Raw genomic sequence first — 57671 nt, 5'->3', positions numbered from 1 at the left:
GAAGTCGTCGACGAAGCCACCCCGCCGGCAGTACAGCCGGTCCGGTCGGTGGGCCTGCTCCGGATCGTAGAACTCGTCGTCCCAGCGGTGCGGCGGCACGTCCGTGATGGCGTCGACGCCGTCGACCAGGTTGCGCCAGTAGGCGTCGAGGTCGGGGGCACCGGGCATCAGCGCCGCCATACCGACGATCGCGATGGTCTGGTGAGGGTCAGTCAGGTCCGACATCCGGTTCACCATCCCGAGGCGGTGTAGACCACGGAGGTGACCGCCGGGTCGCCCCAGGCGAGCTCACGCAGCAGACTCAGCGCGCCCTCCTCGGGATCGATCAGGTCGATGCCCCGGCGGGCGTACTCCCGGCTCAGTTCGGCGCTGACCATCCCGCCGTGTACGGAGCCCGGAGCCCACGGCCCCCAGTGCACGGTCAGGCAGCGCACCCCGGTGTCGGCCGCCCAGCGGCCGCCGATCCGGTCGAGCGCGTCGTTGGCGGCGGCGTAGTCGCTCTGGCCCCGGTTGCCGTACGCGGCTGCGATGCTGCCGAACAGCACCACGAAGCGTGGATCGGCACCGTCGCGCAGTGCGTCGAGCACCGTCATCGCGCCCTGCACCTTCGTCTGGAACACCCGGTCGAACGACGCGGGGTCCTTCTCGGCGATCAGCTTGTCCTCGATCCGGCCGGCCGCGTAGACCAGACCGTCGATGCGTCCGCGCTCGCCCTGGATCTCCTTGAGCAGTTGCCGGGTGGCGTCGGCGTCGGTGACGTCGAGGCTGTGGTAGCGCACCTGACTGCCGAGTTCCCGAAGTTCGTCCAGGGTCGCGCGGACCTCCCGGGCGGCCAGGATCGCCGTCGCCGCGCGGTCGATCTCCGCCGGTGCCCGCATCCCCTGGGCCACCAGCGCGGCTCGCAGCGCCGGCTTGTCGGCGGCGGCGGCCAGCGCCGGGGGCTCCGTCTCCTCCGGCAGCGGGGTCCGGCCGACCAGCTCGATGCGGCATCGGCTCGCGGCGGCCAGGGTACGGGCGAACCAGGGGGTGATGCCTCGGGCACCGCCGACGAGCACCACCACCGAGTCCTGGTCCAGACCGATCGCCTGGGCCTCGGCGGCGCCGTCACCGGCCGGGCCGGCACCGCCTGCGGCGAGCGGGCCGAGATCGACCGAGGCCAGGTCGACGGTCTGCCGGCCGGTTGTCGACCAGGTGACGATCGGGGTCTGCCCGCCGCTGAGCAGTTCGGTGACCAGACCGGTGGCAAGGCGGCTGTGGTCGGCACCCGCTGGCACTTCCAGGTAGGTCGCCGAGACCTGCGGGTACTCCCGGCTGATGGTGCGGAACAGACCGGCGAAACCGTCGGTACGCGGACCGGCGGTGCCGGCCGCGATCAGCCACCGCACCCCACCGGCGAGGGCCTGCTTGATGAACGGGAAGATGCCGGGCAGCAGCGGTCCGCCGCTGTCGCTCAGCCCGTCCAGGATGATCACGCCGTCGTAGCCGGCCACCTGGTCCGTCCCGCCAGCGTGGATCGAGCCGGTGGCACCTGCCGCGCCGCGCTGGGCGAGCTGCTCGGCCAGCGGTGCCAGCGCCGCTGACCCGCCGGTGATCAGGAAGCGGGTGCCGGCGAGCGCCTCGGGCGCGACCACCGCGCCGGTGGCCGGCACCGGCCGAGCGACGAGTCGACGGGGTGCCGCGGCGCGGTCGGGGCCGGACCCGGTCGGCGGGGCGGCCGCCGCCGGAGCCGCCTCGGGTGCCTGGTCGGCGGCCATCTTCTCGGCCAGCCACGCCACCATGGTCCGGACCGTCCGGGCCCGCACCAGATCCTCCAACTCCGACTCGTCACCATCCACCGACAACCGCAACCGGGTCGCCACCTCACCCGCAACCTCAGCCCGCTTGATCGAATCAATACTCAGATCCGCCTCAAGATCCAGATCCAACTCGATCAGATCCACCGGATACCCGGTCCGCTCACTCAACACCGCCAGGATCGCCTCCTGGAACTGCGCCACCTCCACCGACGGCGCCGACGCCGGAACCGGAACCGCAGCCGGCGACGGCGCGGCGACAGCCGGCGCAGCGGCAGCATGCGTGGGGACAGCGGTCGCCGTGACAGCAGGTGCCGTGACAGCAGGTGCCGGGTCCGGTGCGGTCACCGGTGCGGCCGGTGCGACGGGGGTGGGTGCGGCGGCCATCTTCTCGGCCAGCCACGCCACCATGGTCCGGACCGTCCGGGCCCGCACCAGATCCTCCAACTCCGACTCGTCACCATCCACCGACAACCGCAACCGGGTCGCCACCTCACCCGCAACCTCAGCCCGCTTGATCGAATCAATACTCAGATCCGCCTCAAGATCCAGATCCAACTCGATCAGATCCACCGGATACCCGGTCCGCTCACTCAACACCGCCAGGATCGCCTCCTGGAACTGCGCCACCTCCACCGACGGCCGTACCGCGACCGTCGCGGTCACCGTCGCCGTTGTGACCGGGGCCGCAGGGGCCGCTACCGGCGCGGCGGCCACGGCCCGAACGGCACTACCGGCGACCGCCGGGTCCTCGGCCACCTCCGCACGCGGCGACGCAGCTGGCTGGACGGCGGGTGCCAGCGGAGCCGGGCGGACGGCGGGTGCCGGCGGTGCCGACGAGACAGCAGGCGACGCTGGGATGGTTGGCGCGTCCGTCACCGTCGCCGCGCTGGGCGGCACCACCACCTCGGGATAGTGGCTCGGCGCGGCGATCGCCGGCTGGGCCACCATCGACTGGTACGCCGCAGGTTCGACCCACCCGTTGCCGGCTGTCGGCCGCTCCCCGAAGTACGCCAGCAGCACGTCCCGTTGGGAGGCGATCAGGTCCCGACTCGTCCGCAGGAACTCGCTGATCAGTTCGTCGCGCCCGTCCCGGTAACCAGCCACGGCACCAGCGACATGCCGGACACCGTCGCCGGTGCCTGGATGATGGCTGATTCCGTTGCCGTTGCCGGCCACGTGCGCGACACCGTTGCCGTTGCCGTTGCCGGCCAGCGGCCCGGCCCCGTTACCGTCACCGGACACGATGCCATGACCATGGCCGTTTCCGGCCTCGGTGGATGCAGTCATCGACAGCTCCTTGATTTGTCGGGGAGGCGTCATGCCGCCGGGCAGCGGCCGGCCGTGCTGATCGCGGACCAACTGCCCGTCGACCGTCCAGATCGGCCGGGTCGACGAGGCCGATGCGGTGACCTCGGCGGTCCGACGGCCCCGGAACAGCCAGCCGGTCTGCACCGGGACACCGGCGCACGCCAGCTCGGCGAGGGTGGACAGGAAACCGCGTAGCCCGCCGTCCCGCCGGCCTTCGACGGACACGGCCAGATGCGGCCGCTCGCCGAGTACCGCGTCGACCAGCCGGCTGAGCACCTGACCTGGGCCGGCCTCGACGAAGATCCGGGCCCCGGCGGCGTACATCGACTCGATCTCGTCGACGAACCGCACCGGTGCGGCGATCTGGCCGGCCAGCTCGTCGCGTACCGCCTCGGGGTTGGTCGGATAGCTGTCGGCCGTGCGGTTCGACCAGACCGGGAAGGCCGGCGCGGCCACCCGGTGGCCGGCCAGGACGGACCGGAACGCCGACACACCGCCGGCCACCACCGGGCTGTGGAACGCGCAGGCCACCGGGATCGGCCGCGCTGAGACACCGCCCGCCTTGAGCGCGGTCACCGCCTGACGTACCGCCGACGTGGGTCCGGAGATCACCACCTGCTGCGGGCCGTTGTGGTTGGCCAGGACGACCTCGTCGGACAGTCTTGCTGCGGACAGGATCTCGCTGATCCGGTCCGCGGTGGCGGCGACCGCCGCCATGGTGCCGGGGTCGGTGCCGGCCGCCGCGAGAATCGCCTCGGCCCGCTGCCGGCTCAAGGTCAACAGGGTACGGTCGTCGAACGAGCCGGCGGCGCAGAGGGCGACCAGTTCGCCGTAGCTGTGTCCGCCGGCCAGGTCGGGACGCACGTTGACCCGGCCGAGCAGGTGGTGCATGGCCAGCCCGCCGATTCCCAGTACGGGTTGCGCGACCCGGGTGTCGCGGACCCGCTCCTGCTGGCCACGGTCGCCCTCGGGGTCGAAGGCGGCCGGTGGGAACAGCGGACCGGCGAGATCACGACCGAGGTCGAGGAACCGGCGTAGCTCCGGGAAGGCGACGAAGAGGTCGGCCAGCGCGCCGGGCCGTTGACTGCCCTGGCCCGGGAACAGGAAGGCGACCTTGCCGCCGGTCTGGGTAGCGGCCGGCTGGTGCAGGCCGACGGCCGGGTCGTGGTCACCGTCGAGCGCCCGCCGCAGCAGGCCGGCGAGTTCGTCGAGGTCACTGGCGACGACGGCGACCTGCACCGGCCCGGAACGGGTCTCGCTCTCGCGGGACTGGGCGGCGGCGAGGTCGCGCAGCCGCCAGCGCCGACCCATCCGGTCGCGGGTGTCGAAGGTGGCCAGCAGCTGCCGAACGCCCTGGTGGGCACCGGCCCGGTCCCCGGCGCGGAAGCAGAACAGCTCGGCCGGCCAGTCGTCCCGGGCGTGCCGTGGCTCCGGGGCGTTGGGGTACGCGGCGAGCACCGCGTGGAAGTTGGTGCCGCCGAAGCCGAACGCGCTCACCCCGGCGATCCGCTCGGCCGCCGGCGTGGCCCACGGCCGGGCCTGGGTGTAGAAGGCGAACGGGCTGTGGTCGGGGTGCCATGCTGGATTGGGCCGGGTCAGGTGCAGGGTCGGTGGCCGTACGCCGGTGTACAGCGCCAGCGAGGCCTTGATCAGGCCGGCGAGTCCGGCGACGCACTTGGTGTGGCCGATCTGCGACTTCACCGAGCCGAGGGTGCAGCTGCCCGGTGTCGCGCCGGCCTCGTTGAACACAGTGGTCAACGTCTCCAGCTCGGTACGGTCGCCGACGACGGTTCCGGTGCCGTGCGCCTCGATCAGGCCGACCTGCGCCGGGGAGACCCCGGCCTGTCGGTACGCGCGGTCCAACGCGCGCCGCTGGCCGTCCGCCCGTGGCGCGGTCAGGCCGAGTGCCCGACCGTCGCTGGAGCCACCGAGGCCCTTGATCACCGCGTAGATCCGGTCCCCGTCCCGCTCGGCGTCGGACAGTCGCTTGAGCACGACGGCGGCGACGCCCTCGCCGAGCGCGATGCCGTCGCCGGTGCTGTCGAAGGACCGGCAGCGACCGGTCGGCGACAGGGCGTGCGCCGAGGTGAACATCAGGTAGTCGTTGATGCCGTTGTGCAGGTCGGCACCGCCGCAGATCATCAGGTCGCTGCCGCCGGAGGCGAGTTCCTTGCAGGCCGCGTCCATGGCGGCCAGCGACGAGGCGCACGCGGCGTCGACCGTGTAGTTGGGTCCGCCGAGGTCCAGCCGGTTGGCGACCCGTCCGGCGATGACGTTGGCCAGGATGCCGGGGAACGAGTCCTCGGTCACCGTCGGCAGCTGGTCGTCCAGTTCCGCAGGGACGTCCGCCAGGTACGCCGGCAGCATCGTCCGCAGCGTCTGTGCGTGCCCCATGTCGCTGCCGGCCTCGGCGCCGAAGATCACACCGGTCCGGGAATGGTCGACCCCGTCGTGACCGGGCGTGTAGCCGGCGTCGACCAGGGCCCGCTGCGAGACCTCCAGGGCCAGCAGCTGGGTCGGGTCGATGCTGGCCAGCGCGGCGGGCGGGATCCCGTACGCGATCGCGTCGAAGGGCACCTCGGCGAGGAAGCCGCCCCACTTGGAGACGCTGATCCGGCCGGTCTGGCCGGGGCCGACCTCTGGCGCGTAGTAGATGTCCGGATTCCAGCGGTGGGGCGGGACCTCGGTGACGGCGTCGACGCTGTCGAGCACCGTCCGCCAGAAGGCCGCCAGATCCGGCGAGTTCGGCAGCATGCAGGCCATCCCGACGACGGCGATGTCCAGCGGCGCGGCGTCCTGTTCCGGTACCGGCGCGGCCCAGGCGTCACGCAGCGTCCCGGCACGGATCTGGTGGAAGGCGGCCGCCTGGTCGGTGACCGTACGGTGCAGGTCGGCCACCGTCGTCTCGCTGTCGCGCAGCACCGCGACCTGCCCGGCCATGAACAGCCCTTCACTGAGCTGGGTGGCCTCGTCGACCTCGACCAGAGCGTCGCCGTCGCGCTTCTTGCCCTTGCTGGCGATCCGCAGCCGCCCGACGTTGAGCAGTTCGAGGTGCTCCCAGATCTGCCGGTTGGCCAGCCCGGCCGACTCCAGCTCGACCCGCAGGGCGTGGAAGTCATCGACGAAGTCGCTGTGCAGGCAGCGGGTCACGTGCCCGGGAGCGGTCTCCAGCAGCGCGGTGCGGGTCGCCGAGCGGGCCATCCGGGAGAACGCCGGACGGATCGCACCATGGTCGACCGCCTCGGTGGTGAACAGGTAGGCGGTGCCCATCAGCACCCCGATCTGCACCCCGCGTCGGGTCAGTGGTGCCGCCATGGCGGCGACCATCGCCGCCGAGCGGTCGTCGTGGATGCCACCGGCGAAGAACACCTGCACGTCGGCGGCCTGCTCGGCCGGGACGGTGTCGAGATGGTCGGCGAGGACGGCCAGCTGCGCCTCCCACAGCGGGAAGCTGGCCCGTGGACCGACGTGGCCGCCGCATTCGGCGCCTTCGAAGATGAACCGCCGTGCCCCGGACCGCAGGAACTGCCGCAGCAGGCCGGGCGACGGCACGTGCAGGAAGGTGCGGATCCCCTCCCGTTCCAGCTCCTTGGCCTGAGGCGGCCGCCCGCCGGCGATGATCGCGAACCCGGGGCGGACCCGCCTGATCACCTCCAGTTGCGCGGTGCGGATGTCGTCGGGGGCGAAGCCGAGCACACCGACACCCCACGGTCGGTCACCGAGGCGGGCGGCGGTCGCGGTGAGCATCTCCTCGGTACGCCCGGCGGTGGCCAGTGCCAGCGCGATGAACGGCAGGGCTCCGTCGGCGGCGACCGCCGCGGCGAAGCCGGCCTCGTCGCTGACCCGGGTCATCGGTCCTTGGGCGACCGGCACCCGCAGCCCCAGTGCCTGGGCCAGGGGGCCGTCGGGTCGCAGTACGTCGGCGGCGGTGCCGTCGGTCACGGCCTCGACGATGGCGGCCCGCAGGCCCCGTACGGCGGCGGCGCTGTCGGCCCACCGTCGCCGGAACTCGGCGGCGAGCCAGCCGTCCTGACCGACGGGCAGCAGATCGGCGCGTTGCGGTGGCGCGGTCGTGCCGGGGCGTCGGGGGGTCCGGGCGACGCCGCGGAAGCCGTCGACCAGGACGGCTTCGGATCCGTCCATCCGGCCGATCGTGGCCAGCACGTCGGTGGGCAGGTCCGATTCGGGCATCAGCGCGAGCTGGGTGTCCAGCACGACGCCGGCCGCACCGCCGGCCACGCAGGCTGCGGCGGTGTGCGGGCCGATGCCGCCTAGGGCCCAGACGGGTACGCCGAGGTCGGCCGCCACCAACTGTTGCACCAGGATGAAGGTGCTCAGCTCGCCGACCTCGCCACCGGACTCCATGCCCCGGGCGATCAGGCCGTGCACGCCGGCTCCGACCGCCGTACGGGCGGCCGTGAGACTGGTCACTTCGGCGAGCACCCGGTAGCGGGCGACCAGGTGGTCGAGGCGCCACGGCAGCTCGCCGGTGACCACCACCAGATCGATCCGGCCGCCGGTGACCTGCTCGACGTCGTCGAGCGAGGCCAGGCAGTTGGCCGGCACCCGGACGGCGACCGGCTCCGCCGACCAGGCGACGAGCTGGTCCAACGCGCGCATGGAGCGTGCCGACCCGTCAGCCAGGTCGAGCACGCCGATTCCGCCGCCCCGGCGCACCGCACCGGCGATGCGTGGGCTCGACTCGATGTGGCCGCACGGGTCGTAGGCGATCACCAGTTCGCGCGGCTCGAGTGCAGTACTCATCAGACTCCCGCTCGGTGGGCAGTGGTCGGCGGATACTGTGCTGACCGCCGGAGAATCGTGTCGTCACGGCAGCCTGGAGCGAAAATTTTCCATCCCTGGATGTCACTCCTCGGAGAAACCTAGCGGCGTTCAGTTACGGCGGTGTGAACTTTCGCGACCAACAAACTGGATCTTGCGCGGTCAGTTTCGAGCCAGCTGACCGAGAGCTGACCGACCCCGCCGACCAGTGAACATTGGCGGTCCATCATGGAACGTCTGGGCGACGACCGCGGCTGGGGGTTGTCCGCGCAGCCGCGCGCGGCAGTCGGATCATCTGCGACCCGGACGTGCCGACCGGTCGCCACCGCGACCGGCTCCGGACGCCCGCCCCTCCGCGTCGGTCCGACCGGAGTCAGCACTGTGTCATCGGTCAGGACGATGTTTGTTCGCCTCGATCATGGCGCGTGGCGCTGGCGCGGCGGGGTGGTCGACCGGCAGCATGGCGGCGTGGCACAACCTTCCCCACTCACCGAGGTACGTCGACGCGCGGGAGCGATGCGCGACGCGGGCGAACTGCCTACCGCGGTCGACTATCTGCACCGCGCGCTGACCGCCGGACGCGGCACCTTCGGCGACGACGACCCCGAGGTGCTGCGCACCGGCCACCTGCTTGCCGACCTGTACCGGGCCCAGGATGATCCGCCGGCGGCCCGCCGGGTGCTCGAGGAGACGTTGGCCGCCGGCGAACGCCGTCTCGGCGAGACCCACCCCGCCATGCTCGCCATCGCGTTCGACCTGGGCCTGGTCGCCGACGAACTCGGCAACCGGCACGAGGCCCGCCGCAACATGACACGGGTCGCCGACGCCGGCGCGACGGTGCTCGGCGCCGACCACTGGCAGGTGACCGAGGCGGTGCGCCTTCTGCGCCAGTGGTCGCCGCAGGCAGCACCGGCCGCACCGCCCGGACAGGCCGCACCGCCCGGAACTGTCCCGCCCGGACAGGCCACACCGCCCGGAACTGTCCCGCCCGGACAGGCCACACCGCCCGGATCTGTCCCGTCGGACCCACCGACGACGCTGCCCCGGCCGGACCACGACCCCGCGCCGGCTGCGCCGGGCCGGTCGCTGGCGCCGCCGCCCGACCCCGTCGTCGTCCCGGCGGCACCGAACGTCCGAGGTACGTCCGGTGTACCGGCCGTGGTGGCGATCGGCGCCGCCGCAGCCGCGGTGATCGCCGCCGTCGTCGTGGTCATGGTGGGAATGACGGTCCTGCTCGACAGGCAGACCAGTCCGACCGGGACACCCCAGCGGCCTGATCCGGCGGGCACGGGGGCAGATCCACCGACCGGGGTACGGCTCACCGACGACCGCACCGCCATCACGATCAACTGGACCGATCCGACCGCGGGAACGGTGCCGTTCATCGTGGCCAGCGGCCGCAGCGGGCAGCAACTCGGCGCGTTGGCCACGGTCCCGCCCGGCACGACGACGTTTACCGTCAACGGTCTCAATCCCGAGGCCGACTACTGCTTCGCGGTGCTGGCTGTCTACTCTGCCGACGAGTACCTACCGTCCGATCAGGTGTGCACCGGTCGCCAGAATCCGGACTGAACATTCGGATCCCTCGGCTGGCCTGCACGGATGTGAATGTCACGCGCATTCGACAGACCGGGTCCGACAGTTGTCCACAGGGCTGGTGCACGGGTTTTACGCATTGACCGCAGGGCCCATAGGATGACCTGCGGTCAGCCTGGGTGTACGCGCCGTCCGACCTGTTCGGCAGCAGCGACACGGCAACGGCGGACGACGATGAGGCACAACGGACGATCCGGCGACGTCACGGGAGGCGAGCGACTGTGTCACGTACCGGCAAAGGCATCACGCAGGGCACTGCGGCGGCGGTCCGACGTCCGTTGCGCGGCCGGGGCGCGCTGGTCACGATCGGTACGGTGACGGCCCTGGTCGCCGGGATGGGTCTGACCGTGCTGGGGCTCGGTGCCGCCGACCACGCGGTCGCCGGCTACGACGCGAGTTCCTGGCTGTGGAGTTCCGCGCGCAGCGAGCTGGCCAGAGTCAACGGGCTGACCGGTCGGGTCGACACCCGCGTGGAGGTCGCCGACTCCCGCAGCCATCAGATGCAGATCGTCCAGACCGACCAGTTCCTCGTTCTGCGGGACCTCGCGACCGGTCAGATCAGCTCCCTCAATCTCGCCACCCTGCAGATCAGCGCGACGACCCGCAGCACCACCGGCCTCGGTGTCAGCGTCGCCCTGCATGACGACGCGGCCTTCATCGTCGACGCGGTGCAGGGAGTGGTCCGTCAGATCGACCCGAGGTCGCTGCAGCCGGTCGGTGAGCCGGTGCGCTACCCCCCGGGGATCACCGGCGGGTACTTCGACGGGGCCGGCCGGTTGTGGATCGGGGTGCCGAGCGAAGGTACCGTGTCGGCGATCACCGCCGCCCCGTTGCCGGAGGCGCCCGCGCAGGGTGCTCCGGACACGGTCTTCGACTCCTCCCTGCCCGTTGCGACGCCGACGACCCCGGACGCCACCGCCGGGCTGCCCGGGCCCACCCTGGTCCGGACGGTCGCCGTCGCGCCGCCCCGCAACGAGCTCGCCTTGTCCGCACTCGACGACGGGGTCGCGGTGCTCAACCGCACGGCCGGCACGGTGACCGTGCTGCGTGGCGACACCACCCGCGAGATCCGCCTGGACCTGCGGGGTCCGGGGATCATGCCGACCCGGTCCACCGGCGATCAGCTCGTGGTGACCGTGCCGGAGCGACGTCGGGTGCTGATGATCGATCCCGCCGGCGCGGTCAGCGAGTTGACGGTGCCCGGCGAGGGCACGGCGTTGCGCGCCGCGGTCGCCTGGGCCGGCCGGATCTACTGCGCCGACGAACGCGCCCGCGAGGTCTACGCCTTCGACGCCTCCGGCGCGGCACCGACGACGATCGGCATCCCCGAGGCATCCGGCCCCCTTGAGCTGGAGGTCCGGGAGAACCATCTGTTCATCAACGCACCCGACGCGGCCACCGCCCGGGTCGTGACCGACCAGCACGAGGTGCACGAGGTCGACAAGTACGTCAACGACATCCTCGGCGGTGACCCGCCACCGGCGCCCCCGCCACCGCCTCCGCCGCCGGCACCGACGGTCGGCCCGCCGGGCGCCCCACGCAACGTCACCGCCGCCGCCGGCGACACCACGGCGCGGGTCACCTGGCGTGCGGCACCGGACAACGGCGCGAGCATCCTGCGGTACGTGATCACCGGTGCCGGCACCACCGTCGAGGTCGGCGCCAACCAACGGTCGTTCGACGTCACCGGGCTGACCAACGGTGACACCTACCGGTTCTCCGTACACGCGGTGAACGCCGAAGGTGCCGGCCCGCGCCGGGAGTCCAATCCGGTCGTGCCCACCGCGGCGGTTCCCGACGCCCCGACCAGTGTCACAGCCGAGGCCCGCCCGGACGGTTCGGTCCTGGTCAGCTGGCCGGCCGCCGACGGGCAGGGCAACACCGTCACCGGATACGTGGTGACGGCCGGGTCTGCGCAGTCCGACGCGCCGGCTGGCGACACCGACGGCACCGAGCTGGTCGTCGCGCCCGGCACCCTCGACTACGGTACGCAGTACGCGTTCACCGTCGTCGCCGTCAGTGACCAGGGTGCCCACTCGACGGCGTCGCCGCTGAGCAACACGGTCGTGCCGTTCACGGTTCCCGGTGAGCCGGGGTCGGTGACCGCCAGCACCGTGGCCGACCAGCGCGGCGCGATCCGGGTCGGCTGGCAGCCGGCTGCCGGCAACGGCCGTCCGGTGACCGGGTACGTCGTGGTCGCCGGTGACCGACGCACCGACGTCGCCGACGGCACCGGGGTCACCGTCACCGGGCTCGGCGACGGTGCCGACGTCCCGGTGTCGGTCCACGCGGTCAACGAGGCCGGCGACGGACCGGCGGTCACCACCACCGCCCGGACCGTCGCACCGCCGAAGGTCACCGTCACCGGGGCCACCGCCGACACCAACTCGGTGACTCTGGCCTTCACCGTCGACGCCGGTGGCGGGCAGCCGAGCTGCAGTGCCGGGGTCGACGGTGGGCCGACCGTCACCGGCGGATGCGACAGCATCCGGGTGACCGGGCTGTGGCCGGGGCGGTCGTACACCCTCACTGTGCGTGCCAGCAACGCCGCCGGCACCGGCACGGCCGGCCACACCCGGGCGACCGCCGCCCTCCAGGGGACCGCCACCTGCGTGAACGGACCGGACGGCGAACAGCGGACGTACTGCGACTCCGACGTGCCGGGGCGCAACGGCAACGAGATCTTCGCCGTACCGGAGCAGGACAACGACCGTCAGGTGGGTTGGGTGCCCAACGGCACCCGGTTGACCGCGCTGTGCCGGCGGTCCGGTGAGCACGTCGACGCCTGGATCTACAACGGGAACAAGGCCAGCACCTGGTGGATCCGGGTCGAGTACTCCGGCCAAAACTACATCCCGTGGGCCTGGCTGAACCTGGCCGGCGGCGACAACCTGAACGCACTGCCCACCTGCTGACCACCCGGCCCGGGTGGTCAGCCCGGCCCGCCGTGGCCCAGCACGCCCGGCCGGTCACCCAACCGGCCACGATCCGCTCGGCAAGGAGAACGACCCCGTGACCGCGACCGCACCCTTGACTCCGTCCGAGGTGGCCGGCTTCGCCTCGGTCGCCACCCGCCTTGCCAGCCGGATCGCCACCGTGGTGCTGGGCAAACCCGAGGTGGTCCGGCTCGCGTTGACGGCCCTGTTCGCCCAGGGGCACGTGCTGCTGGAGGACGTACCAGGGGTGGGCAAGACGACGCTGGCCCGGGCGATCGCCGCCACGGTGCACGGCCACTGGCGGCGCATCCAGTTCACCCCCGATCTGCTGCCGGCCGACGTGTCCGGGGTGACCATCTTCAACCAGTCGACCCAGGGTTTCGAGTTCCACCCGGGACCGGTGTTCGCCAACATCGTCATCGCCGACGAGATCAACCGGGCCTCCCCGAAGACCCAGTCCGCGCTGCTGGAGGTGATGGAGGAACGGACGGTCACCGTCGACGGGGTGCGGCACGCCGTCCCCCGGCCGTTCCTCGTCGTCGCCACCCAGAACCCGGTCGAGATGGACGGCACGTACCGGCTGCCGGAGGCGCAACTGGACCGCTTCCTGGTCCGGTTGTCGGTGGGCTATCCCGACGAACAGACCGAGATCGAGGTGCTCCGTGGCGCAACGCTGCGCTCTCCGGACGCACTCGAAGCGGTCACCGACACCGCCACCGTCGGCGAGCTGATCCGGTTGGCCCAGCGGGTGCACATCGCCGACCCGCTCTACGGGTACGCCGTCCGGCTGGCCACCGCCACCCGGTCACATCCTCAGGTCCGGGTGGGGGTCAGTCCACGGGGGGTGATCGCGTTGACCCGTGCCGCGTGCGCGTACGCGCTCGTCAACGGGCGCGGCTTCGTCCTGCCGGAGGATCTCAAGGCGCTGGTGGAGCCGGTGTTCGCCCATCGGCTGCTGCTCACCGCCGACGCCCAACTGCGGGGCGTCACCGCCGCCGAGGTGCTCGCCGAGGCGACCCGCGCGGTGCCGGTGCCGCTGCCCTCGGGCCAGCCCGCGCCGACGCCGGTCTGAGCCGGCCGCCATGACCGTCACGTCCCGCTGTCTCGGCCTCGGTGTCGCTTCGGCGCTGCTCACCGTCGTCGGCTCCGTGCTCGGGTACGCCGAGCTGGTGCTGCTCGGCGCCGCCGGGCTGGTCGTGATCGGCTACGCCGCCGCCGCCGTGTCCTGGCAGCCTCGTCTGGCGGTACGCCGCAGCGTGCAGCCGGACCGGGTGAACCGGGGCGACGAGTGTGTCGCGACCCTGGTGATCGACAACCAGCGCCGCTGGGGGTCGGCGAGTCTGCTCGCCGAGGAACGCTGCGGACCGCGCTGGCTCACGGTGCCGCTGGTCAGACTGCGACCCGGGGCGCAGACGACAGTGCGCTACCCGGTGCCGACCGACCGGCGCGCGGTGCTGACGGTCGGCCCGCTGCAGGTGTCCCGCCGGGATCCGTTCGGGCTGGTCGCCCTGGCCCGCCGGTACGGTGATCCGGTCCAGGTCTGGATCCGGCCGCAGGTGCACCCGTTGCAGGCGGTGCCGGCCGGGGTCGCCCGCAGCCTCGACGGGCAGATCGACCGGGTCCCGCACGGCAGCATCACCTTCGACTTACTGCGGGAGTACGTCGTCGGCGACGAGCTCCGTCGGGTCCACTGGCGCACCAGCGCCCGGATCGGCCAGCTGATGGTGCGTGAGCAGGTGGACACCAGCCTGCCCCGGCTGGTGGTGCTACTGGACAACCGGATACTCGCCCACCCGGACAGCACCAGCGACGGTTCGCTCACGTTCGAGGCGGCCTGCGAGGCCGCCGCGTCGGTCGTCGACGCCGCGATCCGGGCGGAACTGCCGGTACTGCTGCGGATGGTGGTGGACCAGACGCCCGTCGACGGCCACCCGCTGGACAGGTTGGCCGCGGTGACGTTGGCCCCGGCCGGGCGCCTCGCCGGACCCGACCCGGTCCGGCAGGTCTGCGACCAGCTACGTCAGCAACGACCGGGCGACACGCTGGTCTACCTGACCGGTGCCGGCGACAGCGAGGCCGTCGCGCGCGTCGGTGCCCTGAAGTCGGTGTTCCCGGTGGTGCTGGTCGGTCGGATCACGGGTACGCCGGCCCCGGCAGCCGGGGCCGGCGCGGTGCCGCTCGCCGGCGTACTGGTCGTCGACGCCGCCGACGGTGCCGAGTTCGCCGCCGGCTGGGACGCGGTGGGTGCCCGGTGAACGGCACCCGGCGCAGGAGCGGAGTCGATCGGCTGGCGGTGCCGGCGGTGCTGATCGTGCTGATCGGGTGCGCGGCGGCCCTGCTCGGGCGGATCTATGACGGGCCGGTGGCCACCTGGCTCGTCGCCGGTGCCGGCGGAAGCGCCGTCGTGGTCGGCACGGTCGCCCGGCGGCTGCCGAACTGGCAGGTGGCTCCGCTGTCGGTGATGTCGATGGCCGGCTACCTGCTGGCCGCCGGGTGGTGGACGGCGCGTCGGTCCGAGCTACCTGGTCCGGTGTCGGTGCTGCTGGCCGAGGCCGCGGTCAACGGTGTACCCCGGCTGTTGACCGCGATGATCCCGATGGAGCCGGTGCCGGACACGGTACTGGTGCCGGTCGTCGCCAGCTGGCTCGCCGGCTTCACCGCGACCGAGCTCGCGGTCCGGGGCCGGCGGATGCTGCTCGGCTGCCTGCCGCCGGTGCTGCTGTTCGGTGCCGCGGTGTTCGTCGTCGGCCCGAACGCCGAGCCGGCACACTGGCCGGCGGTCGGTTTCATCGCGGCGACGGCGCTCGGTCTGGCTCTCACCGCAGAGGCGCGCGCCGGTGGGACGGCGACGCCGCAGGCGGGTGTCGCGTCGGCGTCGGGCGGGAGCCGGCCGACGCCGACGAGGGTCGGTGCGCTGCGGCTGCGTTCGGCGGCGCTGTCCGCCGCCGGTGCCGGTGCGGTGCTTCTCGTGGTGGCGCTGACCGCCCCGGTGCTGGTCGCCCGGATCGCCACCACCGGCGTCGATCCCCGGCGCTACGTCACCCCACCGCAGGTGGACAGTCTCGACGAGAATCCGTTGAGTCGGATCTCCGGTTGGGCGCTCAACCCGGACCAGCCGTTGTTCGACGTACAGGTCACCGCCGTCGCCGGCGGCAGCGACGAAGCGCCGGTCGGACCGGCGGCACAGGCCGGCCCGGCACGGCTACGGCTGGCGGTGCTGCACGACTACGACGGAGTGACCTGGCGGGTCGGCGGCACCTACCGCAACGCCGGCCGGGTCCTGCCGGAGTCCCCGTCGGACGGGATCACGCTGGCCCACGCCGAGAGTCGGCCGGTCCGCCAGCGGATCACCGTCGCGCAGCTGACCGGTCGGCTGCTGCCCGCGATACCGACCCCGTCGCGGGTGGACGGGGTCCGGGTCGCCTACGACGCGACCAGCGGCACCCTGCTGCACCCGGAAGGGCTCACCGCCGGGGTGAGCTATCAGGTCGAATCGGTGCCGCCACGGCCCGCGCTGAACGCGTTGACCACGGCCGACGTACCGGCCGGCGAGTCGGTGGCGCGGGTGCTGCGAGTCGCCGACGGCGTACCGGCCGACATCAGCCGGCTGGCCCGGCAGCTCGCCGAGGACAACGGTGCACCGTATCAGCGTGCGTTGGCCGCCGAACAGTTCCTCGCCGAGCACTACCGGTTGGTCGCCGACGCGCCGAGTGGGCACGCGTACCCGAATCTGGGCTTCTTCCTGCTCGGCCCCCGCGATGCCGGCGGCCAACGCGGCACTTCCGAGCAGTTCGCCACCGCGTACGCCCTGCTCGGCCGGCTGATGGGCCTGCCGACCCGGGTCGTCGTCGGGTTCGTCGGGCCGCCCGGTGGCGGGATGGTGCAGGGCGTGCACGCGGTCGCCTGGCCGGAGGTGCTGTTCGCCGGTGTCGGCTGGGTACCGTTCGATCCACTGCCTCGACCGGACTCCACCCCCCGCCCGGTCGAGGAGGATTTCCGGCCGGCGCCGGTCGAGTCGACACCGCCGGTGGAGCCGACCTCGCTGCCCGAGGTCGACGCGGCACCCACTCCCCCGTCGGCGGCGGCAGGCGGGTCGCCTCCCGCGCGTGGCGACGGGTGGCTGATCTCCACCGCCGGCGGCGCCATCGTCGCCGTCCTCGCCGGGGGAATCGTCGCGGTGCTGGTCCTACGCCGCCGGCAGCGGCGGCACCGGTTGGCAGTCGGGGCACCGGCGGACCGGATCGCCGGGGCCTGGCTGGAGGTGGTCGACGCCCTGCGGCTCGCTGGTCATCCGGCCGGCGCACATCTGTCCGCCAGTGAGGTGACCCGGCACAGCGGGTCGCTGCCGGGCGGGCCGCTGCCGAGCCTGGCACCACTCGCCGAGGTGGTGAACCTCGCCACGTTCGCACCCAGGCAGGCCGACCAGGGGCAGGCGACCAGGGCCGGGACGTACGCCACCGAGTACGTGGCAGCGCTGCGTTCGCGCCGCCCGTGGTGGCGACGGATCCTCTGGTCGCTGCATCCGGGGCCGTTGCGCTGGCGCCGGCGAGGGTCGCCGACATACCGGCGCGGTCACCACTGACGTTAGGCTTACCTAAGCGTTGGTGGACGGGAGGCGGAACGGTGACCGCAACGTCGGAGGACACCCGGACAGAGTCGTTGGCACAGCTGCTCGGCGGTCGGCGTGGCGCGGTCGACGCGACCGCACCACCGGTGGCGTTCGGACTCGGGTGGGCGCTGGGTGGGCAGTCGATCTGGATCGGCGTCATCGCGGCGGTCGCCACCGGTGTGCTGATCGCGGCGCTGCGGCTGCGCCGCGACGACCGGCCCCGCTCGGTGCTGATCGGGCTGCTCGCGGTCTGTGTGGCGGCGATCATCGCGCTCTACACCGGCCGGGCCACCGACTTCTTCCTGCTGCAACTGCTTTCCAACGCGGCGAGCGCGTTGGTCTGGATGGTCAGCATCGTGGTGCGCTGGCCGTTGCTGGGCGTGGTGGTCGGTGGGGTGCTGGGCCAGCGTGGCCGGTGGCGGCGTGACCCGGAGCTGCTGCGGGCGTACGGTCGCGGCAGTTGGGTGTGGGTCGGTCAGTACGTCGTCCGGGTCGCGGTCTTCGTCCCGCTGTACCACGCCGACCAGGTCGTGGCGCTGGTGGTCGCCCGGGCCGGGCTGAGCTGGCCACTGGTCGCCACCTGCCTGGCGGTGAGCTGGTGGGTCGTCCGCCGGTCACTGCCGGCCACGCACCCTGGCTTACGTCACCCCCGGTCCAGTACGGTGTCCCCCGCTGACCCGGCGCCGGCCACGGCACCGATCACGGCACCCCGGCCGGCCAGCGTGACCGACACCGCGGACAGTGTGCCCCGACCGGGCTCCTGACGCCGCCCCCGGCCAGCTTTGACGATGCCGCCCGGACCGGGCCAGGGGCCGCGCCAGCCGGCTGCCGGCACCTCGCCACCCGGCCGCCGGCAACGGACCGTCCGGCGAGGACCGTCCGGCCGATCTGCGGATGCCGACGGGCTCGCCGCCTGAACCACCGCCCCTCGGGTGTGACTAGAGTGACGTCGCTGTCCCAATGTCCCTGTCCGAGGAGGCCGGCGATTCGTGGCCGAGAAACCCGCTGACCCTGCTGGTGCCGCTGGACGCGGTGGCCCGGCTGCGGAAGGTGCCCTCGCTCAACCGACGGTCGAGCTGAACGTGCTCGGCGGCCGGGTGGCCGCCGGAGGCTACGACGAGCCGACGGTCGAACAACCGATCGTCCGTCGACCGGGCGGTCCACCGCAACGGCAGGCTGGTCCGGCGGACCGCGCCGCCGACGGACTCGACGAGCCGACCGTGGAGCAGCCGGTCGTCCGGCCCAGATCCGCGCCGGCGGCGAACCGTTCGGCCTCGCCGGCCCCCGCAGCCGCGTCGGCCGGCGCACCACAACCGGCACCACACACGTCACAGGCACCACAACCGGCGCGATCGGCACCACAACCGGCACCACAACCGGTGCCACAGGCACGACAGCCGGAGCCGGAGCCGGTGGACGTCGCGACCGCAGCGGCCCCGACCCCCACCCCGGCGGGTGCGTCGAGCCGGTCGACGCCGACGGCACCACCGGACGAGCCGGACCGGTTCATCGCGGTGGTCCGTCGGTACGGGTGGGTTGCGGCGGCGGGCGCGGTCGCGACGGTGGTGCTGCTCTGCTCGGCGCCGTTCGTGTCCGGCAACGGACTGACCTGGACTCCGGCGGACTCGTCGCTGACCCCGTCGCCGCCGGCACCGACGGTCAGCGAGTCCGCACCACCGCCGACCCCGCAGACGACCGAGGTGTCACCGGCGGCTGGGGCGGGCCGCGACGGCGAACCGGCGGCACCGGCGGGTGACCCGCAGGGCGTCGCCCGGCCGCCGTCGTCGCCGGCCCCGTCCGTGGCGCCGACTCCGGTGCCCACGCCGCCGCCGGCCAGTGCGGCTCCTCCGGCGGCCGCTCCGGTGCGGCTCGGCCCCGACTCCGACGACGACCTGCGTCGGATGCTCGACGACTACTGCAAGCAGCGTTTCGGCGGCCCGTGGATGGCCTGGCCCAGGAGTTGGCCGGGGTCCGGCAACGACTGGGAGTGTGTCCGGCCGTGGACCAGTGACGACCACGATCTCGACGTCGGCCGGGCCTGCGTCACCCGCTACGGGGAACCGGCGTACGCCGAGGCCGGCGACCGCCGGGATCCGTTCAGCTGGCGCTGCTACCGACGCTGACGTGACCGCTCCGGCAACTGCCGGCCGGCCTACCGTCCAACCGAAGGTGTGGTGGGCCGACCGGGATCGCTGCGTTGGCCGATCCCGGCCGACCCACCACGGGCGGGCCTGACCGTGGGAATCAGGCCGTCTGCGGGCGGTCCGGGCACTCCGTCACCGGAGTGCCCGACTCGCGAGGGTGGGGCGGTTGGTATGTGGGTGATGCGGGTGTCGAGGTGTCCGGGTGGGCGGGGCCGGCCGCCCACCCGGACACCGGTCCATCAGTTGCCCGGGAACAGCAGGGCGTAGTCCGCGAAGGCCATCGCCAGGTCCGACTGTGCCCAGAACCGGTGGTACTCGAACTGCGGCTCCGGTCCACCGTTGAGGTACGCCTCGACCTTCGGCCAGTCGGGGTCGTCCTTGTAGAAGGATCGGATGTCCACGAAGCTCTTGCCCGGCTCGATGACGTCACCGTTGGGCATGGTGCCCCGCCAGCCGTTGGGGATGTAGAGCCCCTGTCCGGTGGAGGCGTTGTAGACGTCGTCGAAGCGGCGGTAGTCGCCCCGGGTCTCCACCGTGGTGACACCCTTCGGGCCGGCGTTGGCGTGCAACGCGTCCAGCAGACCCTTGGCGGTGTCCCGGGCGGCGGTGCTGCCCGATCGCGCCGCGTACCACATCAGGGTCCGGGCGTAGGCGGAGGCGACACCGACGTCCTGGCCGTAACCGGTGACCTCGACGCGCAGGTTGCTGTTGGCGCCGGGGTTGGTCGCGTTCCAGGTGTCCGGCGCGCCGCTCCACCGCATGGTCGACGGGATGGAGAACTCCCCGCCGGTGCCGATCTCGGTGTGCGAGATGGCCCACGGGACCCACTTGTCCAGGATCCGCTTGGCCCGTGCGTCGCCGGTGACGTGGTAGACCTCAGCGACCCGCTGCAGGGACCAGACCTGCATGCCGAACCACTCGTTGCTGCCCGGGTCGTGGTAGACCGGGTGCTCCGTGTAGTACATGCCGTAGAAGGTCGGGGTGCCGGCCGGCGGCTGGGCGTAGGAACCGTTCCAGCTGTTGGTGGCACCACCGGCGATCGCGCCGTCGGCGGACTGCAGCCACTGGTAGAACTCCATCTGCCGGTTGAAGCTCTGTGTCCAGTCCTGGTTCGCCGTGGCACCGCGCGGACGCAGCTCGGGAACGTTGGTCAGCGCCCAGGCCGCGAACGGGTTCTGGTAGCCCATGTGGTTGTGGCTGGAACCGATCCGCCACGACCACGCCGCCGAGGTGTCGGTGGCGCCACCCCAGGCGTAGTACCAGGACATCAGGTAGTGCGCCGAGTCCTTGCCGGTACCGGCCGGGCAGGTGGTCGCGCCGACGCAGTTGCCGATGCGCTTGAAGTACTTGTCGAACATCGCGTACCGCAGGTAGTCGCCCATCCGGGCGGCCTTGGCCACGGTCGCCGCGACGTCGGCCTGCTTGCCCTGCTCACGGGCCCAGATCAGCGCCCAGTAGGCGGCCTGGATCGCGCGGGCGTCGGCGTCGGGGGCGTTGGTGTACTTCCACTGTGACGCCGGGGCGTTGGCCTCGGCGACGAACAGGTCGAGGTAGCCGTTAGGGCCGCCGTGACGCTTGGTGTCGCAGGACGGCTGCGGAACCGTCTCCCACACCGACTCCTGCGGGCCGCGTTGGAAGGTGTTGATGTACGCCGGCCGGGTGGTGCCGTCGCCGCAGCGACCGAACCCGTAGACGTTGTCGACGTCGAGCAGCCAGTGCATGCCGTAGATCTGTCCGGTGCCGTACGCCGACTGCAGCTCGTTGCGCAGCGGGTCGACGCCGACCGGCACGTTCTGGTTCAGCCGGGACGGGTACTGGTTCGGCTGCAGGTACTCGGCGGCGTACTGCGGGGTGCCGGCGACGCCTGCGGTCGGCTGGTCCGCCGTACCGGGGATGATGTAGCGCTCCATCACGGTCCAGGCGTTGTTGAACGGCGCCCAGTTCTCGGTGACCCGGCCGTAGCTGGCCTCCAGCCAGATCCAGAAGCTGAACGCCTCCGAAGTGGTCTCGTGGCCGTGGTCCGGGGCCTCGACGATCAACGTCTCGATCGAGTGGTACGGCACACCCTCGGGACTGAAGTACCCGGAGTTCTTGATCTTGCCGTACTGCTCCAGGAAGCGCTCGATGTACTCGTTGTCGCCACCGGGCGAGTCGTTGTCGATCTCGGTCACCACGATGGACAGCGGCGCGATACCGGTCGCCGTCGCGGTGATCGTCGCCGTACCGCTGACGGTGTCCTCGTCCTCGGCGGCCGACACGGTGACCGTCGCCCCGGTGTTCCAGTTGCTCGGGGTGAGGGTAACCGACGACGGCGACCGGGTGATGCTGCTGTCACCGGCGATGGCCAGGGTGACCGGCACGTTCGCGGTCGGCGCGGAACTCAGCCGCAGGTTGAAGGTGGCGCTGCCGCCTTCGTCGACGCTGACCGACGACGGGGTCGCGACCAACGTCGGACCGGGGTTGGCCCGGCCGACGGTGAAGGCCCGTTCGGCCGTCGCCGTGGCACCGGCGTTGTCGTACGCCCGGGCCTGGACCGTGTAGCTGCCGGCGGGCAGGTCCTCCAGGACGTACTGGTACGGGCTGGTGGTGTCGGTGTTGACCAGCATCCCGTTGCGGTAGAACTCGACCCGGTCGATGGTGCCGTCGGGGTCGCTCGCGGTGGCGGTCAGCGGCACGTCGGCGGGGGCGGTGAAGGGCCCCGACGGGACGGTCAGGCCGACTGTCGGTGGCTGGTTCTGCTGGGCGCCGTTGCAGGTCACGCCGTTGATGGAGAACGAGGTGGGCTTGGGGTTCGACCCGGTGTGGCTTCCGTTGAAGCCGATGCTGGTCGACTGGCCGGTGGCGAGATTGCCGTTCCAGCCGGCGTTGGTGGCGGTCACCACGTTGCCGGACTGCGTCCAGTTGGCCGACCAGCCCTGGGTGACCCGCTGGCTACCGGGGAAGGTGAACCGCAGGGTCCAGCCGGTGAGCGGGTCGCCAAGGTTCTCGATCGTCACGTTGGCGGTGAAGCCGTTGTTCCAGTCGTTGGTCGCATAGACGACGTTGCAGGCGGTGGCCGCGTTGGCGACGCCGGGGACGACGGCGACACCTCCGACGACCATCGCGCCGGCGGCGAGCATCGCCAACCGTCGTCTCGTAGCGGTCAATCTCATGTGCGGGGTTCTCCTCGCGGACCAGGCCGAGACAGTGGGGGTACGGCTCGGCTTGGCGCCTGATGCGCGGTGGGCGATGTCGTGGAGCAGCGCGCGGGACGCAAGGCGCCGGATTTGTTGGTGGAACCCGTCCCGGACCGGGGTCGGCGTACGGCCGGAAGCGCCTGAACCGGCGAATCCGGAACATGTGCGTGGTGCCGTACCGGCGTGACGCCGGATGCCCTCGGCTACCCCTGTCGCGCGGTCTGCTGGCTCCCACCGCGATGGTCGACAGTGTTACATGGGAGCGCTCCCGCATCAAGTGGCAACATCGACGGCCTTGCCCTCGGACGCGGATCTGACCGGCCCGAGCTGGGCGTTCACCCCGGGGCGGGCACCGGCGACCCGCGCCACACCACCTACCGACATGTTTCGATCTCGTTTTGGGTCTTTCACAAACCCGTGACGGGGACTACAGTCCAAAACCAACGTCGATGGGAGCGCTTCCATCGACAGACTTGGCAGTAGTTGATGCTACACCGTACTTGCGGTGCACCGCCGTCCGAGGCGGAGCGCCGCTACCGGACGCACCACCGCCGGCGGGCCAGCCCGGACTCCGTCGGCGGTTGCGGACACCACCCGGGAGAGGAGGTGGATCCAGAGCCACTAGCGTGGCCCGGCTCCCGCGCGTCACGCACGACCTGGACGCCAAACCGCTCGTGCGTGGAAGCAACTGATGGTGGGGACGGGGGTTGCCCTCCCCGTCCCCACACTAGTTTTCTGATCACCACGGGGAATCGGTCGACCCGGCAACCCGGGCCGCCGTCCGGCCGACGTCCGGACCGTCACGTGCCCGCCCGTACGGCACCTCCCGGTCCACCGCACCCGGCGGCGAGGCCGTTCCCTCGCCCGTTCACAGTCAGCCGAATCCCCCACTCACGCGACCCCGTCCGGCACACCGTGCCCGTGCCGCATCAGCAGTGGAAGGGATACCACTGTCGAGGAGTCCCGATGGCCGCACTTTCCCACCGGCACCTGCAGCGCCGGGCAGAGCGCTCCGCCGCTGGTCCGGCTGGCGCCGGCACCGAGCCGCCGCAGCTGCGGCCCGCCCCGGAGCGACCGCTGGGCCTGCACTTCCCGGACGGCTTCCAGTGGGGCGCGGCGACATCGGCGTACCAGATCGAGGGTGGTGCCAAGGAGGACGGTCGCGGCGAATCGATCTGGGACACCTTCAGCCACACCCCCGGGCGCATCCGTGGCGACGACAACGGCGACCTTGCCGCGGACCACTACCACCGCTACGACGCCGACCTCGATCTGATGCGCGATCTCGGGCTGCACAGCTACCGCTTCTCCATCTCCTGGCCCCGGATCCAGCCGGACGGCACCGGCGCACCGAACCAGCGCGGCGTGGACTTCTACCGCCGGTTGGTCGACGGCCTGCTCGACCGGGGCATCGCGCCGATGGCCACGCTGTTCCACTGGGACCTGCCCCAGGCCCTGCAGGACACCGGCGGCTGGGAGTCGCGCGACGTGGCGTACCGGTTCGCCGAGTACGCGGAGATCCTGTTCCGGGCACTCGGCGACACCGTCGGGGTCTGGTTGACGATCAACGAGCCGAAGACCGTGGTGCAGAACGGGTACCTCACCGGACACCACGCGCCTGGCCTGCCCGACCCGGACGCCGCGTACCTGGTCGCCCATCACCTGCAACTCGCGCACGGTCTGGCGGTGCAGGCGCTGCGCGCCAGCCGTACGGCGTGCCGGATCGGCCCCGCGCTGAACCTGCATCCGTGCTATCCCGCCGACGACAGCGCCGGCGCGGCCGCTGCGGCGCGCCTCTACGACGGGTACGAGAACCGGCTCTACCTCGACTCCATCTTCCTGGCAAGTTACCCGGCCGACGTCCTGGCCGACCTCGGCCCGGACAGCCGGATGGCCCGTGGCATCCGCGACGGTGACCTGGAGATCATCGCGGCGCCGGTGGATCTGCTCGCGGTGCAGTACTACACCCCGTTGTACGTCACCGCCGACGGCACCACCGTGAACCGGTGGACCACGTCGGAAGCGGACTGGCAGCAGATCTACCCCGACGGCATGTTCGACGTGTTGACCAGGGTGCACCGCGACTACGGCGCGGTGCCGATCACGATCACCGAGAACGGGCTGCCGACCCCGGACCGCGTCGGGGCCGACGGCACCGTCGACGACCCGGGCCGGATCATGTTCCTGCGCGACCACCTCGCGGCCGTGCACCGGGCGATCGGCACCGGAGTGCCGGTGGAGAGCTACCACGTCTGGTCGTTGATGGACAACTTCGAATGGGCCGAGGGGTACGAACAGCGCTGGGGCCTGATCTACGTCGACTATCCCAGTCAACGACGGATCCTCAAGCGCAGCGCACACTGGTACCGGCGGGTGATCACCGAACACGCGGTCTGACCTGCGGCCACCCGCTCGACACGGTCGCCGGGCTCGGCAAGGTCCGCCCTGTCGCCCCCGCAAGGTCCACCCTCCGGTGGAACCCGGCGACCGGAAGCGAGGAACGCCCACGTACCGCGTCGGCGCGGCGACACACTGTGGTCATGGTGTTCGCGCCCGGTCTGCGGTTGGACCGCCGGTACGTGCTCGCCGACCTGATCGGGCTGGGCGGCATGTCGCAGGTCTGGCGGGCCGACGACGAACTGCTCGACCGGACGGTCGCGGTCAAGGCCCTGACGCCGCCGGTCGCGCCAGCGGTACGCGCGGCCTGTCGACAGGAGGCCCGTGCGGCGGCCCGGATCACCCATCCGCACGTCACCCAGGTGTACGACTACGGTGAGGCGTGTCTGGCCGGCGACGAGGTGGTCCCGTACCTGGTGCTCGAACTGGTGGACGGGGAAAATCTGGCCGCACGCCTCGCCGACGGGCCGCTGCCCTGGCCAGCAGCCGGGTGGCTCGCCGCGCAGGTCGCCAGCGGGCTGGCCGCCGCCCACCGGATCGGCGTGGTGCACCGCGACGTCAAGCCCGGCAATGTCATGCTGACCGCCACCGGGGCGAAGATCCTCGACTTCGGTATCGCCGCCGTCGTCGACGGTGCACCGGCTCCGGACGGCCCGCCCGCACCGGAGGCCGGCTGGCTGCTCGGCACCCCGACGTACGCCGCTCCGGAGCTGCTCGGCCACGGCCCGGCGCATCCGGCCGCCGACGTGTACGCCCTCGGCGTCCTGTACTACGAGATGCTGACCGGTTCGCCGCCGTCACCGGCGCGCAGCTGGTCGGAAGCGGCGCAGCAGCTGCGGCGGGCGGCCGACCCGGTCCGGCCGGCCGCGCCCGGACTGCCGCCGGCGGCGGCCGACCTATGCCTGGCCTGCCTACGTCGCGACCCGGCGGCCCGGCCGAGCGCCGCCGAGGCTGCGGCGGCGTTGCACGCTCTGCTCGGTGTGCAGGTCGACCTGCCGATCCCGGCCCCCAGCGGCAGGGCGGCTCGGCCCGGCGTCGTCGACGGGGCGCCCCGTCGCGGCGACCGGACCCTGGTCGAACGCACTCCTGCCACCGGAGTGGCCGGCCCGGCCCGGGTCGCCGCCGCCCGACCACCCCGGGCCGTCTCGGCCCGGTCACCGGTCGTCGAAGCCGACCCCGGGCCGGCCGGCACCGCCGACGGCCCCGGTCGACGGCCCGCACTGGCCATGGTCGGCCTGGCAGGCGCGGGTGCGGCCGCGCTCATGGCGGCCACGGTCGTCGCCGCCGCGTTCCTGATCGCCCCGACACCGGTCGAGGACAGCCAGGTGGCGCCGACGGCGGTGGGCACCCCGCCGGTGTCCACCACACCGGTGGGGCCAGGGCTGGCCGCACCCGAGCTGCTGGTGGCGGCGGCGTCGGTCGTCGAGCAGTTCGACCTGGCCGTCGCCGACGCCGCCGCGACCGGATCGGTCCGCGCCGACGCGGCCGTCGACCTGCGTACCGCCGTCGACCAGCTGCGGCTCGTGGTCGCCGACGGCACCACCACCGAGCACCTGCGCGGCCAGGTGGGTCAGTTGCGGACCCGGCTCGCCGACCACCGGCAGGCGGGCGCCGTCGACATCGACGTGGCGATCAGCCTGGACCTGATGCTCGCCGCGCTGGTGGCCCGGGCCGGTGACTGAACCGGCGCACGCCACCGGGCCGGTGACCGGGCCGGCGGACACGCCACCCGGCCCGATGGCCGGCCGGTTCAGCGGGGCAGCGCCTGCTGGAGTTCGGCGCGCAACGCCGGGGTCAGCATCTCCCCCGCCTGCTTGGCCAGCCGCGCCATCTCGTAGCCGACCACGCCGATGTCGGCGTCACTGGCCGCCAGGGTGGCCAGGATCGAGCCGTCCCGGATGTTCATGATGAGAAAGTAGCCACGGCCCATCTCCACCACGGTCTGCTTGACCACGTCGTTGTCGAACATCTGCGCGGCACCGGTGGTGATGCTCATCAACCCGGAGGTGACCGCGGCGAGCTTGTCCGCGTGGTCACGTGGCAGGTGGTCCGAGACCGCGACGAGCAGCCCGTCGGACGACACCACGATGGCGTGGGCGACTCCCGGCACGCGTTCGGCGAACGCGCTCACCAACCAACTGAGGTCGCGTGCCTCCTGGCTCAGCGTTCTCACTGTCGTTCCTCCTCAACACGGCGGCCGACCGGCGCCAGGGTCATCTCACCGGGATCTTCGGACTCGGCCCGTCGCACGCCGCCGTAGAAGCTCGACAGCATGCTGCTCACCGCGTCCGGGTCCGGTTCGTCTCGGGGTGCCTGCGGAGCAGGCGGTACGGGTTCGGCCGCGACCGGCAGCGAGGCCATCGGCACCCGTACCGGCAGGCCCTTGTCACTGGTCCCGGCGGTGACCGGCACCACCGGCGGCGCGGGGGTCGGCGGCAGCGGGGCGATCGGCCCACGTTGCCGCTCCCACCAGACGCTGCCGGTGCCGGTCACCGCGACGCCGCCGGCCGAGGCGAGGATGTCCTCGGCCCGTGCCGAGGTCGGGCGCTTGCCGGCCCGGCGTACCGGTGCCGTCCGACCGGTGGCCGCCACCGGACCGGCCGGCAACGCCGCCCGCTGCTGGGGAGCCACCGCGAGCCGCTGCCCGGCGACCGCCGGTGGAGCGGACACCACCACCGGCTCGGCCTCGCCGGGCTGGCGGGGTGCCGGCGCGGCGAACGCCGGGCCGAAGCCGGCGCCGACGATGGCCGGCGGGCGACCCGCGACGGGTTCGTCCGGGAGGGCCCGGGCAGCCGCACCGACCGCACGGATCTCCCGGGTCGGATAGTCGGTGTTCCTGCGTCCCGCCGGCACCGCGTACGGCAGGTCCTGCTCGGGCGGTGGGGCGAGGACCGCCGCCGGCAGCCAGACGTTGGCCACCAGTCCCCGCGCGGCGGCCCGCAGTCGCACCCGCACGCCGAGGCGGGCAGCCAGGTGGCTGACGACGAACAGACCCATCCGCTCGGAGGCGGCGACGTCGGCGGCGGGCGGCTCGGCCAACGTCACGTTCGCCTGGTCGATCGCCTCGGCGGACATCCCCATGCCCTCGTCGGTGATCTCGATGAGTACCGCCTGGGGCGCGTACTCGTGCCCAGTGACGTGCACGTTGGTGTACGGCGGGGAGAAGGCGGTGGCGTTCTCCAGCAGTTCGGCGAGCAGGTGGACCAGGTCGCCCACCGCGTGCCCGACGATGTGCAGCCGCTCCTCGACGTCGTGGCGGATCCGCGGGTACTGCTCGATCTCGGCGGCGGCGGCCAGCGTGACGGCGGACAACGCCACCGGTCGGCCCCACCGCCGGCTGGCCTCGGTGCCGGCGAGCACCAGCAGGCTCTCGTCGTTACGGCGCATCCGGGCCGCCAGGTGGTCGAGCTTGAACAGGTACTCCAGCTGGTCCGGATCGCTCTCGTCGCGCTCCAGTTCGTCGAGCAGCTCCAGTTGCCGCTCCACCAGCACCTGACTGCGGCGGGCCAGGTTGACGAACATCGCGTTGACGTTGCGACGCATCACCGCCTGCTCGACCGCGACGGTGACGGCGCTGCGGTGCACGGCGACGAACGCCTCGGCCACCTCACCGATCTCGTCGCGGGTGCGGACCGCCGCCGGCGCGACGTCGATCTGCGGTACCCCCGCGTCCACCGCACGCAGCCGTTCGAGGGCTTCCGGCAGGTCCAGCTGGGCGACCTGCAACGCCTGGCCACGCAGGGCCCGCAGCGACCGGGCGATCGACCGGCCGATCACCACCGAGGTCAGCAGGGCGATGAACAGTACGCTGAGTACCGCGCCGGCGACCAGCAGGGTGCGCTGCAGCTGCTGGTCGCTGCGCGAGTCGGCCAGCCGGATGGCGTCGCCGAGCACGGTCGCTTCGATCTGTCGCAGCAGCTGGTGACGGTCCTGACTGGCGGTCCACCATCCGTTGGGCTCCAGCACCGCCGCCGGGCCGGAGCCGCTGGCGATGGTGGTCTCCTCCAGCTCTACGGCGGCGACGAACCGGGGGTCGGCGGTCACCTGCTCGTAGCGGGCGATCTGGTTGCTCGTGGCGGTGATCCGGAAGTCGGCCAGCAGGGTCAGTTGCTGGGCCCGTAGGTCGGTCAACCCGGTCAGGGCCTCCGGGCTGTATTCGCCGGCCCGGGCCGCGGCGTAGAGCTCCGCCCGGATCCGCGAGCTCATCTCCTTGACCCGGGACAGCTGTACGTTGCGCAGCACGGCCTGGGTCAGTTCGGGTCGTTCCAGGCCCGGCGACGGCTCGGCGATCAGGGTCAGCAACGCCTCGATGGCCCGGGTGTAGTTGCCGAAGGCCGTGTCGGCGCCGACCACGCCGCTGGCGATCGAGGCCCGCAGCGGCACCAGCTGTGTCAACGACTCCAGGACCGCGTTGTACGCCACCTGCCAGGCGGCGTCACCGCCGGACTGGGAATCGGTGACGGCACGGAAGTCGGCGATGCGCCGGTCGACGGCGTCGTAGTGCTCCTGCAGCGCCTCGCTGCTGGCCGCCGGGTCGAACAACGCGCCGCCTTCGCGGGCGGCGAGTTCCCCGGCCGACCGGTCCCGTTCCTGCTGCAACTCGTGGATCAACGCGGTGGCCTGCTCACTGACCCGGACCTGGTCGGCGAACTCGTTGAGCACGGTCGCCTGCCCCACCAGGGAGCCGGTCTGGACCGAGGCGACCACGAGGAACGCCACCGAGGGGACGACCAGGACGGCGGCGAGTTTCGCCCCCATCCGCCAGTCGCGGGGTCGCAGGCGCAGTCGTCGACGGTGCGGGGTCACCCCGTCGGTGTCGAGCGGACGGCGGCGTGGACTGGACACCATTTTGTCGGACGGGTCACCGGGAGCAACCACCACGCCTCCTCGCAGTTTCCCCGGCACCGGCCAGGCCGAGGAGCGGAGTCCATCCAACCAGGCCAGGTTGCGCTGTCAACGTGGCGACCTGCGGGAAGACTCACGAAGGATACAGCGGCTGACTGGCGGGTAGCTTACTCGCCGAGTCACCATCGTCCGTCCGGCCGATGTCGCGGGCCGGCCCCGGACCGTCATGTCGACCGAGAGCGACGAGGGCGGCACCGATCGCACCGACCTCCGCTTCTGGCATGTTGCTGACCTGCCGCGGAGCGAGAACCGTGCCGAACGCCCGCCGCCACCATCCGGACGCGGCGAGCGCGCCCCCGCCGAGGACCACCTCCGCCACCGGGGCGTCCACCATCGACTCCAGTTGGACGAGGTCACCGGCGACCTGCCGACAGACGCCTTCCATCAGGCCGGCGAGGATGTCGACCGCCGTGGTGCCGAAGCCGAGTCCCCGTAGTTCGCCGACCCCGGCGGGGGCAAGTCCGGGCGGCCGGTCACCGCCGAAGCGTGGATCGGCCGGCACCCCTTCGCCGGGTTCGATCAGATCGAGGGCCTGGTCCAGTTCCGCGCCCTGGGGCAGCCGCAGTTCCCGGTTGGCCCAGCCGAACAGGTTGCCGCCGGCGGAGTAGGCCCGGCCGGTGACGATCCGGGTGTGGTCGACCCGGTAGCGCCACAACTGGTCGGGTAGCGGCGGCAGCGGCACGCCGGCCCCGGCGGGCTGGACCAGCCGCACCGCCGCCGACGTGCCGACGGTGACCGCCGCCCGGGTCGGGTCGAGGCAGCCGGAGCCGATGTTGGAGGCGGCGCCGTCGCCGATCGGCGGTGACCACGGCACACCGGCGAGGGCCGGCCACCGGCGGGCGAACTCCTCGCGCAGCTGCCCGCGCCAGTGCGCCGGCGCGAGCTCCGGCAGCTCCCCGGGGCGTACGGCGGCCAACTCGGCGGCCTCGTCGTCCCAGGTCATGGTGACCAGGTCGAGCATCCCGGTGCCGGACGCCTGCGACACCGACATCGGGGCGGCGCCGAGCAGGCCGGCCAGTACGTACTCGGGCAGGCCGACGAACCGGGCCGGCCGGCCGCCCCAGTGCCGGCGCAGCCACGGCAGCCGGACAGTCCAGTAGAACCGGTGCCACCAGGCCCCGGTGCGCTGGTGGAAGTCGTCGGCGTCGGCCGGCCCGACCGACCCGGGTGGGCTGGTCGGGCGGGTGTCGAGCCAGGTCATCAGCGGACCGATCGGCGCGCCGGTGACGTCCAGCGGCAGCACCGAATGCCATTGGGCGGCCGTGGCGACCAGCTCGACGCCGTCGAGCTGACCTGCGGCGTTGAGGTCGTCGAGACAGTCGATGAGAGCGGCGAGGTAGTCGGCCGGATCGAGGGTGGCGGCTCCGTCCCGGTCGACCGCGAGCGCGACCCTGCGCCGGGCCAACGCGTCCGGCTGCGGTACGGCGGCATTGTCCAGGATCAGGCCACGCACCGAAGAGGTGCCGAGGTCCAGGGCGAGGATGCTCATCGTCGGTTACGGTACCCAGCCGTGACACCCGACCGGTATGCTCTCGCCATGCTCGCGCTCACTCGCCGTTGGTGGCCCGCCGATCAGGCGGCCCTGCCCCGCGTCTAGCGCGCATCCATCCGGCCGCCCGTCGAGGCGGCCGTCCGGGATTCCCACCGGGTCCACGTTCTCGTCGGGCCGGCCCCGCACCCCGAGGGGAACCCGATGAACGATCACCTGTCCCGCCTGCTGGCCGCGGTCGGCGCCGGCGCGGACGCGGGTCCGGCCGCTACCCGCACCGACGCCGATCCCGGCCCGTTCGCGCTGCTGCGCCGCGCCGACGCCGACCAGGTGGAGGTGCTGGTCGGCACCGCCCAGCAGGTCGACCGGTTGGCGGACATCCCGGTCGATCCCGGTGGGACGACTGGCCCGGCGACCCTGGCGGTGGTCCCGTACCGGCAGCTCGCCGAACGCGGCTTCGCCCATGTCGACGACGGGGTGCCGCTGGAGTGCATCCAGGTGTCGGGCTGTCAGCTGGTGCCCGTCCGCGACGTCGTCGCCGCCCTGCCCGACGCCCCGGTCGCGACCACCGTCGGCGGGTTCGACATCGACGACGACGCCTACGCCGATCTGGTCGCCCGGGTGCTGCGCGACGAGATCGGCCACGGTGCCGGTGCGAACTTCGTCCTGCACCGCACCTACCGGGCCACGTTGGCCGGACCCGGCCGCGCCGCAGCGATCGCCGCCGGGTTCAGCGCGTTGCGGCGGCTGCTGTGCGACGAACGCGGCGCCTACTGGACGTTCCTGGTGTACACCGGCGCCCGGGTGCTCGTCGGCGCCACCCCGGAGCGCCACGTCAGCGTCAGCGACGGCCTGGCGATGATGAATCCGATCAGTGGCACGCTGCGGCACCCGTCCGGCGAACCCGACGTCGCCACGTTGTTGGCGTTCCTCGACGATCCCAAGGAGGTCGAGGAGCTCTACATGGTCCTCGACGAGGAGCTCAAGATGATGGCGACGGTGGCCAAGCACGGCGGCCAGGTCATCGGCCCGTATCTCAAACGGATGTCCCGGTTGAGCCACACCGAGTATCTGCTCGCCGGCCGCAACTGCCACGACGTGCGCGAGGTGCTGCGGCAGACGATGTTCGCGCCGACCGTCACCGGCAGCCCGATCGAGAACGCCTGTCGGGTCATCGCCCGTTACACCCCCGGTGGACGGCGCTACTACGCGGGCGTGCTGGCCCTGCTCGGCCACGACGACACCGGCGCGCAGACCATGGACGCGCCGATCCTGATCCGGGCGGCCGAGATCACCATGGACGGCGAGGTGCGGGTGCCGGTCGGCGCGACCCTGGTACGGCATTCGACCCCGGCCGGCGAGGTCGCCGAGACCCACGCCAAGGCCTCGGCGGTGCTCGCCTCGCTCGGTCTGCGGTCCGGGCCGGTGGTCGGTCCGACGTCGGCCGGGTACCCGGCCGGCCCGGCCGCCGAAGCAGCCGACCCGGCTGACGTCGCCGCCGGCCCGGTCGGTCACGCAGCAGGCACCGATGCGTCCCCGGCCACCGGGGTGCTCGCCACACTCGCCCGGCCGGAACACCCGGACGTGGTCCGCGCCCTGGCCGCCCGCAACGCACGGCTGGCCGGCTTCTGGCTCGACCAGCGCGCTCCCGGGGCGCTGGTCGAGCCCCGGCTGCGTGACCGGGACGTGCTCGTGGTCGACGCCGAGGACAGCTTCACCGGGATGCTCGCCCATCTGCTGCGCGCGTTGGGCCTGCGGGTCCGGGTGGCGGCCTGGGACCGGGTGGACGCGGGCGCGCTGGTCGCGGCCCAGATTCTGGTGGCCGGTCCCGGACCGGGCGATCCGAGGGATCCGGCGCAGCCGAGGATGGCAGCACTGCGCGACATCGTCGACGCCGCGCTGGGTCGCCGGCAGCCACTGCTCGGCGTCTGCCTGGGGCACCAGGTGCTGGCCGACCGGCTGGGACTGCCGGTGACCCGCCGGACGTCGCCGTACCAGGGTCTGCAGCGTGAGATCGACTTCTTCGGCGTGGGCCGACGGGTCGGCTTCTACTCCAGTTACACGGCTACGGCGACGGCCGACCGGCTGGTCACCGGGCACGGTCCGGTCCGGCTGTGCCGCGACGCCACCGACGGCGCCGTGCACGCGCTGGTCGGGCCGGGATTCGCCGGTGTCCAGTTCCATCCGGAGTCGGTGCTCAGCCCGGACGGGTTGGCGATCCTGCGGGACCTGCTCGTGGCGCTGCTCCCCACGGGGCTGCCCGCGAGGTAGGGCGTACAGCGGTCAGGTGGGGTCAGGACGCGGCCAGGCCCCGCTTGACCGCCGTGGCGATCTCGACCACCCGTCGGGCGGTCAGCGCGGTCGCGGTCAACGCCGCGTCGTCCGGCGGGATCTCGCCGTTGTTGCTGGTGTGGGAGCCGCCGTACGGGTTGCCGCCGACGAACTGGCTCGGCTCGACGTAGCCAGGGGTGACCACGATCCCGCCCCAGTGGTAGACGACCGTGTACAGCGACAGCAGGGTGGCCTCCTGCCCGCCGTGTGCGGTCGCGGTCGAGCAGAACCCGGAGAACACCTTGTTGACCAGCGCACCCTTGGCCCACAGCGGTCCGCTGCCGTCGATGAACTGCTTGAGCTGGGCGGCCATCACACCGTACCGGGTGGGGGTGCCGAAGATGACCGCGTCCGACCAGGCCAGGTCGTCGATCTCGGCCTCCATGACGTCCTCGGTCTCCATCCGGTGGGCGTGCCAGCCGGAGTTGGACCGGACGGCCTCCTCCGGGGCCAGTTCGCGTACCTTGCGCAGGCGAACCTGGGCACCGGCCTTCTCCGCGGCCTCGACCGCCGTCAGGGCCATCTTGTGCGTCGTACCGGTCGCGCTGTAGTAGATCACCGACAGCTTGATCGGATCCTCCATGGGTCACTCCTTAGGTTCGGCTCGGGGCTGCCCGGATACCGCGCTACCCGTTTGTCGCGGTGGCAAACGTCGGACCTGCCCACCTCACCGTCCGGAGGCATCACGCGACACGACGGTTCGTTCGACTGGACGTGCGCCGGGCCGCCGACGTGGCCGGGCTGGTCGACGGCCTGCTCGGCTACGGCAACCGCTGACAGTGGACGGCTGAGGCCGGTCGCCCGGCGACGGTGCGCTCCCGCCGTCGAACGTCCGCCGCCACTGCTCACCACTCTGGATCCGGGATTGTGAACGAACGGACCCTGGGCGAGGCGTTAACGAAGTGGGTAGTTTTCGTTACAGCCTGGTCGCCGGCGACGTCGACACACGCCGGCCCGGCGGCTGTCCGCCGGACCGACGCGGACCGCACCGTCTGTCCATCAAGGAGGTACGCCATGCGCGACCCCGCGGCGCCCGTGTTGACGTTCGAGGTCCCCGGCCTGCCACCGCTGCGCAGCCCCGCCCTGTCGATCTTCACCGCCGGCAGCCGGCAGGCCACCCGGGTACGGACACTGCTCACCGCCGCATGCGACGCCGCCCAGCGCACCGGCTGGACCCCGCTGACCGCGCCGGTCGCACTGGGAGTCGTGGTACGGCGACCGCCCGAGCAGCACCTCGGTGAGGCGACGAACTTCCTCTGCGGCATCGGCGACGTGCTGCAGGACAAGCATCGGGTGCCGCCCGGCTCGGTCGCCCACCTCGGGGTCCTCGTCGACGTGGCGTTGTTTGTCGACGACCGGCAGATCCAGCAGATCAACTACCGGGAGGAGCCGGCCGACGAGCCGTCGTACCAGGTCAAGGTGGCCGCGCTCGACTAGCAGGCAGGTTTGCCGGCCGGTGTGTCGCGGGTACCGCAACGCCGGAAGGGAGCGCCATGTCCGAGTCTCGGGTCGTACCCCAGCCGCAGGTGAAGCTGGACCCCGCCAGTCTGCCGGCGCCTACCCGGCACCTGCACGATCCGTTGGAGAAGCAGTTGACCTCGGCGGTCCAGCTGGCCTCCGAACGGGTCCGGGAGCGGTACGCCGGTGAGCCGGAGCAGCAGGTGTGCCAGTGGCTTCTCGAGGAGACCCGTGCCGCGCTGCATCCGGACATCGCCGTCAGCTTCCAACCGGACATGGCGCAGTTCTGCCGGCTCGCCGCCGCGATCGTGCAGGGCCAGCCGGCCTGACCGCAGGTGGGGTCAGCCGACCTGACCGGTGACATGCGCGGCGACCTGATCGGCGCAGCCCCAGCTCAACGTCATCCCGGCTCCGCCGTGGCCGTAGCAGTGCACCAGCCGGGTGACGCCGGGCGGCGGGTCGGGATCGACGCCGACGCGGGCACCACCGCGGCGGGCCGGACGCAGCCCGACGTACTCGCCGTGCACCGGGGCACCGGACAGCTGCGGGACCAACGCGACACACCGCTGGCGGATCGCCCGGCTGGTCGCCGGATCGGGCGGCGCGGCGTCCGCGTCGGGCTCGAAAGTGCCGCCGAGGACCACGTCGTGGGCGCGGGGGTGGACGTACGTCGGCCCGTCCGGGTGCGCCTCGTCGCGTACCGACGTGGTGACGCCCGGATTCGCGACCACCACGACCTGCCCCCGTACCGGGTGCACCGCCGGGTCGTCGGTGAGGACCCCGGCGGCCAGCCCGGACGCGTTCACCACGACCGGCGCGAACTGCGCCGCCTGCGCCAGCGTCGCCAGTCGACGCTGCCGCAGCACGGCCCCACCGGCGACGAGCCGATCGACGAGCCAGTCGAGGTACGGGCGCATCTCCACCGCCGGCACGGTGCAGCGCCACTCGGCGACCACCGGGCCAGCACCGGTCGGTGGCGCCGGCGCCACCGGGTCAGGCGCCGCCGGTGCCGGGTCGGACGCCGCCACCACGGCGCAGTACCGCAGGTCCGGCACGGCCGGCGACCACCACGGCGGTCCGTCGACCCCGGCCCGCAGCAGCATCCGGGTGGGTCGCATCGTCACACCGGGCACCCGCTCGCCGGCCTGTCCGGCGAACACCTCGAAGGTGCGGCCGGCCTGGTCGAGCACGGCCGGTGCGGCGTCGGTGCGGGTCGGGTACCAGACGGCGGCGGCCAGCGCGGAGACCGTCCGGGCGGGCGGTTCGGCGTACACCACGGTGACCCGCAGGCCGCGCTGCTGCAACCGCAGCGCGCAGGTCAGCCCGATGATCCCCGCACCGACCACCACCACGTCGGCCACCTGCCCACCTTCCGATCAGCCATGGGCGACGTCCACCGCGACGACGTACAGACCGTCGCGGGTGCGTTCGGCGATCCGTACCGCCGGCGGGTGGTCGGAGTCGCCAGCCACCTGGACACCCAGACCGTAGGTGACCCGGCCCTCGAAGTCACCGGCGAATCCGTACCCCCGTAGGCTACCGAGCCCCAGTTCCGGCCGGGGCGACCGGCGTACCGACACCCGCCCCTGCTCGTCGTGGGCCTGGGCGGTGACGAACCGGACCTGCAGGTAGCAGTTGCCCGGCAGGTCGAGCGGGTCACCGCTGCCGTCGAGGACGACCGTCGGCACGTATCCGACCTCGTACGACGGGAAGCCGGACCGGAAGGCGAAGGTCACCCGGCTGAAGGCCGGGTCGACCGCCGGGTGCGCCGCCGCGTCGATCTCGACCAGGTACGGCAACGGCGGCTGCGGCCACCGGGCCACCGGTGGCCGCACCTCGTGACCGACGACGACCGGCGCGGTCGGCACCGCCCAGCCGTACCGGGTGCGATAGACGTCGGTGGTCGTCGCACTCGGACTGTCCGGACCGGCACTGGTCAACTCCACCTCCGGTCCGGCGGGTCGGTCCGGCGGCCGGGAGCCGTCCCGTGGTGGTCCACTGTCCTGCCAGGACCAGCTCGGCGGTGGTCCGGTCCGGTCGGCGGCCTCCTGCCCGGTGGCTCCACCACAGCCGGCGAGGGCCAACAGGGCGGCGACGAGACAGACAATCATCGGTGCGCGCAGACGGCTCATGGCCGGTTGACGCGCGGGGAGCGGCCGGGGTTTACCGGTGCCCGGCCTCCGCCCGCCACTTGATCGAGCAGCCCATGCTGGGTTGGTGCGGCTCGGGCACCGCCGCGCCGGCGAGCACCGCCTCGATCGCGGCCCGCAGCGCGGCACCGGTCACCGGCTTGCCGTTGCCCGGCGTCGAATCGTCGAACGCACCGCGGTAGGCCAGGGTCCGGTCGGCGCCGTACAGGAAGAAGTCCGGAGTGCACACCGCCCGGTAGGCGCGGCCGACCTGCTGGGTGGCGTCCACCAGGTACGGGAACCGCCAACCGGCCCGCCCGGCCTGCTCGGCGAGCTTCGCCGGGGCGTCGTCGGGATAGGCGTCGGCGTCGTTGGTGCAGATGCCGACCACGGCCAACGACGGGAAGTCGGCGAGCACCGTGCCCAGCACCGCCTCGATGTGCTGCACGTAGGGGCAGTGGTTGCAGACGAACGCGACGAGCAGGGCCGGCGCCTCGGCGAAGTCGTCGCGCCGGACCACCTGGCCGGCGAGGTCGGTGAGCGCGAAATCGGGGGCCGGGGTGCCCAGCGGCACCATTTCGGAGGTGACAGCCATGCCGGTCACCCTACCCGTGCGGGCCGGCCGCAGCCGGGACGACGGGACCCTGCCGCAGACGGCGGGGTGCGCCCGCTGGCTACCCTCGGGCCCATGACGCTGCGCGCCGTGACCCCGCGCCACCTGGTGACCGGGCTGGGTCTGGCGGTGATCGGCGGCGCACCACTGTGGCTGCTGGCGACCGGCCGTACCGAGGTGACGACCTCGGCGGACGCCGAGGCCTCACCGGTGCCGGTCCTCGCGGTGCTGCTGCCGCTGGCCGTCGGGATCGCGCTGACCAGGCTGGTGCCGCCGCGGCTGCCGACGATGCGGCCGGCACCCGCCGACGCGAGGGCGGCCATCGCCCGGCAGGCGCTCGGCCTGGCCGCGATCGCGGTGGCGTTCGCCGTGGCGGCACTGCTGCTCGGCCCCGGCAGTGTCTGGTACGGGCCGGTGAAGGTCGCGCTGCTGCTCGGCGGCGCGTGGTGGGTGGTGCGGGCCTGGCCGGCGCCGCCGCCGGGCGGTCGGGAGCACCGGCGGGCCCTACCGGCGCGCTGGTACTGGCCGGGCCCGGTGCCGGCGGTCGCCGCCTGGGCGTGGCTGGCCTACTACAGCCCGCTGGCCGGCCCGGCCGACCTGTCCGGCTACCGCGCGTACGACCCGGCGGTGCTGGTCACGGCGATGGTGCTGACCTTCCTCACCGCGAGCGTGCTGGAGGAGGTCTTCTACCGGCTGCTGCTGCAGACCCGGTGGGAGGCGCTGTACGGCCACTGGCCGGCGATCACCGCGACCGCGCTGCTGTACGCGGCGATGCACACCCACCGGCTCGGGGACGGGCCGGCGGGCGACACCGTCGCCGTGGTGCTGATGTTCAACGGCGGACTCGGCCTGTTCCTCGGCTACCTGTGGTCGCGGTACCGCAACATCTGGGCGATCGTCGCGGTGCACGGCGCGGTCAACTCGCTCACCCTGCTCCCGGTCCTCGTCGGCTGACGCCCAGCGGCACCGTCGGCGGCGCGGCGCCCAGGATCACCGGGCCCGGGGTAGTGCGGAGCCGGCCATCGGGCCGGAGCGGTCGTAGACCACGCACATCACCGTGCGGTCGCCGTCGGCCCAGGTCTGCGCGGTCGGCAGCACCGGGTAGTGGTCCAGGTCGGGCCGGGTGTCGTCGGGCCAGTAGTGGGCGAAGCCCTCGGCGCAGCGGCGGTCACCGAACTCGGCGAGACGGTCGGCGTCCCACGGTCCGTCCGGCGCGTCGACGAACCCGTACACCTGGTTGTCCACCGGCGGCTGGTCACACGGCGTGTATATGACGACGACCTCACCGGCCCGGGGATACCAGAACGGATCGCTGAAACACTCGCCGGCGTCGATATGCAGCACCCCGGGTGTCTGTGCGGTGAGGAACCGGTCGTCCTTGACCTGGGCGCCCGAGTGGGGCTGCGCGGTGGTCAGGCTCAGCGACGCGGCGATCGCGACGACGGCCACGGCGGCCGTGCGGGTCGGCTGCGGCCACCGTCCAGGGTTGGTCGCCGATGCGGTACGGCGGGTTGCGCGGGCCGTCATCTTCGCTGGTCACCTGCGATTCGCTCGACGGGTCGGGCAGCACAGATCGTAGGCAGCGGGAACCGGACAGTGGCCCAACGGCGGCCGTCGGGCGGGTGGCTGCGGGGCGACCCGTCGGTTACCTCCCCAGCTAGTCGATCATGAGTTCATCCCCAGGTCACCGCCGTGTCGGTCGCCGGTCGCCGGGCCACGAATCAATGCGGTGGTCCCGCCACACATCCGGTGGCGGGTCAGCCGAGATCCTGAGGGGGACCTCACTCGTGTCCGTCAGACGAGCCCTGACCAGCCGGTCCCGGACCGCGCAGCTGGTTGCTGCCGGTGCGGCCGCCACGCTGATCGGCGGCTTCGCGGTCAGCCCGGCGATCGGTGACGCACCGCCCGCCCGCTACCCGGCCGCCGAGATCCACAAGCCGACCCCGGTCCCGGACCGGATCATGCTCATCCCCACCACCACCCCGGCCACCTCGCAGAAGGTGACCTGGCGGGCCGACGCGCCCGCCGACTGGGCGCAGGCCGAGATCCTCGAGGCCCCACGTGCCCTGGTCGGCGGCGTACCGGCCGCCGACGCCACCGTCACCCGGGTGATGGCGCGCAACACCAGCGCCGTCAACACCACCCTGGGCTACGCCTCGACCTACCACGAGGTGGAGTTCACCGGGCTGAAGCCGGACACCCGCTACACCTACCGGGTCGGCGACGGCACCAACTGGAGCGAGTGGATCGACTTCACCACCGCTGCCGACGGTTTCGACCCGTTCTCGTTCATCTACTACGGCGACGCGCAGAACAACCTCGACAGCGCGGTGCCGCGGGTGTTCCGCCAGGCGTTCGCCGACCGTCCCGAGGCCAAGTTGGTCGTCAACGCCGGCGACCTGATCGACAACGCCAACAGCGAAGAGCAGTGGGGCCAGTGGCACAAGGCCGACGGCTTCATCAACCAGCAGGTCGCCAGCATCTCCATCCCCGGCAACCACGAGTACAGCGGTGGCCTGTCGACGTTCTGGCGGCCGCAGTTCCCGTACCCGGACAACGGCCCGGGCAACGAGGAGCTCAAGCAGACCGCGTACTACCTGGACTACCAGGGTGTGCGGTTCATCGGTCTGGACACCAACCACCAGAGCAACGCCACGTTGATGGCCGCGCAGACCGCGTGGCTGGAGCAGGTGCTGTCCAGCAACCCGCACAAGTGGACGGTCGTCACCTTCCACCACCCGGTCTACTCGACCACCGGTAGCCGCAACAACCCCAACGTCCGCGCCCAGTGGAGCCCGCTGCTGGAACGCTACGGCGTGGACCTGGTGCTGCAGGGCCACGACCACTCGTACGGCCGGGGCAACGTGGCCACCGCGCGCGAGTCCGCCGCCGTGCACAACGGCGTGGTCTACGTCGTGTCCGTCTCCGGCGGCAAGATGTACACCCTCAACGGCGGGACCAACTGGACCGGCAACGGTGCCGAGGTGGTCAGCAGCTCGCAGAACACCCAGCTGTACCAGATGATCGACGTCGAGGCGGACAGCATCCGCTTCGAGGCCCGGTACGCCAACGGCGAGCACCACGACGGGTTCCTGATCCGCAAGAACGCCGCCGGGGAGCGCACCGTCAACGAGATCCGCACGCCGGAGAACACCACCGGCGAGCAGGTCCGCGTCGACCGCACCACGCTGCCGATGGAGGGCCTGGTCACCATCTCGGCCGCCGGGTACGACCCGGACGAGAAGATCGCCGTCTACCTGCGCAACACCAAGGCCGCCGACGGCCGTAACGGCGTCTTCGTGATGAACCTGGTCGCCGACGAACTCGGCCGCGTCGAGCAGCGGTTCGCGATCCCGTCGACGGCGAAGAACGGCAGCACCCACCACATCAACCTGGTCAGCGAGAACCAGCAGATCACCAGCCCGCTGATCACCGTCACCAAGTAGGCACCACCCGCCAACCGCCCGGGTACGGTGCCGCCGGCCGGCCGCCTCGGCCGAACGTCCGGCGGGACCGTACCTGGGACAGGGAGTCGATCGTGAAACTCCGCCGTACCCTGCTGGCCGTCGCGGCGAGCGCACTGCTCGTCCCGGTGCCGCAGGCCGCCACCACGACGCCGGCCGCCGCCCACCCGTTCGGCCCGCCGGCCACCGCCCGCATCGACGTCGACGGCACCGAGGTGGAGATCACCTGGCAGGCCGCCGAGGACGACTGGGTGGCGTTGGGTCAGTCGCTGGGGGCGTTCGAGGATCCGACCACGGGTCCGGTGGACACCACGCTGACCGGCGAACAGAAGCTCGCCCGTTCCGCGCAGGTCCGGGACTACCTGACCGAACGGATCGCGGTACGGCAGGCCGGTGAGCCCTGCGCGCCGACCGTCCTGCCGCTGGCGGACCTGCTGCGCCACGGTGCCCGGCTGCGGTTCGACTGCCCGCTGCCGGTGACCGACGTAGAGGTGCGCCTCGACGCGTTGACCGACCTGCACACCGCGTACCGGACGGTGCTCACCGCCGACACCGCGATGGTCCCGGCGCAGGCGTTGTTCACCGCGACGCGGACCACCCACCGGGTGTCGCTGACCGACGGTGGCACCACCGGCCCGCTGGCGACGGTGTGGGCCGTGGCCGCCGGCCTGGCCGCCGCCGGCGGTACGGCCGTGTTGATCGCGTGGCGGACGCTACGCGGAAGGAGGACCCGGTGACCGGGATCAGTGGTTTCGAGGCGCGGCTGATCGAGATGTTCGACAGCGGTGCCGTCTTCTGGCTGGCGCTGCTGGTCGCCCTCGGCGTCGGCGCCGCGCACGCCGTCGCGCCCGGTCACGGCAAGAGCATCACCGCCGCGTACCTGGTCGGCACCCGGGGACGGTACCGCGACGCGCTGCGGCTGGGGGTGATCGTGGCGCTGATGCACACCGTGTCGGTGCTGGTTCTGGCGATCGGCTGGGTCGGGCTGAGCGGCGTCGCGAGCGTGGGCACCGAACGGATCACCGCCTGGATGCAGGTGCTGGCCGGGCTGGTGGTGATCGGGGTGGGCCTGCACCTGGCGTACCGGCAGCTGCGCGGCCACGACCACGACCACGACCATCAGCATGGCGACCACGACCACGGCGACCACCACCACGACCACGGGGGCGCGCACCGTCACCACGATCATCCGCTGGAGACCCGGCACGACGGCGCCGGGTCGGTGGCGGTACGGGCCCGGCCGGTGGCGCACCACCACCATCACCACGACGAGGTGGCCCTGACCGATCCGTGGTCACGACGCGGGCTGGTCGCCATCGGCCTCTCCGGCGGGTTGCTCCCGTCACCCTCGGCGTTCCTGGTGCTGGTCAGCGGCCTGCTCACCGGGCGGGCGTTCGACGCGATCGTGCTCGTCGGCGCCTTCGGCGTCGGGATGGCCGCCACGCTGACCGCGGTCGGCGCGCTCACCATCCGGGGCTGGTCCACACTGTCGGGACGCGGCGGTGGTTGGGCTCCGGTCCGGGCGTTGGTAGCCCGGATGCCGTTGATCGCCGGCCTCGCCGTGGCCGGTGGCGGCGCGATCTACCTGGTGATCGCCGCCCGGACGCTGGCGGGCTGACCAGCATCCCGCCGCGCCGCTGCGGCCACCAGGCAGCAGGGTGCCCGGGTGGCCGCCACGGCTGGCGACTACCCGGGCGGCTGCACCTGGGTCAGTTGGCAGGTCAGAGCTGGTTCAGTGGCAGGGCCAGGTCGGTGACGTGGTACTTCTTCGGGAAGTCGCCGGCTTTCTCGGCCGCACCGGTCAGAATGTTGATCTTGTAAAGGCTGCTGTGACCGTTGGCGTCCATGGCGGCGAAGCCCTGCACGGCGACCGTACGGCCGTCCCGCACCGTGCTGTAGATGTCGAAGCCGGCGTTCGGGTGAGGTTCGACGCCGAGCGCGCCGGTGGCGGCGAGCTGGCCCGAGTTGGCCGGAGACTGGAGCGCGATCTGGTCGAGGTTGGTGTCGAGGTCGAACAGGGTCGTGGCCGTCGCCGGGTCGAGATCGTTGTTGGTGTACGCGGCACCGGACAGTCCGGTCGCGGTCTCCGGCGCCGGCGGGTAGGTCAGAGTGCCGTCGACAACCGTGGAGCCGCCCGGGTTGACGTCGTGGCGCAGGTTCTGGCCCGCGTCGCTGATGACCCGCAGCCGGTCCGCGGCCGGGTTGAAGTCGACACCGAAGTACTTGCCCTCCAGTGCGACGCTGAGCTGACTCACCTTCTCCGCGGTGACGGCGCACAGGTCCAGCAGGTAGATGCCGCCGACGTTGCCGACCCCGTACAGTTCGCCGTTCTGCACCCGGTAATCGATACCGAGCAGGTAGTCGTCACCCTCAAGATCGCCGCCGACCGTGCCGATGTCGTGTGCCTTTCCTGGGGCGTCGACATGGAAGATGACCAGTTTCTGGTGGACGGTGAGCCCGACCGAGATGAGCCCGCCCTTGCCGTGGTGGTCCTTGCCGTGGTGGTCCCTGCCACCGCTGTCCTTCGCACCCCCGCCCGCGCCGCCTCGCTGCACCGCGCAGCCGGACCGGTCAGGCCCGGTCGCCGACTCGACCTGCGGCTCAGCTCCGCTGTCGGAGAAGGCCGGCGCCGCCGTGAGCGTGGTGGTGACGGTCACGGCCACGCCGACCAGGCCCGCGAGGCCCGCGAGCACCAAGCCACGGTTGAGCAACTTGTTTGCCATGTCATACCTCTTCTTCCCGATGTGGTGACGGCGGCCCGGCTCCCGGACCTGGGAAGATGGGAACATCTCGCAGAACACCAGGTAACTGGAACAACACCAGTTCGCCCATTGGAGGAATCGGGAAGCACTGGTCGCACTGCGCACCCTGAGCTGCTACCGGCACCAGTGGTCCCGCTTACCCGCAGCCGCAACTTCGCGCCCTTGCGTCGCGCCGACCGCACGCGGAAACATGCGATGGACAGGTCGTCGGGTCCAGTGCCCCGGTCGACGGCATCGACGGAAGGGCTGTCCATGGACGACACCGACTGTGTCATCGCCGGGGGCGGTCCCGCCGGGGTGATGCTCGGGCTGCTGCTGGCCCGGGCCGGGGTGCGGGTCGTCGTCTGCGAGAAGCACGCCGACTTCCTCCGCGACTTCCGGGGCGACACCGTGCACCCGGCCACGATGCGGCTGCTCGACGAGCTCGGCCTGGGCGCCCGCTTCGCAGCCCTGCCGCAGAGCCGGATCGAGCAGATCGCCTTCCCGACCGGCGACGGTGGACGGATCGTCGTCGGCGACCTGCGTCGCCTACGGACCCCGCACCCGTACATCGCGATGGTGCCGCAGTGGGACCTGCTCAACCTGCTCACCGAGGCCGCCACCGAGGAGCCGACGTTCACGATCCGGATGCGCACCGAGGTCACCGGGGTGCTGCGTGACGGCGACCGGATCACCGGGGTGCGGGTGCGGACCGCCGACGGCGGTACCGACGAGATCCACGCGGCGTTGACGGTGGCCTGCGACGGGCGGTGGTCGACGGTCCGACGGGCGGCGGGGATGCGGCCACGGGAGTTTCCGGTGCCGATCGACGCCTGGTGGTTCCGGCTGCCCCGGTACGACGGCGAGCAACTGCCGGGTCTGCTGCCGGCCGCCGGCCGGGGCGCGTTCCTGGTGGTGATCCCCCGCACCAGCCATCTGCAGATCGCCTACGTCGGCCGCAAGGGCGTCGATGCGCAGCTGCGGGCCAGGGGTGTCGAGGCGTTCCGGCGCGACGTGGCGGCGATCGCACCCTGGCTCGCCCACCGGGTCGACGCCCTGACCGGCATGGACGACGTCAAGCACCTCGACGTACGGGTGAACCGGCTGCGCCGCTGGCACCTCGACGGGTTGCTCTGCATCGGTGACGCGGCACACGCGATGAGCCCGGTCGGTGGGGTCGGGATCAACCTGGCCGTCGCCGACGCGGTCGCCGCGGCGACCCGACTGGCCGGGCCGCTGCGCCGGGGTCGGGTCAGCCCGGCCGAGCTGGACCGGGTCCGGGCCCGCCGGGCCCTGCCGACGGCAGCTGTCCAGTCGGTGCAGCGGGCGATGCACCGCAACCTGGTGGAACCGATCCTGGCCGGTCGGCGGGCCGGTCCACCGGCACCGGTGCTCACGCTGGCCCGCCGGCTGCCACAGGTGACCCTGCTGCCGGCCTACCTGATCGGCATCGGGCCGCGCCCCGAGCACGCGCCGGCCTTCGCCCGCCGCCCGGCCACATCCGCCTGACCCGTCGCCCACGCCCACGGCCGCGTCGGCCGGCACCGGATCGCCCGACGCCGACCGACGGTCGGCTCAGTCGGGCGGGCCGTCGGGGCGGTCGGCGCGCACGGTGAGGATCAGGTCGGCGACCAGCGCCGTCCAGCCGGTCTGGTGCCAGGCGCCCAGTCCGGCACCGTTGTCGCCGTGGAAGTACTCCGGGAAGGCGATCAGGTCCCGCCAGTCGGGGTGCTGCTGGAACTTCTCCGCCGCCCCGTAGATCGGCCGCCGGCCGTACCCGTCGCGCAGGAACAGCGAGATCAGCCGGTGCGACAGGTCGTCGGCGATGGCGTTGAGGGTGCGCTTGGTGCCCGACCGGGTCGGGTACTCGATCAGCAGGTCGTCGCCGAAGAACGTGGCGAAGTCGCGCAGTGCGCAGACGAGCAGGTAGTTGGTCGGCATCCAGATCGGGCCACGCCAGTTGGAGTTGCCACCGAACAGGCCGCTGGCCGACTCGGCCGGCTCGTAGCCGACGGTGAAGTCCTGCCCGCCGAGGGAGACGGTGAACGGCTCGTCGAGGTGCCGCCGCGACAGGGTGCGCAGCCCGTACGGGGAGAGGAACTCCTCCTCGTCGAGCATCGGGGCGAGGATCCGTACGATCTGGTCCGGGCCGACCATCGACAGCAGCCGGTGCTGCCGGCCGTCGCCGGCCAGCCGGCGGGCACCGATCACGTCGGCGTACTCCGGCTTGTTGGTCAGGAACCAGCGCAGCCGGGCGCCCAGCTCGGGGAGCCGGGCGATGGTGCCCGAATGCAGGGTGGTGGTGGCGGCCAGCGGCAGCAGGCCGACGACCGAACGGACCTTCAGCGGCAGGGTGTCACCGTCGGGCAGCCGCAGCTGGTCGTAGAAGAACGAATCCTCCTCGTCCCACAGCCCCTGGTCGTAGGCGGCGGCCGCGATGTAGGCGAAGTGTTCGAGGAACTTGGTGGCGATGTCGGTGTAGGTGTGGTCGTGCACGGCCAGGGTGAGGGCCATGTCGAGCATGTTCAGCGCGTACGTCGCCATCCAGCCGGTGCCGTCGGACTGTTCCAGGACACCGGCGACCGGCAGCGCCGCCGACCGGTCGAACGGTCCGACGTTGTCCAGCCCGAGGAAGCCGCCTTCGAAGACGTTGTTGCCGTTGATGTCCTTGCGGTTGACCCACCAGGTGAAGTTGAGCAGCAGCTTGTGCATGATCCGGGCGAGGAACTCGAAGTCGCGCCGGCCGTCGATCTCGAACACCCGCAGCGCGGCCCAGGCGTGCACCGGCGGGTTGACGTCGGCGAACGCCCACTCGTACGCGGGGATCTGCCCGTTGGGGTGCATGTACCACTCGCGCAGCAGCAACAGCAGCTGGTCCTTGGCGAACTGGGGGTCGACCCGGGCCAGGGTGGAGCAGTGGAACGCCAGGTCCCAGGCGGCGTACCAGGGGTATTCCCACGGGTCCGGCATGGAGATGACGTCGAAGCTGTTCATGTGCCACCAGGCGGCGTTGCGCCCGTGGGTGCGGCCTTCCGGTGGCGGCGGGCTGGCCGGGTCGCCGGCGAGCCACTGGGCGACGTCGAAGTGATAGAACTGCTTGCCCCAGAGCACGCCGGCCAGGGCCCGGCGGGCGACGAGGCGTTCGTCGTCGGTGGCGGCGGCCGGGATCACGGTGTCGTAGTAGCGGTCGGCCTCGGCCTGTCGGGCGGCCAGCGTCGCGGCGTGGCCGGCGCCGAGGTTGAGCCGGGGCGGCGGGGTGTTGCCCGGTGGGGGCGCGGTCAGGGTCAGCCGCAGCCGGATCCGGTCCTCGCCGCCGGCGGGTACGTCGAGGACGTAGTACAGCGCCCCCTTGGTGCCGGTCCGGTCGGGGTTGACGGTGTCGGCGCCGTCGACGACGTGGTCGTTGATGCCGTCCTTCGGGTACGGGGTGCGCGACGGCAGCCCCCAGAGCCGCTCGGCGTTGCTGTCGTTGTCGCACAGCAGCGGTGTCGGGTTGCCGTCACCCTGCAGCACCAGCTGCCCGAGCACCCAGTGGTGGCCGACGAGCCGGTCGCGTTCGCCGGTGAGCACCGGGATCTGGTCGCGGCCGGGCAGCCCCCACGCCCAGGTGTTGCGGAACCACAGGCTGGGCAGTACGTGCAGGCGGGCGTCGGTGTCGCCCCGGTTGGCGACGGTGATCTCGATGCACAGGTCGGTCGGTCCGGCCTTGGCGTAGTCGACGGTTACCGCCCAGTACCGGTCGTCGTCGAACACGCCGGTGTCGACCAGTTCATACTCGGTCTCGTCGCGGCCGCGCATACCGTTGACCGCGACGAGGTCATCGTAGGGGAAGGCGGCCTGCGGGTAGTGGTAGCGCCAGCGCATCCAGGAGTGGGTCGGGGTGGAGTCCTCGTACCACCAGTAGTCCTTGGCGTCCTCCCCGTGGTTGCCGCCGTCGCCGCCGAGGCCGAACATGCGTTCCTTGAGGATCGGGTCCTGCCCGTTCCACAGGGCCAGCCCAAAGCAGAAGGTCTGCCGGTCGTCGCAGACGCCGGCCATGCCATCCTCGTTCCAGCGGTACGCCCGCGATCGTGCATGATCATGCGGGAAGTAGTCCCACGCCGTACCGTGCTCGCTGTAGTCCTCCCGCACCGTGCCCCATGCCCGTTCTGACACGTAGGGTCCCCACGCCCGCCACGGCTGCTCGCCCGCGTCGGCTTCCGCCAATCGGGTGCGCTCCGGATCACGATACGTCCGCCTGGAGTTGACCATGAGGGTCATTCTTCCTGGGACGTGTTTCCGGCACTTGTCGGACCGTCACCTTGTCGGCGCACCAGCGTCGGTGCCCGACACCACAGCCCCGTCCGTCGGTTGATCTGCCCTGGAGGAAAATTGCTCGACATCAGCTTCGGACCGCAGGTCTGCGGCGATCTGACCGCCGGGGCCGCCCGCGAGTGGCTGGTCACCGACGGTCGTGGCGGCTACGCGATGGGTACGGTCAACGGGCTGCGGACCCGGCGGTACCACGGTCTGCTGGTGGTGGCCGGGGCGACTCCGGCGGCCCGGCGGGTGGGGCTGGTCAGCCTGGATCCGGCGGTGACGTTGCCGTCCGGCGCGCAGGTCCGGCTCGGGGTGCACGAATGGTCCTCCGGCGTGGTGGACCCGCCCGGTCACACCCTGTTGGAGCGGTTCGACCTGGCCGACGGGGTGCCGCGCTGGCGGTGGCGGGTCGGCGACGTGGTGATCGAGCGCGAGGTCGCGATGACGCACGGCTCGCCGTGTGTGGCGGTGACCCACCGGCTGGTCAGCGGCGGCCCGGTGACGTTGACCCTGTCGGCGGTGACCACGTGGCGGGACGCGCACGGCGAGCGACACGGCGACGCTCCCCCGCCGAAGATGGACAACGTCGACGGTGGGGTGGTCGTCGAGGGGGCGTTCCGGCTGCACGGCCCGGACTGGGTGCCGGCGGGCAACTGGTGGGACGGGGTCCATCACCGCGAGGAGGCGGCGCGCGGACTGCTGGCCGAGGAGGACCTGTGGTACGCTGGCAGCTTCACCGCCACGCTGCACTCCCCCGGTGACACCGCCGAGGTGACCGCCTGGGCCGAGCACCTGGACCGACGGCCGGAGCCGGCGGCGGTGATCGTCGAGGCCGCCCGGGTCCGCCACCGGGCGGTGGTGGCGGCGGCGAAGCCGGCCGACGCGGTGGACGCCACGCTGGCGTTGGCCGCCGACGCGTTCGTCGTACGCACGTCGACCGGGCCGGACGTGGTCGCCGGCTACCCGTGGTTCGGCACCTGGTCGCGGGACACGATGACCTCCTACGAAGGGCTGTTCCTGGCCACCGGGCGCGCCGACGAGGGCCGTGAGCTGCTGCGCGGCTACGCGGCGACGCTGTCGGAGGGGATGCTGGCGAACACCGCCGACACCGGGCACGTGGAGTACAACACCGTCGACGGCACGCTGTGGTTCCTGCACGCGGTGGACCGGCACGTCGCCGCGACCAGTGACCTGGATCTGGCCGCCGAGCTGCTGCCGGCGCTGCGCGAGGTGGTGGCGGCGCACCTGCGCGGCACCCGGTACGGCATCCGGGTCGACGACTCCGACGGGCTGCTCACCGGCGGTGCCGCCGGTGAGGCGTTGACCTGGATGGACGCCCGGGTGTACGGGGTGCCGATCACCTCCCGGGAGGGCAAGCCGGTCGAGGTCAACGCGTTGTGGGTCAACGGGCTGGCCGTCGTGGCGGAGCTGGCGCAGCTGGTGGGGGGCGACCCGGGGGCGGCGGCGACCGTCCACCCGAAGGCGTACGAGTCGTTCCGGTCCCGGTATCCGGCCCCGTCGGGGTGGCTCTACGACGTGCTGGACACTCCGGCGCAGTACCCGCTGGGCGGGGATTCGCACGCCGACGACGACGCGTTGCGCCCCAACCAGCTGCTCGCCTGGTCGCTGCCGTACGCCCCGTTGGAGCCGGATCCGGCGGCGCTGCGGGCGGTCGGCGCGGCGCTGCTGACGCCGCTGGGGTTGCGCAGCCTGGCCCCGGACTCGGCCGGCTACCTGGGCGCGCACCGGGGTGGGCCGGCCCGCCGCGACGGCGCCTACCACCAGGGGACGGTCTGGCCGTGGCTGATCGGCCCGTACGTGTCGGCGGCCCGCCGGGCCGGGTTGGACGTGTCCGACGTGTTCACCGGGTTGACCGCGCACCTGAGCGAGTACGGGCTGGGCTCGGTCAGCGAAACGGCTGACGGGGATCCGCCGCACGGCGCGACGGGCTGCCCGTTCCAGGCGTGGTCGGTGGCCGAACTCCTGCGGGTGCGACCCGACTGATCCGCTGTCGTTACATCAGCGCAACGCGAATGTCTTCCCTGGTTATCCCGATGCCGGCAGGATTGTCGGCAACCCAAAGATGCGTGAGCACCCGTTAATGGTGTTTGATCACGCATGCCCGGCACCGACCATATTGAGGGGGGTCTGTCGATGTCACCTACCGCCGACGTGATCGACATCCGTGCACCACGGTCGCAGCGGGTGTTGATGCTGTCCTGGGAGTACCCGCCGGTACTGGTCGGCGGCCTCGGCCGACACGTCCACGCCCTCTCCGTCGCCCTCGCCAACGCCGGCCACGAGGTCACCGTCGTCACCCGCCACGCCCCCGGCGCACCCCTGGAGGAATACGCCGACGGCGTCCGCATCATCCGCGCCGCCGAGGACCCACCCCTGTTCCCCCTCGCCACCCCCAGCCTCCTCGCCTGGACCATGGCCTTCAACCACACCCTCACCCGCGCCGCCCTACGCGCCACCCAGTCCGCCGAATACGACGTCATCCACGCCCACGACTGGCTCGTCACCCACACCGCCATCACCCTCAAGGAACACCTCGACATCCCCCTCGTCGCCACCATCCACGCCACCGAAGCCGGCCGCCACCAGGGCTGGCTCCCCGACGAGATGAACAAGTCAATCCACTCCATCGAGCACTGGCTGGGCCACGAGTCGTGCCGGGTGATCGCCTGCTCGGAGTACATGCGGTGGGAGGTCAGCCACCTGCTGGAGCTGCCGGCGTCGCGGGTGGACGTGATCGCCAACGGGGTCAACGACCGGGTGTGGCGTTCGTCGGCGCGGGCGGTCGCGGCGGCTCGGCAGCGGTACGCGGCGGACGGGCCGCTGGTCGGATTCGCCGGTCGGCTGGTCTACGAGAAGGGCGTGCAGCACCTGATCGCCGCCCTGCCGTGGCTGCGCCAACGCCATCCCGGGATGCGGGTGGTGATCGCCGGCGACGGCCCGTACCGGGGTGAGCTGCAGGCGCAGGCCGAGCGGCTCGGCGTCGCCGACCTGATCGACTTCGCCGGCTTCATGACCGAGTCGCAGCTGCCCGCGCTGCTGGGGGCCACCGACGCGACGGTCGTACCGAGCCTGTACGAACCGTTCGGCATGGTGGCGTTGGAGGCGGCGTCGGCCGGCGCGCCGCTGGCGGTGTCGGCCACCGGCGGTCTGGCGGAGATCGTCGAGCCGGGCGTGACCGGTACGACGTTCCGGCCACAGGACACCCACGGGTTGGCGCAGGCGGTGCACGCGCTGCTCTCCGACGAGATCTTCGCCCGGCGGGTGGCCCGGTCCGCCCGTCAGCAGGTGACCAGAAAGTACGGCTGGTCGACGATCGCCGCGCAGACCGCCGCCACGTACGCCACCGCGGTCCGGGAGGCACCGGGCTTCAACACCCGGCGGGCCGCCGCCCAGCTGGCCGGGGACGCCCGCAAGGTCGTCGTGCCGGAGGGGAACCTGCTCGCGGCCGCCGGGGCGGCGTCGTAGCCCGCACCGCTGTCCGGTGGCCGGTTCGCGCGATCAGCTCGCTGGCCTGCGCGAACCGGCTGGCCGGGTGAGCGAAACGGTATTCCGCCGGAGCGAAACGGTGGAAGTTCGCCGGGTTTCCAGCTGATACAGCGACGTCACACCCGCGACTACCTTGTGTAGTCGCGGGTTGACGTTAGGAGACCGGATCGTGCGACCGGACCTGATCGCGGACCGCTACCGGCTGGTCCGACCGATCGGTAGCGGCGGGATGGGTCGCGTCTGGCTGGCCCGCGACGAGGCCCTGCACCGGGACGTCGCGGTGAAGGAGCTGCACCCGCCGACCGGGCTGACCGACGCCGAACGCGACGCGTTGCGCCACCGTACGCTGCGCGAGGCCCGCAGCGCCGCCCGGCTCAACCACCCGCACGTGGTCCGCATCTACGACATCCGCAACGTCGGCGCCAGCCCGCTGATCGTGATGGAGTACGTCCGGTCGCGCTCGCTGCACCAGGTCGTCGCGGAGGACGGCCCGCTACCCCCGGTACGGGTGGCGGCGATCGGCCGGCGGGTGCTGGCCGCGCTGCGGGCCGCCCACGCCGGCGGCGTGTTGCACCGCGACGTCAAGCCGCACAACGTGCTGATCGGCGAGGACGGCCGGGTGGTGCTGACCGACTTCGGACTGGCCACCCTCGACGACGAAGGATCGCTCACCCGCACCGGGCTGGTACTCGGCTCACCGCAGTACATCGCCCCGGAGCGGGCCCGCGACGGCGTGTCGAGCGTGGCCGCCGACCTGTGGTCGCTCGGCGCGACGCTGTACGCCGCCGTGCAGGGCCACGCCCCATACGCCCGGTCCACTCCGATGGCGACCCTGACGGCGCTGGCCACCGCCCCGCCCGACCCGGCACCCCGGGCCGGCCCGCTGCGGCCGGTGCTGGCCGGGCTGCTCCGGCGCGACCCGCGTCGGCGGATCGACGCCGACGAGGCCGACCGGCTGCTGCGCCGGGTCGTCGGTGTACCGGAGCGGCCCGTGACGCCGACCTGGCCGCTACTGCGCCACGTAGCCTCGCGGTTACGGGTGCCGGGCACCTCTACCCGGTAGGGTCGGCAGCGACCAGCCCGCACCGACCGTGGAGTCTGTGATGGACGCATCCGTTCTCGCCAGTGCCCCGGGTCGGCGCCGGCTGCCGGCTGACGCCGGCGCACCGCTGCTGACCTGCTACGACGATGCGACCGGGGAGCGCGCCGAGTTGTCGGCGACGGCGCTCGGGGCGTGGTCGGCCCGGACGGCGGCGCTGCTGCGTGACGGGTGCCGCCTCGGTGCCGGCGACCGGGCGGCGATGCTGCTGCCACCGCACTGGCAGAGCGCCGCCGTGCTGCTCGGCGCCTGGTCGATCGGGGTGTCGGTGTCGATCCGGCTGGCCGCGACCGCCGGCCTGCCGGTGCTGGAGCCGGGTGCGGACGAGCCGCTGGACGCGGTGTTCGCCGCGCGCGGCCGGGTCGACGACTGGTTGGAGGACGTACCCGAGGCCCGGCACCGGTTCGTGCTCGACGTCGGTGCCCGGGCCACGCCGGGCGCCCCACCGCCGGAGGGCTACCGGGACTTCCTCGCCGAGGCGGCCCGGTACGCCGGCCTGGCCCCGCAGTACGCGCTGATCAGCCCCGGTGACCCGGCGAGTGTCGACGGGACCAGCTACGCACAGTTGCGCACGGTCGCGCTGGGGATCGCCGAGCAGCACGACATCACCGCCGGTGACCGGGTGCTCGTCGATGCCGACCAGCACGAGCACCCGCTGTTCTGGCTGCTGGCACCGCTCACGGTCGGCGCCTCGGTGGTGGTGTGCGTCAACATGGACCCGGACCTGCTCGACGTACGTGTCGGCACCGAGGGTGTCACCCGCGTGCTCTGACCTGATACACAGTGGACCATCGTCGGCTGTCGGCCGGCCCCAAGGGTCGGCCGCCGGCTGGCCCTAAGTGGTGGGTGCGGTGCGCGCCGACACGCGGGCACATGACAGAGTGACCTCCGCCGAGAAGATGACCTTGGAGGATGCTCGACCATGATGGGTCCGTCCCACGCGCTGTCCGGTGCCACCGTGTGGCTCGCCGGTTCCTGGGCGCTCGACCAGTTCGCCGGCTACGAGCAGTCGCCGCTGATGATCGCGGTCGGCACCGCCGTCTGCGCCGGCGGCGCACTCTTCCCGGACCTGGACCTGTCCGGCAAGGTCACCCGCAACCAGGGCGGCGCGACGGTCGCCCGGACCTTCGGGGTGGTGTCGCTGTTCGCCGCCGAGGTCATCGAGAAGATCTCCCTCGGCGTCTACCACGCGACGAAGCTCAGCAAGGACCCGCACCGCAACAACGGCCACCGCACCCTGACCCACACGATCCCGTTCACCGTGCTGGTCGGCTGGGGCACCACCGCGCTCTGCGCCGCGTACGGCAAGTGGGCGGTGATCGGCATCCTGTTCTTCATGATCGGCCTGGCGTTGCGCGGCCTGTTCGACGAGTGGGCGAAACGGGCCGGCTGGGTCATCGTGACGCTGGTGTCGGCCGGTGCGGCGTACTTCACCTACCTGCACCTGCCCGGTGACCGCGGCTATCCGATGCTCGGCTTCGCCATGGGCGTGGGCTGTTTCGTGCACATCCTCGGCGACCTGGTCACCCGGGCCGGCGTACCGATCCTGTGGCCGATTCCGATCGGCCGGCGGATGTGGAAGATGATCGGCCCCTCGGACCGTTTCTCCATCCGGGCCGGCAGCAAGTTCGAGGTGGTGGTGCTGCGTACCGCCTTCACCGTCATCTCGCTGCTGTCCATCGTCGGCCTGGCCGTCCCCACCATCACCCGACGCTTCACCGGCGGCTGACCGGACCAGATCGCCGCGCCTCAGGCCGGGGTGCGCTGCACCGGCACCGCCAGCCCCCACTCCTCGACCGACTCGGGGGTGTCCACCAGCCCGCCCTCGGCCACTCCGTCGCAGGAGATGTCGATCACCTCGCCTTTGTGCGCCAGCAGGTACGGCCGGGCACCCCCGTCGGCGTTGGCCAGGGTGGCGATCGCCGCCCAGTGCCGGCGGCCGAACACCATCGGGTAGCTACGGGTTCCCGCGTAGGTGGCGCAGACCAGGGTCTCCGGGTACGGCAACGCGGCGACCCGGCGCAGCGCGTCGGCGGTGATCCCCGGCATGTTCACCGGGAACACCACGACCGCCTCGACGTCGGCGTCGCTGAGCGCGCCCAGGCCGACCCGCAGCGACGACCCGAGACCGGTCCCCCAGGCCCGGTTCACCACGACGGTGGCACCGGTCAGGTCGGCGGTGTCGCGCACCTGTTCGGCGGCGGCGCCGAGCACCACCACGACCGGGTCGCAGCCGGTCTCCCGGACCAGCCCCAGCGCCCGTTCGACCAGCAACTGGTCGCCCCGGTACAGCAGGGCCTCCGGTCCTCCGATGCGCCGGCCGCCACCGGCTGCAATGATCATCCCCGCGATCCGACTCAGCTGAGCCACCCCCGCAACGCTGCCCGACAGGCTCTGCCGGGCGGCCGGTCACGGCGGGTTCGCCGCCACCGGCTCGATGGAACGCACAACGGTCCCAACGATCAGTTCCCGATCAGGTGTCGGCCGGCCGCCCGCCGACGTGATCACGCCCGTCGGCGTAGCAGCCGACGCGTGATCACCCCCGTCGACGTAGCGGTCGCTGCCTGATCACGCCGCGTCGGCGTAGCAGTCGACGACCGCGACGTCCAACGGCACCCGGACCGGGGTGTCGCCGAACAGCATCGCGGTGGCCCGCCGCGCGCACTGCTCGAGCGTGGCGACCACCTCGTCGGCCTGCGCCGCCGGGCAGTGCACCACCACCTCGTCGTGCTGGAAGAAGACCAGCTCGGCGGCGGTGCCGGCGATGCCCTGACGGACGGTGGCGAGCAGGATCAGCGCCCACTCGGCGGCGGTGGCCTGGATGACGAAGTTGCGGGTGAACCGGCCACGGGCCCGCGCGCCGGCACCGGGCGGCTCCGCTGGCGTCGGGTCGCCGGCGGGTTCGCCCACGCCGGGGTCGGCCAGGCCGGCCGTGCCGGCGGCCGGGCAGGTCCGGCCCAGCCAGGAGCGGACCAGTCCGCCGGATTCACCGGTACGGGCGGCGGCCTCCACGTACTCGAAGGCGACCGGGTAGTTGCGCCGCAGCACCGCCAGCGCCGGCACGGCGGCACCACCGGTCTGGCCGTACATGGCGCCGAGCAGCGCCACCTTGGCCTTGTCCCGGTCGCCGCCGAACGCGTCGTGGGCCAACGCGGCGTACAGGTCTCCGGCGGCAGCGGCGGTGGCCAGCCGCCGGTCACCGGACATCGCGGCGAGCACCCGTGGCTCCAGTTGGGCCGCGTCGGCGACGACGAACGTCCAGCCCGGGTCGGCGACGGCGGCCCGCCGGACCACTTTGGGGATCTGCAGCGCGCCGCCGCCCCGGGTCGCCCAGCGGCCGGAGACGACGCCGCCGGGGACGTACTCGGGTCGGAACCGGCCGTCGCGCACCCAGGCGTCGCGCCACGCCCAGCCGTGCGCGGTCCAGATCCGGTGCAGTTCCTTGTATTCGATCAGCAGCGGTACGGCCGGATGGTCGACGCCGCGCAGCACCCAGGCGCGGGTGTTGGGCAGGCTGATGCCGGCGCGGGCGAAGGCGCGCAGCACCTCCGCCGGCGAGTCGGCGTGCAACTGCCGTACGCCGAACGCGGCGGCGATCCGCGCGGACAGCTCGGCCAGCCGGCGGGGCTGCCCACCGACCGGCGACGGCGGGCCGAGCAGCTCGGTCAGCAGCGCGTCGTGCCGGTCGGCCCGCCAGGGCAGCCCGGTGGCGCCCATCTCGGCGGCGACCAGCGCCCCGGCCGATTCGGCGGCGACCAGCAGCCGGAACCGGTCGGGGCGTTCGGTGGCGGCGACCCGGCGCTGCTGGTCGGCGTAGACCCGGCACAGTGCGTCGAGCGGATCGGCGACTCTCGCCGCCGCCGGCAGGTCGTCGAAGAGGGCCGGCTGGCCGTGCCCGGGTGGTTCGGCGGCGTGCGTCGGCGGGTCGGGCGGCACCGGCGCACCGGTGAGCCGGGCGTACGCGGCGGCGAGCGACCGGGGCTCACCCCAGCGGCCGGCGTGGCCGAGCAGCAGCGCCTCGGTCAACTCGACGTCGTGGCAACGGTCGACCCGTACGCCGGCGCGCAGCAGGCCCGGGTAGATCGCACCCGTCGCGGCCCACAGCCACCGGGCCGGCCCGGACGCACCGGGCCCGGCGGGGTGACCGGTGATCCGGGCGGCCAGGTCGGCGGTCGGCTCGGCCGGGCCGGCCGGCTGCCCGTCGGGTCGCAGCGGGCGCAGTGATCCGCCGCCGCCAGGTCCCGCCGTCACCGCTACCAGCACCCGGTCATTCTGACCGGCACCGGTGACATCCTGATGCCAACCAAACCAGCTGGGGTTCTGGTCGTGGGCGGCCAAGGCCGGGACCAGCGGCACGCCGGACACTTCGCCGATGTCCGCTACTTCTCGGCGCACTGACCGGAGCGGATGTCTCCCGCGTTGCGTCCGCGCGGAGGATTTAAACGATCTTACCCACCTGTCTACCGTTACACGCAACCCGAATATTCAGGACTTGACACGTGGGAGTGACCGATGGTCGCGCTTGTTGTCGTCGATTTCGATGAACTCGCATCGAATATTCCGGGAATTCTCACCATAGCGATCGTATTGATTCTTCCATTTCTTCTGGCAATCGTGGCATATCAGATCCTGCGGAGCATTCACTGGATTCTTTACGGATCTCCGGTCCGAGCCCTGCTGACGGTCGGCACCGCTGGCGGCTTCCTGATCGCGTACTTCACCGGGACCCTGGCCTGGGGATGGATCGTTGCCGCCGCACTCGCCGGATTGGCCGTCACCAAGGCGATCCTGCACGGCTTCATCAACAGAACGCCCTGCCCGTCGTGCGGCGGCTCCAAGGGAGGCTACGTCACTCACGAATACGGCAACAATGGCGACTACTTTCACGAATT

The 57671-nt window shown here is 72.3% G+C and carries 37 protein-coding genes and 1 pseudogene (2 of these 38 only partly in view); 23 read left to right on the top strand and 15 right to left on the bottom strand.

Annotated features, from left to right (window positions below; all coding sequences use genetic code 11):
• Positions 1-225, bottom strand: partial view of a type I polyketide synthase gene (locus O7608_RS18560; RefSeq protein WP_289205788.1) — the 5' portion only. Its footprint begins 4590 nt before the window's first position; the window shows 225 of its 4815 coding nt (coding positions 1-225); the start codon lies at positions 223-225; its stop codon lies beyond the left edge, outside the window.
• Positions 226-230: 5 nt separating this feature from the next.
• A complete protein-coding gene (locus O7608_RS18555) occupies positions 231-7868 on the bottom strand; it encodes a type I polyketide synthase (protein WP_289205787.1) in 7638 nt (2545 codons plus the stop codon).
• Between the two features lie 486 nt (positions 7869-8354).
• Between O7608_RS18555 and O7608_RS18550 the strand changes: the two genes are divergently transcribed.
• The 7 genes from O7608_RS18550 (at position 8355) to O7608_RS18520 (ending at position 19150) form a co-directional block, all read left to right on the top strand.
• On the top strand, positions 8355-9458 hold the full coding sequence (locus O7608_RS18550; protein WP_289205786.1) for a fibronectin type III domain-containing protein: 1104 nt from the start codon (positions 8355-8357) through the stop codon (positions 9456-9458).
• A 245-nt stretch (positions 9459-9703) separates the two neighbouring features.
• Positions 9704-12397 carry a fibronectin type III domain-containing protein gene (locus tag O7608_RS18545; RefSeq protein WP_421360861.1) on the top strand — a complete coding sequence of 898 codons (2694 nt, stop codon included), beginning with the start codon at positions 9704-9706 and terminating at the stop codon, positions 12395-12397.
• Positions 12398-12494: 97 nt separating this feature from the next.
• Entirely contained in the window at positions 12495-13490 is a 996-nt protein-coding gene (locus tag O7608_RS18540) for an AAA family ATPase (RefSeq protein WP_289205785.1), read from the top strand.
• 10 nt (positions 13491-13500) lie between these two features.
• Positions 13501-14673 (top strand): DUF58 domain-containing protein, encoded by a 1173-nt coding sequence (locus O7608_RS18535; RefSeq protein WP_289205784.1) that lies wholly within the window; start codon positions 13501-13503, stop codon positions 14671-14673.
• Positions 14670-17000 (top strand): transglutaminase TgpA family protein, encoded by a 2331-nt coding sequence (locus O7608_RS18530; RefSeq protein WP_289205783.1) that lies wholly within the window; start codon positions 14670-14672, stop codon positions 16998-17000. The genes O7608_RS18535 and O7608_RS18530 overlap by 4 nt, the downstream gene beginning before the upstream one ends.
• Positions 17001-17041: 41 nt before the next feature.
• Complete coding sequence (locus O7608_RS18525) at positions 17042-17791, top strand: DUF3159 domain-containing protein (protein WP_289205782.1); 750 nt, start codon at positions 17042-17044, stop codon at positions 17789-17791.
• A gap of 225 nt (positions 17792-18016) precedes the next feature.
• Entirely contained in the window at positions 18017-19150 is a 1134-nt protein-coding gene (locus tag O7608_RS18520) for a hypothetical protein (RefSeq protein WP_289205781.1), read from the top strand.
• Between the two features lie 260 nt (positions 19151-19410).
• On the opposite strand, the gene O7608_RS18515 is transcribed toward O7608_RS18520, so the two are convergent.
• Positions 19411-22323 (bottom strand): glycoside hydrolase family 48 protein, encoded by a 2913-nt coding sequence (locus tag O7608_RS18515; protein WP_289205780.1) that lies wholly within the window; start codon positions 22321-22323, stop codon positions 19411-19413.
• 990 nt (positions 22324-23313) lie between these two features.
• Here O7608_RS18515 and O7608_RS18510 point away from each other — a divergent pair.
• The gene (locus tag O7608_RS18510) at positions 23314-24744 is read left to right on the top strand and encodes a GH1 family beta-glucosidase (RefSeq protein ID WP_289205779.1); all 1431 of its coding nucleotides are present in this window, start codon (positions 23314-23316) and stop codon (positions 24742-24744) included.
• A 143-nt stretch (positions 24745-24887) separates the two neighbouring features.
• Positions 24888-26426: a serine/threonine protein kinase gene (locus O7608_RS18505; RefSeq protein WP_289205778.1), complete on the top strand. Its 1539-nt coding sequence runs from the start codon at positions 24888-24890 to the stop codon at positions 26424-26426.
• A 68-nt stretch (positions 26427-26494) separates the two neighbouring features.
• Here the strand turns inward: O7608_RS18505 and O7608_RS18500 are convergent, their stop codons facing one another.
• The 3 genes from O7608_RS18500 to O7608_RS18490 form a co-directional block, all read right to left on the bottom strand.
• On the bottom strand, positions 26495-26917 hold the full coding sequence (locus O7608_RS18500) for a roadblock/LC7 domain-containing protein (protein ID WP_282226867.1): 423 nt from the start codon (positions 26915-26917) through the stop codon (positions 26495-26497).
• Positions 26914-29622, bottom strand: a complete 2709-nt coding sequence (locus O7608_RS18495; RefSeq protein WP_289205777.1) for a sensor histidine kinase — start codon at positions 29620-29622, stop codon at positions 26914-26916. Before O7608_RS18495 ends, O7608_RS18500 begins: the two co-directional genes overlap by 4 nt.
• A gap of 100 nt (positions 29623-29722) precedes the next feature.
• Positions 29723-31138, bottom strand: a complete 1416-nt coding sequence (locus tag O7608_RS18490) for an FGGY family carbohydrate kinase (protein WP_289205776.1) — start codon at positions 31136-31138, stop codon at positions 29723-29725.
• Between the two features lie 204 nt (positions 31139-31342).
• On the opposite strand from O7608_RS18490, the gene O7608_RS18485 reads away from it, so the two are divergent.
• Positions 31343-33409 (top strand): anthranilate synthase family protein, encoded by a 2067-nt coding sequence (locus tag O7608_RS18485; protein ID WP_289205775.1) that lies wholly within the window; start codon positions 31343-31345, stop codon positions 33407-33409.
• Between the two features lie 22 nt (positions 33410-33431).
• Here O7608_RS18485 and wrbA read toward each other — a convergent pair whose 3' ends face one another.
• Positions 33432-34052, bottom strand: a complete 621-nt coding sequence (gene wrbA, locus O7608_RS18480; RefSeq protein WP_289205774.1) for an NAD(P)H:quinone oxidoreductase — start codon at positions 34050-34052, stop codon at positions 33432-33434.
• Positions 34053-34483: 431 nt separating this feature from the next.
• Here wrbA and O7608_RS18475 point away from each other — a divergent pair, with 431 nt between their 5' ends.
• Complete coding sequence (locus tag O7608_RS18475; RefSeq protein WP_289205773.1) at positions 34484-34906, top strand: hypothetical protein; 423 nt, start codon at positions 34484-34486, stop codon at positions 34904-34906.
• Positions 34907-34962: 56 nt separating this feature from the next.
• A complete protein-coding gene (locus O7608_RS18470) occupies positions 34963-35256 on the top strand; it encodes a hypothetical protein (protein WP_289205772.1) in 294 nt (97 codons plus the stop codon).
• Positions 35257-35268: 12 nt separating this feature from the next.
• On the opposite strand, the gene O7608_RS18465 is transcribed toward O7608_RS18470, so the two are convergent.
• From O7608_RS18465 to O7608_RS18455, 3 genes are read right to left on the bottom strand one after another with little or no spacing between them, the layout of a single operon-like run.
• Entirely contained in the window at positions 35269-36288 is a 1020-nt protein-coding gene (locus O7608_RS18465; protein WP_289205771.1) for an FAD-dependent oxidoreductase, read from the bottom strand.
• A 15-nt stretch (positions 36289-36303) separates the two neighbouring features.
• Positions 36304-37059, bottom strand: a complete 756-nt coding sequence (locus tag O7608_RS18460) for an AMIN-like domain-containing (lipo)protein (RefSeq protein WP_289205770.1) — start codon at positions 37057-37059, stop codon at positions 36304-36306.
• Positions 37060-37090: 31 nt separating this feature from the next.
• Positions 37091-37651, bottom strand: a complete 561-nt coding sequence (locus O7608_RS18455; protein ID WP_289205769.1) for a thioredoxin family protein — start codon at positions 37649-37651, stop codon at positions 37091-37093.
• 93 nt (positions 37652-37744) lie between these two features.
• Here O7608_RS18455 and O7608_RS18450 point away from each other — a divergent pair, with 93 nt between their 5' ends.
• Complete coding sequence (locus tag O7608_RS18450; RefSeq protein ID WP_289205768.1) at positions 37745-38623, top strand: CPBP family intramembrane glutamic endopeptidase; 879 nt, start codon at positions 37745-37747, stop codon at positions 38621-38623.
• Between the two features lie 36 nt (positions 38624-38659).
• Here O7608_RS18450 and O7608_RS18445 read toward each other — a convergent pair whose 3' ends face one another.
• A complete protein-coding gene (locus O7608_RS18445) occupies positions 38660-39196 on the bottom strand; it encodes a hypothetical protein (RefSeq protein ID WP_289205767.1) in 537 nt (178 codons plus the stop codon).
• Between the two features lie 260 nt (positions 39197-39456).
• Here O7608_RS18445 and O7608_RS18440 point away from each other — a divergent pair, with 260 nt between their 5' ends.
• From O7608_RS18440 to O7608_RS18430, 3 genes are all read left to right on the top strand, one after another.
• Complete coding sequence (locus tag O7608_RS18440) at positions 39457-41115, top strand: purple acid phosphatase family protein (protein ID WP_289205766.1); 1659 nt, start codon at positions 39457-39459, stop codon at positions 41113-41115.
• A 92-nt stretch (positions 41116-41207) separates the two neighbouring features.
• Positions 41208-41870 carry a hypothetical protein gene (locus O7608_RS18435; RefSeq protein ID WP_289205765.1) on the top strand — a complete coding sequence of 221 codons (663 nt, stop codon included), beginning with the start codon at positions 41208-41210 and terminating at the stop codon, positions 41868-41870.
• Complete coding sequence (locus tag O7608_RS18430) at positions 41867-42751, top strand: nickel/cobalt transporter (RefSeq protein WP_289205764.1); 885 nt, start codon at positions 41867-41869, stop codon at positions 42749-42751. Before O7608_RS18435 ends, O7608_RS18430 begins: the two co-directional genes overlap by 4 nt.
• 103 nt (positions 42752-42854) lie before the next feature.
• Here O7608_RS18430 and O7608_RS18425 read toward each other — a convergent pair whose 3' ends face one another.
• Positions 42855-43856 carry a DUF4394 domain-containing protein gene (locus tag O7608_RS18425; protein WP_289205763.1) on the bottom strand — a complete coding sequence of 334 codons (1002 nt, stop codon included), beginning with the start codon at positions 43854-43856 and terminating at the stop codon, positions 42855-42857.
• A gap of 291 nt (positions 43857-44147) precedes the next feature.
• On the opposite strand from O7608_RS18425, the gene O7608_RS18420 reads away from it, so the two are divergent.
• The gene (locus tag O7608_RS18420) at positions 44148-45383 is read left to right on the top strand and encodes an FAD-dependent oxidoreductase (RefSeq protein ID WP_289205762.1); all 1236 of its coding nucleotides are present in this window, start codon (positions 44148-44150) and stop codon (positions 45381-45383) included.
• A 66-nt stretch (positions 45384-45449) separates the two neighbouring features.
• Here O7608_RS18420 and O7608_RS18415 read toward each other — a convergent pair whose 3' ends face one another.
• Positions 45450-48125: an MGH1-like glycoside hydrolase domain-containing protein gene (locus O7608_RS18415; protein WP_289205761.1), complete on the bottom strand. Its 2676-nt coding sequence runs from the start codon at positions 48123-48125 to the stop codon at positions 45450-45452.
• Positions 48126-48245: 120 nt separating this feature from the next.
• On the opposite strand from O7608_RS18415, the gene O7608_RS18410 reads away from it, so the two are divergent.
• The 5 genes and pseudogenes from O7608_RS18410 to O7608_RS18390 all read left to right on the top strand — a co-directional run bounded on the left by O7608_RS18410 (position 48246) and on the right by O7608_RS18390 (position 54508).
• Positions 48246-50177, top strand: coding sequence for an amylo-alpha-1,6-glucosidase (locus O7608_RS18410; protein WP_289205760.1), 1932 nt, complete (start codon positions 48246-48248; stop codon positions 50175-50177).
• Between the two features lie 150 nt (positions 50178-50327).
• The gene (locus tag O7608_RS18405) at positions 50328-51659 is read left to right on the top strand and encodes a glycosyltransferase family 4 protein (RefSeq protein ID WP_289205759.1); all 1332 of its coding nucleotides are present in this window, start codon (positions 50328-50330) and stop codon (positions 51657-51659) included.
• Positions 51660-51909: 250 nt separating this feature from the next.
• Positions 51910-52656: pseudogene (locus tag O7608_RS18400) on the top strand (serine/threonine-protein kinase); the annotation flags it as partial.
• A 127-nt stretch (positions 52657-52783) separates the two neighbouring features.
• The gene (locus O7608_RS18395; protein ID WP_289205758.1) at positions 52784-53551 is read left to right on the top strand and encodes a TIGR03089 family protein; all 768 of its coding nucleotides are present in this window, start codon (positions 52784-52786) and stop codon (positions 53549-53551) included.
• Between the two features lie 150 nt (positions 53552-53701).
• The gene (locus O7608_RS18390; protein WP_289205757.1) at positions 53702-54508 is read left to right on the top strand and encodes a metal-dependent hydrolase; all 807 of its coding nucleotides are present in this window, start codon (positions 53702-53704) and stop codon (positions 54506-54508) included.
• Between the two features lie 20 nt (positions 54509-54528).
• On the opposite strand, the gene O7608_RS18385 is transcribed toward O7608_RS18390, so the two are convergent.
• Together O7608_RS18385 and O7608_RS18380 are read right to left on the bottom strand one after the other, a co-directional pair.
• The gene (locus O7608_RS18385) at positions 54529-55122 is read right to left on the bottom strand and encodes a nucleotidyltransferase family protein (RefSeq protein WP_289205756.1); all 594 of its coding nucleotides are present in this window, start codon (positions 55120-55122) and stop codon (positions 54529-54531) included.
• 225 nt (positions 55123-55347) lie between these two features.
• Positions 55348-57042: a bifunctional 3'-5' exonuclease/DNA polymerase gene (locus O7608_RS18380; RefSeq protein ID WP_289205755.1), complete on the bottom strand. Its 1695-nt coding sequence runs from the start codon at positions 57040-57042 to the stop codon at positions 55348-55350.
• A gap of 249 nt (positions 57043-57291) precedes the next feature.
• Between O7608_RS18380 and O7608_RS18375 the strand changes: the two genes are divergently transcribed.
• A protein-coding gene (locus O7608_RS18375) for a DnaJ-like cysteine-rich domain-containing protein (RefSeq protein ID WP_289205754.1) crosses the window boundary here: on the top strand, positions 57292-57671 show its 5' portion. It continues 40 nt past the right edge of the window; only the first 380 of its 420 coding nucleotides appear in the window; it begins with the start codon at positions 57292-57294; its stop codon lies beyond the right edge, outside the window.

The organism is Solwaraspora sp. WMMA2056 (genome assembly GCF_030345095.1).
Classification (GTDB): Bacteria; Actinomycetota; Actinomycetes; order Mycobacteriales; family Micromonosporaceae; genus Micromonospora_E.
The sequence above is the reverse complement of the archived record's forward strand: the minus strand, read 5'-3'. Positions and strand labels throughout refer to the sequence as shown.

Coding starts and splice junctions, on each gene's coding strand:
- O7608_RS18515 (WP_289205780.1), bottom strand. CDS start 22,323: ATGAGATTGACCGCTACGAGACGACGGTTGGCGATGCTCGCCGCCGGC.
- O7608_RS18555 (WP_289205787.1), bottom strand. CDS start 7,868: ATGAGTACTGCACTCGAGCCGCGCGAACTGGTGATCGCCTACGACCCG.
- O7608_RS18390 (WP_289205757.1), top strand. CDS start 53,702: ATGATGGGTCCGTCCCACGCGCTGTCCGGTGCCACCGTGTGGCTCGCC.
- O7608_RS18415 (WP_289205761.1), bottom strand. CDS start 48,125: ATGGTCAACTCCAGGCGGACGTATCGTGATCCGGAGCGCACCCGATTG.
- O7608_RS18490 (WP_289205776.1), bottom strand. CDS start 31,138: ATGAGCATCCTCGCCCTGGACCTCGGCACCTCTTCGGTGCGTGGCCTG.
- wrbA (WP_289205774.1), bottom strand. CDS start 34,052: ATGGAGGATCCGATCAAGCTGTCGGTGATCTACTACAGCGCGACCGGT.
- O7608_RS18510 (WP_289205779.1), top strand. CDS start 23,314: ATGGCCGCACTTTCCCACCGGCACCTGCAGCGCCGGGCAGAGCGCTCC.
- O7608_RS18425 (WP_289205763.1), bottom strand. CDS start 43,856: ATGGCAAACAAGTTGCTCAACCGTGGCTTGGTGCTCGCGGGCCTCGCG.
- O7608_RS18470 (WP_289205772.1), top strand. CDS start 34,963: ATGTCCGAGTCTCGGGTCGTACCCCAGCCGCAGGTGAAGCTGGACCCC.
- O7608_RS18535 (WP_289205784.1), top strand. CDS start 13,501: ATGACCGTCACGTCCCGCTGTCTCGGCCTCGGTGTCGCTTCGGCGCTG.
- O7608_RS18420 (WP_289205762.1), top strand. CDS start 44,148: ATGGACGACACCGACTGTGTCATCGCCGGGGGCGGTCCCGCCGGGGTG.
- O7608_RS18450 (WP_289205768.1), top strand. CDS start 37,745: ATGACGCTGCGCGCCGTGACCCCGCGCCACCTGGTGACCGGGCTGGGT.
- O7608_RS18475 (WP_289205773.1), top strand. CDS start 34,484: ATGCGCGACCCCGCGGCGCCCGTGTTGACGTTCGAGGTCCCCGGCCTG.
- O7608_RS18455 (WP_289205769.1), bottom strand. CDS start 37,651: ATGGCTGTCACCTCCGAAATGGTGCCGCTGGGCACCCCGGCCCCCGAT.
- O7608_RS18445 (WP_289205767.1), bottom strand. CDS start 39,196: ATGACGGCCCGCGCAACCCGCCGTACCGCATCGGCGACCAACCCTGGA.
- O7608_RS18505 (WP_289205778.1), top strand. CDS start 24,888: ATGGTGTTCGCGCCCGGTCTGCGGTTGGACCGCCGGTACGTGCTCGCC.
- O7608_RS18395 (WP_289205758.1), top strand. CDS start 52,784: ATGGACGCATCCGTTCTCGCCAGTGCCCCGGGTCGGCGCCGGCTGCCG.
- O7608_RS18405 (WP_289205759.1), top strand. CDS start 50,328: ATGTCACCTACCGCCGACGTGATCGACATCCGTGCACCACGGTCGCAG.
- O7608_RS18485 (WP_289205775.1), top strand. CDS start 31,343: ATGAACGATCACCTGTCCCGCCTGCTGGCCGCGGTCGGCGCCGGCGCG.
- O7608_RS18460 (WP_289205770.1), bottom strand. CDS start 37,059: ATGAGCCGTCTGCGCGCACCGATGATTGTCTGTCTCGTCGCCGCCCTG.
- O7608_RS18385 (WP_289205756.1), bottom strand. CDS start 55,122: ATGATCATTGCAGCCGGTGGCGGCCGGCGCATCGGAGGACCGGAGGCC.